This is a genomic window from Nocardioides phosphati, assembly GCF_014646375.1.
Lineage (GTDB): Bacteria > Actinomycetota > Actinomycetes > Propionibacteriales > Nocardioidaceae > Nocardioides > Nocardioides phosphati.
This window is the reverse complement of record NZ_BMNI01000002.1, coordinates 334786-391543: the sequence shown is the minus strand read 5'-3', so window position 1 is coordinate 391543 and position 56758 is coordinate 334786. Positions and strand designations below refer to the sequence as shown.

The 56758-nt window shown below is 72.2% G+C and carries 54 protein-coding genes (2 of these 54 running past the window's edge); 31 read left to right on the top strand and 23 right to left on the bottom strand.

Annotation, left to right across the window (positions count from 1 at the left end):
- The 6 genes from proB to IEX47_RS06805 form a co-directional block, all read left to right on the top strand.
- A protein-coding gene (gene proB / locus IEX47_RS06830; RefSeq protein ID WP_188783237.1) for a glutamate 5-kinase crosses the window boundary here: on the top strand, window positions 1-1008 show its 3' portion. It extends 105 nt beyond the left edge of the window; only the last 1008 of its 1113 coding nucleotides appear in the window; the start codon falls outside the window, past its left edge; the stop codon is at window positions 1006-1008.
- Window positions 1005-1973, top strand: a complete 969-nt coding sequence (locus IEX47_RS06825; protein WP_188783236.1) for an endonuclease/exonuclease/phosphatase family protein — start codon at window positions 1005-1007, stop codon at window positions 1971-1973. Before proB ends, IEX47_RS06825 begins: the two co-directional genes overlap by 4 nt.
- 13 nt (window positions 1974-1986) lie before the next feature.
- Window positions 1987-3132 (top strand): cysteine desulfurase family protein, encoded by a 1146-nt coding sequence (locus IEX47_RS06820; RefSeq protein ID WP_188783235.1) that lies wholly within the window; start codon window positions 1987-1989, stop codon window positions 3130-3132.
- 25 nt (window positions 3133-3157) lie between these two features.
- A complete protein-coding gene (mnmA, locus tag IEX47_RS06815) occupies window positions 3158-4264 on the top strand; it encodes a tRNA 2-thiouridine(34) synthase MnmA (RefSeq protein ID WP_188783234.1) in 1107 nt (368 codons plus the stop codon).
- On the top strand, window positions 4261-5268 hold the full coding sequence (locus IEX47_RS06810; RefSeq protein WP_229662687.1) for a methionine synthase: 1008 nt from the start codon (window positions 4261-4263) through the stop codon (window positions 5266-5268). Before mnmA ends, IEX47_RS06810 begins: the two co-directional genes overlap by 4 nt.
- 131 nt (window positions 5269-5399) lie before the next feature.
- Complete coding sequence (locus IEX47_RS06805) at window positions 5400-6530, top strand: hypothetical protein (protein ID WP_188783233.1); 1131 nt, start codon at window positions 5400-5402, stop codon at window positions 6528-6530.
- Between the two features lie 73 nt (window positions 6531-6603).
- On the opposite strand, the gene IEX47_RS06800 is transcribed toward IEX47_RS06805, so the two are convergent.
- Window positions 6604-8280, bottom strand: a complete 1677-nt coding sequence (locus IEX47_RS06800) for an MFS transporter (RefSeq protein WP_188783232.1) — start codon at window positions 8278-8280, stop codon at window positions 6604-6606.
- A gap of 85 nt (window positions 8281-8365) precedes the next feature.
- On the bottom strand, window positions 8366-8971 hold the full coding sequence (locus IEX47_RS06795; protein ID WP_229662686.1) for a TetR/AcrR family transcriptional regulator: 606 nt from the start codon (window positions 8969-8971) through the stop codon (window positions 8366-8368).
- A 185-nt stretch (window positions 8972-9156) separates the two neighbouring features.
- On the opposite strand from IEX47_RS06795, the gene IEX47_RS06790 reads away from it, so the two are divergent.
- A complete protein-coding gene (locus IEX47_RS06790; protein ID WP_188783231.1) occupies window positions 9157-9633 on the top strand; it encodes an Hsp20/alpha crystallin family protein in 477 nt (158 codons plus the stop codon).
- A gap of 80 nt (window positions 9634-9713) precedes the next feature.
- On the opposite strand, the gene IEX47_RS06785 is transcribed toward IEX47_RS06790, so the two are convergent.
- The gene (locus IEX47_RS06785; protein WP_229662685.1) at window positions 9714-10334 is read right to left on the bottom strand and encodes an alpha/beta hydrolase; all 621 of its coding nucleotides are present in this window, start codon (window positions 10332-10334) and stop codon (window positions 9714-9716) included.
- Between the two features lie 117 nt (window positions 10335-10451).
- Here IEX47_RS06785 and ligA point away from each other — a divergent pair, with 117 nt between their 5' ends.
- Window positions 10452-12584, top strand: a complete 2133-nt coding sequence (gene ligA / locus IEX47_RS06780) for an NAD-dependent DNA ligase LigA (protein ID WP_188783229.1) — start codon at window positions 10452-10454, stop codon at window positions 12582-12584.
- Between the two features lie 60 nt (window positions 12585-12644).
- Here ligA and IEX47_RS06775 read toward each other — a convergent pair whose 3' ends face one another.
- Together IEX47_RS06775 and IEX47_RS06770 are read right to left on the bottom strand one after the other, a co-directional pair.
- Window positions 12645-13850: a hypothetical protein gene (locus IEX47_RS06775; protein WP_188783228.1), complete on the bottom strand. Its 1206-nt coding sequence runs from the start codon at window positions 13848-13850 to the stop codon at window positions 12645-12647.
- Window positions 13843-14355, bottom strand: a complete 513-nt coding sequence (locus IEX47_RS06770; protein ID WP_188783227.1) for a SigE family RNA polymerase sigma factor — start codon at window positions 14353-14355, stop codon at window positions 13843-13845. The genes IEX47_RS06775 and IEX47_RS06770 overlap by 8 nt, the downstream gene beginning before the upstream one ends.
- A gap of 101 nt (window positions 14356-14456) precedes the next feature.
- Between IEX47_RS06770 and IEX47_RS06765 the strand changes: the two genes are divergently transcribed.
- Entirely contained in the window at window positions 14457-16754 is a 2298-nt protein-coding gene (locus tag IEX47_RS06765) for a glycosyltransferase (protein ID WP_188783226.1), read from the top strand.
- Between the two features lie 17 nt (window positions 16755-16771).
- Here IEX47_RS06765 and IEX47_RS06760 read toward each other — a convergent pair whose 3' ends face one another.
- The gene (locus IEX47_RS06760; protein ID WP_188783225.1) at window positions 16772-17740 is read right to left on the bottom strand and encodes an SGNH/GDSL hydrolase family protein; all 969 of its coding nucleotides are present in this window, start codon (window positions 17738-17740) and stop codon (window positions 16772-16774) included.
- 93 nt (window positions 17741-17833) lie between these two features.
- On the opposite strand from IEX47_RS06760, the gene gatC reads away from it, so the two are divergent.
- The 3 genes from gatC to gatB are packed head-to-tail and all read left to right on the top strand — an operon-like array spanning window position 17834 to window position 21164.
- The gene (gene gatC, locus IEX47_RS06755) at window positions 17834-18133 is read left to right on the top strand and encodes an Asp-tRNA(Asn)/Glu-tRNA(Gln) amidotransferase subunit GatC (protein WP_188783224.1); all 300 of its coding nucleotides are present in this window, start codon (window positions 17834-17836) and stop codon (window positions 18131-18133) included.
- 8 nt (window positions 18134-18141) lie between these two features.
- Window positions 18142-19671 (top strand): Asp-tRNA(Asn)/Glu-tRNA(Gln) amidotransferase subunit GatA, encoded by a 1530-nt coding sequence (gatA, locus tag IEX47_RS06750; RefSeq protein WP_188783223.1) that lies wholly within the window; start codon window positions 18142-18144, stop codon window positions 19669-19671.
- Window positions 19668-21164: an Asp-tRNA(Asn)/Glu-tRNA(Gln) amidotransferase subunit GatB gene (gene gatB / locus IEX47_RS06745; protein ID WP_188783222.1), complete on the top strand. Its 1497-nt coding sequence runs from the start codon at window positions 19668-19670 to the stop codon at window positions 21162-21164. Before gatA ends, gatB begins: the two co-directional genes overlap by 4 nt.
- Before the next feature lie 172 nt (window positions 21165-21336).
- Here the strand turns inward: gatB and IEX47_RS06740 are convergent, their stop codons facing one another.
- The 4 genes from IEX47_RS06740 to IEX47_RS06725 form a co-directional block, all read right to left on the bottom strand.
- Window positions 21337-22191, bottom strand: coding sequence for a DUF6929 family protein (locus IEX47_RS06740; protein ID WP_188783221.1), 855 nt, complete (start codon window positions 22189-22191; stop codon window positions 21337-21339).
- 127 nt (window positions 22192-22318) lie between these two features.
- Window positions 22319-22534 (bottom strand): hypothetical protein, encoded by a 216-nt coding sequence (locus IEX47_RS06735; RefSeq protein ID WP_188783220.1) that lies wholly within the window; start codon window positions 22532-22534, stop codon window positions 22319-22321.
- 101 nt (window positions 22535-22635) lie between these two features.
- Window positions 22636-24171, bottom strand: a complete 1536-nt coding sequence (locus IEX47_RS06730; protein WP_188783219.1) for an adenylate/guanylate cyclase domain-containing protein — start codon at window positions 24169-24171, stop codon at window positions 22636-22638.
- Between the two features lie 68 nt (window positions 24172-24239).
- The gene (locus IEX47_RS06725) at window positions 24240-25754 is read right to left on the bottom strand and encodes an adenylate/guanylate cyclase domain-containing protein (RefSeq protein WP_188783218.1); all 1515 of its coding nucleotides are present in this window, start codon (window positions 25752-25754) and stop codon (window positions 24240-24242) included.
- A 51-nt stretch (window positions 25755-25805) separates the two neighbouring features.
- On the opposite strand from IEX47_RS06725, the gene ilvD reads away from it, so the two are divergent.
- The 7 genes from ilvD to ilvC all read left to right on the top strand — a co-directional run bounded on the left by ilvD (window position 25806) and on the right by ilvC (window position 33671).
- A complete protein-coding gene (gene ilvD / locus IEX47_RS06720; protein ID WP_188783217.1) occupies window positions 25806-27653 on the top strand; it encodes a dihydroxy-acid dehydratase in 1848 nt (615 codons plus the stop codon).
- A complete protein-coding gene (locus tag IEX47_RS06715) occupies window positions 27650-28342 on the top strand; it encodes a GNAT family N-acetyltransferase (protein WP_188783216.1) in 693 nt (230 codons plus the stop codon). The genes ilvD and IEX47_RS06715 overlap by 4 nt, the downstream gene beginning before the upstream one ends.
- A complete protein-coding gene (locus IEX47_RS06710; RefSeq protein ID WP_188783215.1) occupies window positions 28342-29271 on the top strand; it encodes a hypothetical protein in 930 nt (309 codons plus the stop codon). The genes IEX47_RS06715 and IEX47_RS06710 overlap by 1 nt, the downstream gene beginning before the upstream one ends.
- 65 nt (window positions 29272-29336) lie before the next feature.
- Entirely contained in the window at window positions 29337-29984 is a 648-nt protein-coding gene (locus IEX47_RS06705) for a 4a-hydroxytetrahydrobiopterin dehydratase (RefSeq protein WP_188783214.1), read from the top strand.
- A gap of 266 nt (window positions 29985-30250) precedes the next feature.
- Window positions 30251-32029 carry an acetolactate synthase large subunit gene (locus IEX47_RS06700; RefSeq protein ID WP_188783213.1) on the top strand — a complete coding sequence of 593 codons (1779 nt, stop codon included), beginning with the start codon at window positions 30251-30253 and terminating at the stop codon, window positions 32027-32029.
- Window positions 32029-32571 (top strand): acetolactate synthase small subunit, encoded by a 543-nt coding sequence (gene ilvN, locus IEX47_RS06695; protein ID WP_188783212.1) that lies wholly within the window; start codon window positions 32029-32031, stop codon window positions 32569-32571. The genes IEX47_RS06700 and ilvN overlap by 1 nt, the downstream gene beginning before the upstream one ends.
- A gap of 74 nt (window positions 32572-32645) precedes the next feature.
- Window positions 32646-33671, top strand: a complete 1026-nt coding sequence (gene ilvC, locus IEX47_RS06690) for a ketol-acid reductoisomerase (protein ID WP_308423255.1) — start codon at window positions 32646-32648, stop codon at window positions 33669-33671.
- Between the two features lie 95 nt (window positions 33672-33766).
- Here ilvC and IEX47_RS06685 read toward each other — a convergent pair whose 3' ends face one another.
- Window positions 33767-34630 (bottom strand): ABC-2 transporter permease, encoded by an 864-nt coding sequence (locus tag IEX47_RS06685; RefSeq protein WP_229662684.1) that lies wholly within the window; start codon window positions 34628-34630, stop codon window positions 33767-33769.
- Window positions 34627-35523, bottom strand: a complete 897-nt coding sequence (locus IEX47_RS06680; protein WP_188783211.1) for an ABC transporter ATP-binding protein — start codon at window positions 35521-35523, stop codon at window positions 34627-34629. The genes IEX47_RS06685 and IEX47_RS06680 overlap by 4 nt, the downstream gene beginning before the upstream one ends.
- Window positions 35524-35655: 132 nt before the next feature.
- On the opposite strand from IEX47_RS06680, the gene IEX47_RS06675 reads away from it, so the two are divergent.
- From IEX47_RS06675 to IEX47_RS06665, 3 genes are all read left to right on the top strand, one after another.
- Window positions 35656-36354 (top strand): DsbA family oxidoreductase, encoded by a 699-nt coding sequence (locus IEX47_RS06675; RefSeq protein ID WP_188783210.1) that lies wholly within the window; start codon window positions 35656-35658, stop codon window positions 36352-36354.
- A gap of 194 nt (window positions 36355-36548) precedes the next feature.
- Entirely contained in the window at window positions 36549-38138 is a 1590-nt protein-coding gene (gene serA / locus IEX47_RS06670) for a phosphoglycerate dehydrogenase (RefSeq protein ID WP_188783209.1), read from the top strand.
- A gap of 214 nt (window positions 38139-38352) precedes the next feature.
- Complete coding sequence (locus IEX47_RS06665) at window positions 38353-39234, top strand: glycoside hydrolase family 16 protein (protein WP_188783208.1); 882 nt, start codon at window positions 38353-38355, stop codon at window positions 39232-39234.
- Between the two features lie 108 nt (window positions 39235-39342).
- Here the strand turns inward: IEX47_RS06665 and IEX47_RS06660 are convergent, their stop codons facing one another.
- A complete protein-coding gene (locus tag IEX47_RS06660) occupies window positions 39343-39909 on the bottom strand; it encodes an O-methyltransferase (RefSeq protein WP_188783207.1) in 567 nt (188 codons plus the stop codon).
- Window positions 39910-40145: 236 nt separating this feature from the next.
- Between IEX47_RS06660 and IEX47_RS18095 the strand changes: the two genes are divergently transcribed.
- The 4 genes from IEX47_RS18095 to IEX47_RS06645 all read left to right on the top strand — a co-directional run bounded on the left by IEX47_RS18095 (window position 40146) and on the right by IEX47_RS06645 (window position 44087).
- Window positions 40146-40271, top strand: a complete 126-nt coding sequence (locus tag IEX47_RS18095) for a hypothetical protein (protein WP_268238954.1) — start codon at window positions 40146-40148, stop codon at window positions 40269-40271.
- An 11-nt stretch (window positions 40272-40282) separates the two neighbouring features.
- On the top strand, window positions 40283-41341 hold the full coding sequence (locus IEX47_RS06655; protein ID WP_188783206.1) for a 3-isopropylmalate dehydrogenase: 1059 nt from the start codon (window positions 40283-40285) through the stop codon (window positions 41339-41341).
- A gap of 113 nt (window positions 41342-41454) precedes the next feature.
- Window positions 41455-42537: a branched-chain amino acid aminotransferase gene (locus IEX47_RS06650; RefSeq protein ID WP_188783205.1), complete on the top strand. Its 1083-nt coding sequence runs from the start codon at window positions 41455-41457 to the stop codon at window positions 42535-42537.
- A 2-nt stretch (window positions 42538-42539) separates the two neighbouring features.
- Window positions 42540-44087, top strand: a complete 1548-nt coding sequence (locus IEX47_RS06645) for a serine/threonine-protein kinase (protein ID WP_188783204.1) — start codon at window positions 42540-42542, stop codon at window positions 44085-44087.
- 148 nt (window positions 44088-44235) lie between these two features.
- Here the strand turns inward: IEX47_RS06645 and IEX47_RS06640 are convergent, their stop codons facing one another.
- Window positions 44236-44898 (bottom strand): MerR family transcriptional regulator, encoded by a 663-nt coding sequence (locus IEX47_RS06640; RefSeq protein WP_188783203.1) that lies wholly within the window; start codon window positions 44896-44898, stop codon window positions 44236-44238.
- Window positions 44899-45129: 231 nt separating this feature from the next.
- Between IEX47_RS06640 and cimA the strand changes: the two genes are divergently transcribed.
- Window positions 45130-46728 carry a citramalate synthase gene (gene cimA / locus IEX47_RS06635; RefSeq protein WP_188783202.1) on the top strand — a complete coding sequence of 533 codons (1599 nt, stop codon included), beginning with the start codon at window positions 45130-45132 and terminating at the stop codon, window positions 46726-46728.
- A 109-nt stretch (window positions 46729-46837) separates the two neighbouring features.
- Window positions 46838-47365: an NAD(P)H-dependent oxidoreductase gene (locus tag IEX47_RS06630; protein WP_188783201.1), complete on the top strand. Its 528-nt coding sequence runs from the start codon at window positions 46838-46840 to the stop codon at window positions 47363-47365.
- Between the two features lie 165 nt (window positions 47366-47530).
- Here the strand turns inward: IEX47_RS06630 and bioD are convergent, their stop codons facing one another.
- Genes bioD through bioB form a run of 4 tightly spaced genes read right to left on the bottom strand, consistent with a single transcriptional unit; the run spans window position 47531 to window position 51881 of the window.
- Window positions 47531-48211, bottom strand: coding sequence for a dethiobiotin synthase (gene bioD / locus IEX47_RS06625; RefSeq protein ID WP_188783200.1), 681 nt, complete (start codon window positions 48209-48211; stop codon window positions 47531-47533).
- Window positions 48208-49335, bottom strand: coding sequence for an 8-amino-7-oxononanoate synthase (locus IEX47_RS06620; protein ID WP_188783199.1), 1128 nt, complete (start codon window positions 49333-49335; stop codon window positions 48208-48210). The genes bioD and IEX47_RS06620 overlap by 4 nt, the downstream gene beginning before the upstream one ends.
- Window positions 49332-50651 (bottom strand): adenosylmethionine--8-amino-7-oxononanoate transaminase, encoded by a 1320-nt coding sequence (locus IEX47_RS06615; RefSeq protein WP_229662683.1) that lies wholly within the window; start codon window positions 50649-50651, stop codon window positions 49332-49334. The genes IEX47_RS06620 and IEX47_RS06615 overlap by 4 nt, the downstream gene beginning before the upstream one ends.
- Window positions 50652-50657: 6 nt before the next feature.
- Window positions 50658-51881: a biotin synthase BioB gene (gene bioB / locus IEX47_RS06610; protein ID WP_188783198.1), complete on the bottom strand. Its 1224-nt coding sequence runs from the start codon at window positions 51879-51881 to the stop codon at window positions 50658-50660.
- A gap of 106 nt (window positions 51882-51987) precedes the next feature.
- Between bioB and IEX47_RS06605 the strand changes: the two genes are divergently transcribed.
- Window positions 51988-52545: a TetR family transcriptional regulator gene (locus tag IEX47_RS06605; RefSeq protein ID WP_229662682.1), complete on the top strand. Its 558-nt coding sequence runs from the start codon at window positions 51988-51990 to the stop codon at window positions 52543-52545.
- Window positions 52546-52590: 45 nt separating this feature from the next.
- Complete coding sequence (locus tag IEX47_RS06600; protein ID WP_188783196.1) at window positions 52591-52860, top strand: hypothetical protein; 270 nt, start codon at window positions 52591-52593, stop codon at window positions 52858-52860.
- A gap of 23 nt (window positions 52861-52883) precedes the next feature.
- Here the strand turns inward: IEX47_RS06600 and IEX47_RS06595 are convergent, their stop codons facing one another.
- Complete coding sequence (locus tag IEX47_RS06595; RefSeq protein ID WP_188783195.1) at window positions 52884-54350, bottom strand: adenylate/guanylate cyclase domain-containing protein; 1467 nt, start codon at window positions 54348-54350, stop codon at window positions 52884-52886.
- 63 nt (window positions 54351-54413) lie between these two features.
- Complete coding sequence (locus tag IEX47_RS06590) at window positions 54414-54908, bottom strand: GNAT family N-acetyltransferase (protein ID WP_188783194.1); 495 nt, start codon at window positions 54906-54908, stop codon at window positions 54414-54416.
- 29 nt (window positions 54909-54937) lie between these two features.
- Between IEX47_RS06590 and IEX47_RS06585 the strand changes: the two genes are divergently transcribed.
- Complete coding sequence (locus IEX47_RS06585; RefSeq protein WP_188783193.1) at window positions 54938-55195, top strand: hypothetical protein; 258 nt, start codon at window positions 54938-54940, stop codon at window positions 55193-55195.
- A 122-nt stretch (window positions 55196-55317) separates the two neighbouring features.
- Here the strand turns inward: IEX47_RS06585 and IEX47_RS06580 are convergent, their stop codons facing one another.
- The 3 genes in view from IEX47_RS06580 to IEX47_RS06570 are tightly spaced (at most 46 nt apart) and all read right to left on the bottom strand, a layout consistent with a single transcriptional unit that may run on beyond the window.
- Entirely contained in the window at window positions 55318-56130 is an 813-nt protein-coding gene (locus IEX47_RS06580; protein WP_229662681.1) for a 3-methyladenine DNA glycosylase, read from the bottom strand.
- Window positions 56131-56146: 16 nt separating this feature from the next.
- Entirely contained in the window at window positions 56147-56581 is a 435-nt protein-coding gene (locus tag IEX47_RS06575) for an acyl-CoA thioesterase (protein WP_229662680.1), read from the bottom strand.
- Between the two features lie 46 nt (window positions 56582-56627).
- Window positions 56628-56758, bottom strand: the 3' end of a protein-coding gene (locus IEX47_RS06570; protein ID WP_188783192.1) for a DUF2306 domain-containing protein. 988 nt of this gene lie beyond the right edge of the window; only the last 131 of its 1119 coding nucleotides appear in the window; its start codon lies off the right edge, out of view; the stop codon is at window positions 56628-56630.

The following is a 56758-nucleotide window of genomic DNA, read 5'->3' as shown; positions in this document are numbered from 1 at the left end:
CGGCTGGTCGACGTCCTCGCCGCCGTGCGGGCGCGGGGTGCCGAGGTGGTGCTCGTGTCCAGCGGCGCGATCGCCGCCGGCCTGGCCCCGCTGGGGCTGGCGAAGCGGCCCCGGGGGCTCGCCGCGCAGCAGGCGGTCGCGTCGGTGGGGCAGGGCCTGCTGGTCCACCGCTACACCGAGGAGCTCGCGCGCCACGGCCTGATCGCGGGGCAGGTGCTGCTCACGGTCGACGACGTCACGCGGCGCTCGCACTACAAGAACGCCCACCAGACGCTGGCCGAGCTGCTCCACCTCGGCGTCCTGCCGGTCGTCAACGAGAACGACACCGTCGCGACCCACGAGATCCGGTTCGGTGACAACGACCGCCTCGCCGCGCTCGTCGCGCAGATGGTCCACGCCGACCTGCTGGTGCTCCTCTCCGACGTCGACGGCCTCTACGACGGCCACCCCAGCGAGCCCGGCACCTCGATGCTCACCGACGTCCGCGGCGAGGCCGACCTGGCCGGGGTGAGGATCGGCTCCGTCGGCTCGGCCGTCGGCACCGGCGGCATGGTCACCAAGGTCGAGGCCGCGCGCATCGCGACCGGCGCCGGCATCCCCGTCGTGCTCACCTCCGCGGCCAACGCGGAGCAGGCGCTCGGTGGCGACGCGGTCGGCACGCTCTTCCACGCGACCGGCAAGCGCCGGCCCACCCGTCTGCTCTGGCTCGCCCACGCGACCGAGCCCAAGGGCCGCCTGCTGCTCGACGCCGGTGCCGCCCGCGCGGTCGTCTCGCGCGGCGCCTCGCTGCTCGCGGCCGGGCTCACGGGCGCCGAGGGCGTCTTCGAGGCCGGTGACCCGGTCGACCTGGTCGACCCGGCCGGCGTCTCCGTCGCGCGCGGCCTGGTCAACTTCGACGCCTCCGAGGTGCCGGGGCTGTTGGGCAAGTCGTCGCGGGCGCTGCTGGCCGAGTTCGGCAAGGGCTACGACCGCGTGGTCGTCCACCGCGACGACCTGGTCCTCCTGTGACCCCACGCGACGTCGTACGCCGGGGGCGGCTCGTCGCCGCGTGCCTCGTCGCGCTCGGCGCCGTGGTGCTGCTCCTGCTGACCACTCGCACGGTCACGTCGCCCGACCTGGTCGGGCTGCAGGCCCTCTCGCCGGCAGCGGTGCCGGCGCTGGTGGTCGCGCTCGTCCTCGCCGTGGTGCCGCTGGGCGGCTGGAGCCGTCGGGTCCTGGTGGTCCCGTCGGTGCTCGCCGTCGTCGCGGCCCTCGTCGTGGCGAGCGTCCGCGTGGCGCCGCGCTGGGTGGCGCAGGGCGTGCCGACGAGCGATGCCACCACCCTCCGCGTGATGACGGCCAACCTCCGCCTCGGCCTGGCCGACCCGGCCGCGGTGCTCGCCGCCGTGCGCCGGGAGAAGCCGGACCTCGTCGCCTTCGAGGAGATCACGCCCGGGCTGCAGCGTGCGCTCGAGGCGGGCGGCCTGCGCCGGCAGCTGCCCTACGTGGCGGGCCGCGCCGAGCCCGGCGCCACCGGCACGCTCGTCTACGCCGTCGACCGGCTGACGTCGGTGACGTCGCTCGGGCTGGTGCACGACTCGTGGTCCGTGGAGTTCCGGGGCCTGCGCGTGTGGGGCGTCCACCCGGCGTACCCCTACGACTCCGCGTGGCTGCGCGACCAGGAGCGCCTCGCGACGGCGGCAGGGGAGCAGCGACCCGACGTCGCTGTCGGCGACTTCAACGCGACGCTCGACCACCCGCCGTTCCGCCGGATCCTCGACCGTGGGCTGACCGATGCGGCGGAGCAGGCCGGCGAGGGGTGGCAGCCGACCTGGCCCTCCGACGGGTCGAAGGGCTTCCCGGTGCCGGTGACCGCGATCGACCACGTTCTGGTCGGCCGGGGGATCACCGCGGTCGGGACCCGCGTCCACACCATCCCCGGCACCGACCACCTGATGCTGGTCGCCGTCCTCGCGCTGCCGCCCGGCCCGTAACCTTGGCCCTGCCATGACCGTCTACCTCGACCACGCCGCGACCACCCCGATGCGCCCCGAGGCCATCGAGGCGATGGCCGCGCAGCTCGGCCTGGTCGGCAACGCCTCGTCGCTCCACGCCTCCGGCCGTGCGGCGCGCCGCGTCGTGGAGGAGTCCCGCGAGCGGATCGCGCAGGCGCTGGGCGCCCGGCCCACCGAGGTGGTCTTCACCTCCGGCGGCACGGAGGCGGACAACCTGGCGCTCAAGGGCCTCTGGTGGTCGCGCGGCCGCCGGCGCGTGCTCAGCACCCTGGTCGAGCACCACGCGATCCTCGACCCCCTGGCCTGGCTGGACGGCCACGAGGGCGCCGAGGTCACGCTGCTTCCGGTCGACGGCGGCTGCCGCCTCGATCTCTCCGCCCTCGACGAGGCGTTGAGCGACGAGGTCAGCTTCGTCAGCGTCATGTGGGCCAACAACGAGACCGGCGTCCTGCAGCCGCTCGACGAGGTCGTCGCCCGCGCCGCGGCGTACGGCGTGCCGGTGCACAGCGACGCGGTGCAGGCCGTGGGCGCGGTGCCGGTCGACTTCGCCGCGAGCGGCCTCGACGCGCTGACGCTGACCGGCCACAAGCTCGGCGGTCCGTACGGCGTGGGCGCACTGCTGGTCCGCCGCGAGCTGGAGCTGACGCCCCTGCTCCACGGGGGTGGCCAGGAGCGCGACGTGCGCAGCGGCACGATCGACGTCCCCGCGATCGCGGGCTTCGCCGCGGCGGTCGAGCTCGCGGTCAAGGAGCAGGCCGACAGCCGCGCGCGGCTCAGCGCCCTGCGTGACGACCTGGTCGCCGGCGTGCGGGCGGCGGTGCCCGATGCGGTCGTCCACGGCGACCCCGCGGTCCAGCTGCCGGGCCACGCCAACCTCGGTTTCCCCGGCTGCGAGGGCGACTCGCTGCTGATGCTGCTCGACGCCCAGGACATCGAGTGCTCCACCGGCTCGGCCTGCAACGCGGGTGTCCCGCAGCCGTCCCACGTCCTGCTCGCGATGGGCTGCTCCGACGAGGAGGCCCGCGGCTCGCTGCGGTTCTCGCTCGGCCACACCTCGACCGCGGCCGACGTCGAGGCGCTGGTCGCCGCGATCGGCCCGGCCGTCGAGCGCGCCCGCGCTGCCGGCGTACGTCGATGAGGGCCCGCGTCGTGGGGGTCGTGCGATGAGGGTCCTCGCCGCCATGTCCGGGGGAGTGGACTCGGCCGTCGCCGCCGCGCGCGCCGTCGAGGCCGGCCACGACGTCACCGGCATCCACCTCGCACTGTCGCGCAACCCCAAGTCCTACCGCTCGGGCGCCCGCGGCTGCTGCACGATCGAGGACTCCAACGACGCCCGCCGCGCCGCCGACGTCATCGGCATCCCGTTCTACGTGTGGGACATGAGCGAGGAGTTCCACGAGGGCGTCGTCGAGGACTTCCTCGCCGAGTACGCCTCCGGGCGCACGCCCAACCCCTGCCTGCGCTGCAACGAGAAGATCAAGTTCGCGGCAGTGCTCGAGCGGGGCCTGGCGCTCGGCTTCGACGCGGTGGCCACCGGCCACTACGCGACGCTGCGCACCGGGCCGGACGGTCTGGTCGAGCTGCACCGGGCCGTCGACTCCGCCAAGGACCAGTCCTACGTCCTCGGCGTGCTGACCCAGGAGCAGCTCGCCCATTCGCTGTTCCCGCTGGGCGACACCCCGAAACCGGAGATCCGTGCCGAAGCCGGACGCCGTGGCCTGCTCGTCGCCGACAAGCCCGACTCCCACGACATCTGCTTCATCAGCGACGGCGACACCGGTGGCTGGCTCACCGAGAAGCTCGGTGACTCTGCTCCGGCCGCGGGGTCGATCGTGTCGTCGTCGGGCGAGGTGCTCGGGACCCACGAGGGCACCCACCGCTTCACGATCGGGCAGCGCAAGGGGCTCCGCCTGGGCCACCCGGCGCCCGACGGCAGGCCGCGCTTCGTCCTCGACATCTCGCCGGTCTCCGGCACGGTCACGGTCGGCTCGCGTGAGGAGCTCCGGGTCGACGGCCTGAACGCCATCCGCCCCCGGTGGTGCGGCACGGAGCCCGCGGTGCTGGACGGGCCCGAGGTGAGGGTCCAGCTGCGTGCCCACGGCGACGAGCACCGCGCGCGGGTCGTCGTGCAGGGCGACCACGTCGACGTCGAGCTGCTCGACCCCGCCTCCGGCATCGCTCCGGGCCAGGCGGTCGTCATCTACGACGGCACGCGCGTCGTCGGCTCGGCGACCATCGCCGCCACCCGGCGTACGGAGGTGGGCGCGTGAGCGCGACGGGCATCGGCTCGATGCCCGGCGGCGACGCGCTGGCCGGCGAGGGCGACAACGCGCACGAGTACGCCGAGGCGGTGCGGCTCGTCCTCGGCGAGCTGCCCGACTTCCCCCACCTTCCCGAGCTCCCCGGCCGTGGCGCCGGTGCCGGCATGACCGGGCGCGCGCTCGCGCTCGTGAGCGAGCTGGGCGTCGACCTGCAGCCCGCCGGCTGGCGGCTCACCGGCTCGGGCTCGGGCGTCGACCACCGTCGCGCCCGCTCGCTGCTCGGTCGTGACCTCGACGTCTTCGAGGAGCACGCCCAGGGCGTCTCCGGCCCGGTGAAGGTCCAGGTCTGCGGCCCGTGGACCCTCGCCGCGACCGTCGAGAAGCCGCGCGGCGACAAGGTCCTCTCCGACCACGGCGCGCGACGCGAGCTCGCCGAGGCGCTCGCCCTCGGGGTCGCCGACCACGTCGCCGACGTACGCCGCCGGGTGCCGCACGCCTCCGAGATCGTCGTGCAGGTCGACGAGCCGGCCCTGCCGGCCGTCCTCGGCGCGCGGGTGCCGACGGCGTCCGGGTTCGGCAAGCACCGCACGATCCACCCGCCCGAGGCCTCAGCGGCGCTCGAGACCCTGGTGGGCGCGATCAGTGACGCAGGCGCCGTGCCGATCGTGCACTGCTGCGCCCCCGACGTGCCCGTCGAGCTGCTTCGTGGGGCGGGTGCTCGTGGGCTTGCCGTCGACCTCGCGGTGCTGCCCGCGTCGGCCTATGACGGCGTCGCCGCCGCGCTCGAGGCGGGGGAGCGGCTGCTGCTCGGCGTCGTGCCGACGCTCGCCCCGGACACGGCGCCCACCGACAAGCAGGTGGCCGAGAAGGTGCTGCGCTTCCTCGACATGCTCGGCCTCGAGCCGGGCCCGGGGCTCGTGCTCACCCCCGGCTGCGGCCTGGCCGGTGCCTCGCCGGCCTGGGCGCGGCGGGCGCTCGAGCTGGTCCAGGCGGCCTCGCAGCACCTGCGGTGATCCGCCCCGCTGCGGGCATCTGCGCCCGTCGTCNTTGTAAAGCCCTGTTACTGACACTGGTGCCCTCGTGCACGAGGGCGCACGTGCAGGCAACAGGGCGTTACAACGGATCGCCCGGTTACCGTTCGGCCATGCGCCGACTCCTCGCCCTCGCTCCGCTGCTCCTCGTCGCGGCGTGCGGCGGCCCGGACGTGCACGCCGGCAAGCCCGTCGCCGCGACCTCGGAGGCACTCGTCGCGGTGGCGCTGAGCCACCTCACGCCGAACCCGGACGAGATCGAGTACCGCAGGGCCGGCGAGCCCATCGACGACATGGGCACCACGGATCCCTCGCTCGGAGGCGTGCTGCGCTGGAAGCCGGACCCGGACTTCGTCATGGACGTCCAGGTGCAGCCGACGCCGAAGGGCTTCACAGCGTGCAGTGAGATCTACACCTGCGCGAAGCTCGGCAAGGCGGAGCTGGCCTGGCAGGACGGTGGCGAGGACGCGCCGCCGTACCTCAAGGTCTTCGTCGTGCGCGACGGCGAGCTCCGCTCGGTGGGCTACGAGGGCGGCATGACGGGCGACCCGCGCACCAGCCTGCTGCCGTTCGACCTGCGCGAGCTCGAGCAGATCGTGACCGACCCGGCGTTCTCGATGACGACCACCGAGGGTGCCGTCGAGGCGGGCAAGGAGCTCGCGCACGATGGAGTGAAGGGCTCGCGGGTCAGGCCCATGCGACTCGCAGAACCCGCCCCTCCTCCCCGTACGACGCCGCGGTCGCTCGCCGCAGCGGTGCAGGCCCACCTCGTGCAGGCAGGCGAGCCGCACCTCGTGCGGAGCGGTCGTGCCGGGGTCTTCGCCGAGCCGGGCGGCACGCCCGAGCCGGCGGTCGGCGTGACACTGGCGCTCCGCCACGGCCTGACGATGCACGTGACCGTCATCGACGCGGACGACGAGGACGTCGACCGCTGCCAGCCGACCCTGGCGTGCTGGCCGTGGGACGGGGTGCTGCACGCGGGGCGCGAGGGGCTGGGCGGCTCGTTCGCGCACCACGACGGCTACTCGGTCCATGCCTGGCTGGAGGGCGCCGGGGTGCACGCCACGAGGAACGCGTGGTTCCTCTCGGCGGAGCGGGGTCACCACGCGCAGTGGATCCAGCTGGACGTCGCGGGCCTCGCCAGCCTCGACGGCGAGGACCAGGACGGCCCGGAGGGGGTCAGCCCCCGGACCACGCCCGAGCTGGTCAGGGCCGGCGAGAAGCTCACCTGGTTCCACGACTGACCGGAAATGCCGCACGCGGCCACCCCCACGAGGGGAGTGGCCGCGCGCTGCGTCGTACGCCGGACGGCTGGGGTCAGCCGATGTGCACGCCGCCGTGACCGGCTGCGTCCTGGAGCTCCTCGTGCTTGACGTTGAGGAAGACCCAGACGATCAGCGAGGCGCCGAGCATCAGGAAGGTGCCGACGAGGAAGCCGTGGGTGGCTCCGGTCGGGAACTTCGCGAGGTACTCCACGCCCGCGTAGAGCTGGTCGACGGTCTTGACGCCGGCCTTGGCGAGCAGGCCGTGCTGGGCTTCCGGGTTGGCGTTCCACCAGCCGAAGAAGCCCTGGTGCAGCGCGGTGTGGATCTTCTCGCCGTGGGCGTTGCCGAAGTGGGCGCCGACCGTGGAGAGGACGGCCAGGCCGAGCGCGCCGCCGATCTGCTGCATCGTGTTGAGGACACCCGAGCCGATGCCCGAGTCCTCGTGGCGCAGGTGGTGCACGGCGGTCAGGGTGAGCGGCACGAAGACCGCGCCCATGCCCAGGGCCATGATCGTGATGAACGGCATGATCTGGGTCCAGTAGTTGATGTTGTCGCCCAGGTGGTGGCCCGGCTGCAGCGCGGCGAGCACGTCGTTCGCGCCGTCCTTGACCGAGAGCCGCGAGAAGCCGAAGAGCGCCGAGGCCGCGATCAGCGTGCCGGTGCCGGCGATGATCTTCGGGTCGATCTTCGTGACCAGGTTGGACACGACGCCGGCCGAGAGCACCATGCCGAAGCAGAACGGCAGGAACGCGAAGCCGGTGTGCAGCGGGGTGTAGCCGATGACGTTCTGCATGTACTGGCTGAGGAAGAAGAACATCGAGAACATCGCGGCCGGCATCAGCATCATCGCGACGAACGACGCGGCGCGCGTCCGGTTGGCGAAGATCCGGAAGGGCAGCAGCGGCTCGGCGACCCGGGACTCGACCGCGACGAACGCGACGAGCAGGACCGCCGCGGCGACGAGGGCGCCGATCGTGGAGCCCGCGCCCCAGCCGTAGTCCTGGTTGCCGGCGCGGGTGAGGCCGAAGACCAGGGCGACGAGGCCCGCCGTACCGAGGAAGGCGCCGGGGACGTCGAGGCGGCCGTTGTGACGGTCCGACTCCGGCAGGATGCGCGGCGCGAGCAGCGCGGCAGCAAGGCCGATCGGCACGTTGATGAGGAAGGTCAGGCGCCAGCCGTGGACGTCCCAGCCGAAGAACGACGGGTTGGAGCCGGTCAGCCAGCCACCGAGGATCAGGCCGATCGCGGCGCCGACGCCCGACATCGTGGCGTACATCGCCATGGCGCGGTTGCGCGACGGGCCCGGCGGGAAGGTCGTGGTGATCAGCGACAGCGCGGCGGGGGAGGCGAGCGCGGCACCGAGGCCCTGGAGGCCACGGGCGCCGAGCAGGAGGCCCTCGTTGGTGGCGAGGCCACCGAGGAGGGAGGCGATCGCGAAGACCGAGAGGCCGATCATGAACGCGCGACGGCGGCCGTAGAGGTCACCGAGGCGGCCGCCGAGCAGCAGGAAGCCGCCGAAGGCGAGGGCGTAGCCGGTGACGATCCAGGTGAGGTTCGTGCCGGTGATGCTCAGGTCGCGACCGATGAACGGGATCGCGATGTTGGCGATGGTCGCATCGAGCACCACCATCAGCTGCGCGACGCAGATGAGGACGAGCGCCCAGCCGAGGTGGGTCGCCGGCTTGGTGGCCGCCGCCTCCTCGGGCAGGTCGAGGATCTGTTCGGACATGGGTGTTCCTTCGGGGTGTGGGTGGGGCCGAGGGGTCTGGAGCCGGGCTGGGTGGGCGCCGGCGTGGGGCTGGTGGAGCGGAAGGTCAGGAGCGGTGGTTGGTCGCCGCCGGGACGATGAGCTGGTCGATGATCCGGCTGACCAGCTCCTGGTCCGGGATCTCGCCGAGCATGAAGGCGCGGTGCAGGCAGATGCCGGCGAGCGCGGGGGCGAAGAGGTCGACCTCGATGTCGGCGCGGATCTCGCCACGCGCCTTGGCGCGCTCGTAGATCTCGTGGGAGACCGCGACCTTGGGACCGATCACCTTGGTGCGGAACTCGGCGGCGAACTCGGGGTCGCGCTGGATCGCCGTGAGGACGCTCGAGAAGATCGCCAGCGCCTGCGGCTGGATCATCCCCTCGGGCCCGCAGTACGCCGCGATCAGGTCGTCGCGGAAACTGCCGGTGTCGGGGGTGGCCGGCGCCGGCTTCTGGAGCAGGAGTGCGTCGATGACGAGGGAGACCTTCGCCTCCCAGCGGCGGTAGAGCGTCGCCTTGGAGGCCTTGGCCCGCTTCGCGACGGCGTCCATCGTGAGCCGGTCGTAGCCGACCTCGGAGAGCACGGCCAGCGCTGCCTCGAGGATCTCGCGCTCACGGTCGCCCTCGACGCGCGGCCGGCTGGCGTGCCCCGGGAGCGGGAGGGAGGACATCATCATCGGGCTTCTCCGTCGTGCATGGAACGAAACGGTTTCGTTTCGTCAAACGGTACGACATCGTTTCATCGGTCCGCAAGTCCCTGTCGTGACGACCCTTGAAAGCGCTGGTCAGACGCGCTATTTCAAGGAGTGGGCGGTGACTCGACCCGCCCCTCACAACTCGACATCGGAGGTGAACCACCATGTTGCTTCGGACTGACCCGTTCCGGGACTTCGACCGGCTCGCCCAGCAGATCATGGGCTCCGGCACCACGTCCCGGCCCGCGATCATGCCGATGGACGCCTGGCGCGAGGGCGACCGCTTCGTCCTCGAGTTCGACCTGCCCGGCATCGCGCCCGACACGCTCGACATCGACGTCGAGCGCAACGTCCTGACCATCCGCGCCGAGCGGCCCTCGCGCAGCGGCGACTGGGAGCCGCTCGCCGCCGAGCGTCCGCGTGGCCTCTTCAGCCGCCAGCTCGTGCTGGGGGAGAACCTCGACCTCGAGCGCATCGACGCGTCGTACGACGGTGGCGTGCTGCGCCTGGTCGTCCCCGTCGCCGAGAAGGCGAAGCCGCGCAAGGTCACGGTCAGCCACGGCGGCACCCAGGTGGGCGCCAGCCGCGACAGCGCCGAGCTCGAGACGAAGGAGCAGCACGACGCGGCCGACGCGTCCTGACCTGCAGAGACCCTGTCCACCCGGCCCCGGCCGAGGCGCACGGCGCCCCGGCCGGGGCCCGACCACTCGGGGGTCTCCCCTCAGTCCTCGAGGACCTCGAGCACCGAGGCCGCCGTGAACGCGTTCCACCGGGCGCTGTCGCGCAGCAGGTAGTGGCCGACGTCGCCCATGTCGTGGAAGGACGCCGACCGGGCCACGGACCGCGCCCGCTCGACGTACGCCTGGCTGAGGGCGAACGAGGTGATCCGGTCGCGCCGGCCATGGCCCACGACCAGGCGCCGGTCGCGCAGCGCAGCGACGGGCTCACCGTCGGGCAGCCAGGGGGCGAGCCCGACCACGCCCCGGACGGCGGGGGCGTCGCTGACGCGCATCGCGGTGCGCGCCCCCATCGAGTGACCCACGAGCGCGACCGGGACGTCGAGCTCGTCCCGGATCCGCTCGATCGCCCACCGGGCGTCGGGCACAGGCGAGGGCGAGACGTGGTCGTTCCAGCCGCGGACCCGGAAGCGGAGCAGCCAGACCGCGATGCCCTCGTCGTGCAGGCGCGGGGCGATCGCCCGCTGCAGGAAGCGTGCGCGGTGCCACGAGGAGCTGCGGTGGTCGACGGAGCGCGGTGAGTGGACGGCGCCACCGTGCAGCACCAGCGCGACGGCGCGCGGCGGTCGCGCCGGTGACAGGCGGCTGAGCAAGGGGTCGGGCACGGAGGTCCTCTCTCGGGGCTGCCCCTGGTTCGTCGCCGGGGCCGATCCGGATGGGTCCGTTCCCACCATGGCGGTTCGGACGCCGGGCTGTCAGTGGGGCACGGCAAGATGGTCCTCATGACGCTTCGAGAGGCTCCGGACGGCGCCGGGCAGGCCGCCGCCGACTCCGCTTCCGCCCGCCATCGCGAGCTCAGCGAGCAGATCGAGGGCGCGTCCGACGCCTACTACCGCGACGGCACCTCGCCGCTGTCCGACGCGGCGTACGACGCGCTGCTGGGGCAGCTGCGCGAGCTCGAGGAGCAGTTCCCCGAGCTGATCACGCCCGACAGCCCCACCCAGCGCGTGATGGGGCAGGCGTACACCGACTTCGCGGCGCACGACCACCTCCGGCGGATGGAGTCGCTCGACAACGCCTTCTCGCCCGACGAGCTCGCCAGCTGGTACGACCGGGTCGTCCGCGACGCCGGCACCCGCCCGGAGCTCCTCTGCGAGCTCAAGGTCGACGGCCTCGCGATCAACCTGCTCTACCGCGACGGCGTCCTCGAGCGGGCGCTGACCCGCGGCGACGGCACGACCGGCGAGGACGTCACGCCCAACGTGCGCACGATCAGCACGGTGCCGCACCGGCTCAAGGGCACGCCCGAGTTCCCCGTGCCGGCGCTCGTCGAGGTGCGCGGCGAGGTCTACATGACCGCGAAGACCTTCGAGGAGATCAACGCCCAGCAGGAGGCCGCCGGCAAGCCGCTCTACGCCAACGCGCGCAACACCGCCGCCGGCTCGCTGCGCCAGAAGGACCCGTCGGTCACCGCCTCGCGCAACCTCACGATGGTCTGCCACGGCATCGGCGCGCGCGAGGGCTTCGACGCCCGCGCCCAGTCCCAGGCGTACGCCGCGCTGGCGGCGTGGGGCATGCCCGTCGCGCCGACGGTCAAGGTCGTCCCTGACCTGGCTGCGGTGCAGGAGTTCATCGACTTCTACGGCGAGCACCGCCACGATGCGGCGATCCTCGACCACGAGATCGACGGCGTGGTGGTCAAGGTCGACGACGTCGGGCTGCAGCGCCGCCTCGGGTCGACGAGCCGCGCGCCCCGGTGGGCGATCGCCTTCAAGTACCCGCCCGAGGAGGTCCACGCGAAGCTGATCGACGTCCTGGTCAACACCGGGCGCACCGGCCGCGTGACGCCGTTCGGGCGCATGGAGCCGACGAAGGTCGCCGGGTCGACCGTGGAGATGGCGACCCTCCACAACTTCCACGAGGTCGCCCGCAAGGACGTGCGGCCCGGCGACACCGTGATCCTGCGCAAGGCCGGCGACGTGATCCCCGAGATCCTCGGCCCGGTGCTCGCGCTGCGCCCCGAAGGGCTGCCGGCGTGGGTGCCCCCGACCACCTGCCCCGCGTGTGGCACGGAGCTGGCGCAGCAGAAGGCCGGCGACAAGGACATGCGCTGCCCCAACCACCGTGACTGCCGTGCCCAGGTCGTCGAGCGGATCAACCACGTCGCTGGCCGCGGGGCCTTCGACATCGAGGGGCTCGGCTACGAGGCCGCGATCGCGCTCCACCAGGCCGGCGTCGTCGCCAACGAGGGAGACGTCTTCGACCTGACGCCGGAGAAGCTGCTGCAGGTGCCGCTCTTCACCCGCGCGGCGAAGAAGGCGGAGGTGGAGGCGGGTGCCGGCGACCGCGTGCTGACCGCCAACGCCCTGAAGCTGCTGAAGAACCTCGAGGAGCGCAAGGACACCGCGCTGTGGCGGGTCCTCGTCGGCCTCTCGATCCGTCACTGCGGCCCGAGCGCCTCGCGTGCCCTCGCCACCCGCTTCGGTTCCATGGACGCGATCCGCAGCGCGACGCCGGAGGAGCTCGCGGACACCGAGGGCGTCGGCGGCGTCATCGGCGAGGCGGTCATCGAGTGGTTCGGCGTCGACTGGCACGTCGAGATCGTCGAGAAGTGGGCCGCCGCCGGCGTACGCATGGAGGACGAGCGCGACGAGTCCGTCGAGCGCACCCTCGAGGGGCTGACCGTCGTCGTGACCGGTGGGCTCGAGGGGTTCACCCGCGACTCGGTCAAGGAGGCGATCATCGCCCGCGGCGGCAAGGCGGCCGGCTCGGTGTCGAAGAAGACCGACTACGTCGTCGTCGGTGAGAACGCCGGCTCCAAGGCGGCCAAGGCCGAGGAGCTCGGGCTCACGATCCTCGACGAGGAGCAGTTCGTGGCGCTGCTCGCGGGCGGTCCTGCGGCCCTCGACGAGTGACGCACGCAGCGGGTGGACTCCTCGTCACCTGCTGACGAGGAGTCCACCCGCTGTCCGTGCTCAGGACTCGTTGTCGTTGCCGCTCACCCGCAGCGGCCCGGTGCCATCGAGCGTCACCGGCGTCGAGACGCACTCGCCGGTGTCGGCGTCGCAGGAGTCCACCTTGGTGTCGTGGACGAGCAGGAGGCGGCCGTCGGGGCTCCAGCCGAAGGTGCCGTCGCCGATCCGGAACGGGCGACGGTCGCCCGTCGTCACCGAGACCACGTCGGCGTACGGCGTCTCGTAGGTGCAGTCGCCGCCCTCGGTGCACATCCGCCAGGGCGTCAGCAGCACGTGGCGGCCATCGGCGGAGAGCTGGGGCCACGGGGTGCTGGCGACCGTGCCCGTCACCTCGATGGAGCGCAGCAGGCGCCCGCTCTCTGCGTCGAGCACCCGGTCGGTCACGGTGACCTTCGCGTCCTCGTCCTGGACCTTCCCGTTGGTCACGGGAGGCTGCTCCTCGACCAGCTCGTTGCCGCCCATGACGGTCGGCATCCGGCTCGGCGAGAGGCCCTTGGCCTTCTCGACGGTGCCCGTGCGCCAGTTGATCCGCAGCGTGGCGTCGTCCACCCCGACGTACGCGAAGTCGCCGGAGAGGGCCGTCGGCGGAGCGTTCCAGCCGCCCCAGGTGAAGGCGCCGTCGTAACGCACACGGGTGGCGACCTCGCCCGTGCGGACGTCGCGCAGGACCAGCTCCCAGTCGCTGTCGTCGCCCTTCACCGAGTAGGCGAGGTACGGCAGGCTCGGGTCGGTGCCGGGCTTCTTGTCGCCGAGGCTGAGCGAGAAGTCCCGCACCTTCCCGTCCCCGGAGAGCACGAAGTAGTTCGACGTGCTGTCGCCCTCGGTGTACGCCGTCCGGCCGGTGCGGACCATGACGCCGGCGGAGGTGTAGTACATCGCCTTCACCGTGCCCGGGACGTCGACGACCTTGCCGCTGCCCAGGTGCACGGTCGACCCCTGTGCGACCGCCCACCCGGCAGGGTCCGGCGTGACCGCGACGGCGAGCTCGGGTGCCTTCGCCGTCGGCGACGGGTGCGCGAGCACGAGCGCGAGCGCGGTGACCGCGGCCATGCCGGCGACGCCCGCGCCCACGGCCGCGGCACGGGTCACATGGCTCCGGCGGCGGAGACGGCGTCCCTCGGCGAGCACCGCCGCGGCGGGGGCGGGAGGCACGGCGACGCGGTCGGCGTCGGCGTGGAGGAGGTCGGACAGGTCGTGGTCAGTCATGGGTCGCTCCCATCGGGATGACGGAGTCGCCCAGCAGCGCGCGCAAGCGTGCCAGGGCGTCGGAGGTCTGGCTCTTGACCGTGCCGGTCGAGCAGCCGAGGGTGGTGGCGGTGTCGGCGACCGACAGGTCCTCGTAGAACCGCAGCACGATCACGGCCCGCTGGCGCGGAGCGAGCTCGCGCAGGGCGTCGAGCAGGGCAGGACGGTCGCTCGGGTCCGCGTCGTACGACGAGCCCGGGAGCGCGTCGCTGGCCAGCTCGCGGCGCCACGACGGCCGCCGGAACCACGAGGTCGCGGTGTTGAGCAGCACGGTCCGGGCGTAGCCGCCGGCCGCGTCGAGGCTGCGGACGTTGCGCCACGAGGCGTAGGTCTTGGCGAGGGCGGTCTGGACGAGGTCCTCGGCGAGGCCGTGGTCCCCGAGCAGCAGGTACGCCGTCCGGTAGAGCCGCGGCCAGGCGGCGTGCACGAAGGCGGCGTACTCGTCGTCGGTGGGTGGTGCCGGCATGCGTCCTCCTGCGGGTGATTGTCACCCCTCCAGACGCCGGGCGGTGAGCCGCGGTTGGGTCGCTTCACGAGATTGTCATCGGGGGTGCCTACCCTGTCGCCGTGGAAGCATTCCTCTCGGGATTCGTGCTGGTCACCGTCGTCCTGCTGCTGCCGGCGACGGTCGCCCTCTTCGCCATCGGCGAGGCCGCGCGCCGTCGCGCCGGCCGGTCGGTCGTCTCACGCGGCCTCGCGGCCGCCGGCGCGGTGGGCGCCGTCGGTGCCGGCCTCGGCTGGCTGGCCGGTCGTGAGCCGGCAGAGGCGCTGCTCGTGGGCGTCGTCGTGGCCGCCACGGTCGCCGCCTGGATCCCGGTCGCCGGGCACTGGGCGACGCGTGGTCTGGTCGCGTGGGCGCTCTCGCTCGACGTCGGCCTGGGCTACCTCGTCTACGTCCTCGTCTGGATGGCCGGTGCCGGTCTCAGTCCGGGGGAGTGGGTCGGCGGCACGCTCCTGTGGCTGCTCGAGGCGTTCGTCTTCCTGATCGGTGTGGGCTACCTGTGGGAGCTCGTCGACGTGCTCGCCCGCCGCGCCTGGTCGTCGTACGTCGACACCGACGGCGCGCTGCCGGCCGGCCGCCGTCCCTTCGTCAGCCTCCACGTGCCGACGCACAACGAGCCGCCGGACATGGTCATCGCGACCCTCGAGTCACTGCTCCACCTCGACTACGACGACTACGAGGTGCTGCTGGTCGACAACAACACCGACGACGAGGCGCTCTGGCGGCCGGTCGAGGCGTTCTGCGCGGCCCACCCGGAGCGGCTCCGCTTCCTGCACCTCGCCGACTGGCCGGGCTACAAGAGCGGCGCGCTCAACGAGGCGCTCCGGGTCACCGACCCGCGCGCCGAGGTGATCGGCATCGTCGACGCCGACTACGTCGTGAAGCCCGACTGGCTGGCCCGCTGCGCACCGCTGCTGGCGGACCCGGCGGTGTCGTTCGTGCAGACGCCGCAGGACTACCGCGACTGGGCGGAGAACTCCTACTTCCGCCGGCTCTACTACTCCTACGGCTACTTCTTCGACGTGTCGCAGAAGTCGCGCAACGAGCGCAACGGCGCGATCTTCGGCGGCACGATGGGCCTGATCCAGCGCGCCCAGCTCGAGGCTGTCGGTGGGTGGGACGAGTGGTGCATCACCGAGGATGCCGAGCTCTCGCTCCGCCTGCTGCGCGCCGGCGGTCGCGGTCTCCACGTCGACCAGTCGTTCGGCCACGGCATCATGCCGCTCACCTTCGAGGCGCTGAAGCGGCAGCGCTACCGGTGGTGCTTCGGCGGCGTCCAGATCCTGCGCATGCACTGGCGCTCGCTGCTCCCGGGCCGGCGCACGGAGGCCAACCAGCTCACGCTCGCGCAGCGATGGGCCTACTTCGTCGGCGGCCTGCAGTGGTTCGGCGACCTCGCCTCGGTCCTGTTCACCGGCTTCCTGCTCGCCGGTGTGCTGGGCCTGGTGCTCGGCGAGCCGATCGTCGTGCGCCAGCTCTCCGGCCTGATCCTGCTCTGCCTCGTCGCGCTGGTCCTGCTCGGAGCGGTCCGCTCGCTCGCCCTCGTCCGGCGTACGTCGGGAGCCGGGTGGGGCGACGCCCTGGGGGCCTTCGGCCTCTGGCTCGCCCTCGGCTGGACCGTCGCGCGCGCCTCGGCCCGCGGCCTGGTCGCCCGCAAGGGCGCCTTCCTCCGTACGCCGAAGGCGCGCGGCGAGCTCTCCTGGCGCCACGCGGTCCGCGGCAACGTCACCGAGACCGTCGTCGCGCTGGTCTGCCTGGCGGCGGCCGTCGTCGCCTTCCTCGCCGGCACCGCGGCTGCGGTGGTCGTGGGCGTGCTGCTCCTCGTCCACGCGGGCGGCTACGCGGCGGCGCCGCTCAACAGCCTGGCGGCGATCCACGCCGACCTGCCCGAGGACCTCCGCCGCCGGCGGCGCGAGATGCTCGTCTCCTGGACCGGCCCGGTCGCGCGTCGTGGCGGCGTCCTGGTCGGGGCGACGGTCGTCGCTGCCTTCGCTCTCCTCGCGGTCGCCGCCCCCGTGGGCGCGCCCGACCTGACCCGCACGCCCGACGGCATCGACGGCATCGTCCCGCGCATCTCGACGGCCAAGCCGAGCCGCACGCCCCACCCCGGTGCGCGCACCGCCCGTCCGACGCCGACGTCGGACCTCACCACAGGTCCCACTGCGTCGACGTCCGTCGCGCCCGCCCCTGCGACCACCCGCACCGCGACAGCGACCCCGACCCCGGTCCGGACGACGAGGCCGACCACGAGCGCGACGGCGGTCCCGACCACGACGACCGGCCGCCCGACGGCCCAGCCGAGCCCGACCCGCCGTCCGGCGACGTCGAAGCCGACCACCGCGCCTGGCGGCGGGCGCCCCTAGGGCGTGTCTCCCTGGCCTCAGCGCACGCGGCGCAGGAGCAGGTCGGCGACGGCTCGCTGCTCCTCGGCGTGGGGGTGGTAGGCCAGCGCGACGCCGAGCGCGTCTTCCCGACCCTGGATCCACGGATCGGAGGCGCAGACGTCGTGGCCGCGCGTGGCGGCGTACACGTCGACGTACTCCGCACGGCCGGTGGCCGCGGCCCGCTCGATCATGGCGTTGAGCCGGAGGAGCGTGGCGCGGGCGTAGGCGACGTCGCCGTCGGCGAGCGTGAGTACCCGGGGACACTGGCCCTTCTCGGGGAAGATCGCCGGGTAGCCCACGAGCAGGATCCGGGCGTGCGGCGCCCTCCGGTGCAGCACGGAGAGCAGGTCGGCGAGCTGCCGGCGCTCCTGGCGCACGAGGCCGGTGACGAGGTCGGTCCCGCCCTCGCTCGCGGCGCTGAAGTGGTCGCGACACGGGGAGCCGTGCGGATCGCGGGCACGCAGTGCCGGGCAGACCTCGAACCAGGCCTGCGCGGCCGCGGGGTTGCCGCCGATGCCCACGGTGACGAGGTCGGTGCCGGCCGTGACCGCGGCGACCTGGGGGGCCGCCGTGCCGGTCCGCAGCAGCTGTCCCTGCGTCAGGTTGGGGATGTCGGCGCCCGTGCAGCTCCGGTCGACCAGCCGTACGCCGAGGGCCCGGGCGAGCAGGTGGGGGTAGTTGGCGCCGGAGCGCACACAGGGGTTCCGCGCGCTCCCCGCCGTCACGAACGGGGCCGCGGTGTAGGAGTCGCCGAGGGCGACGTACCGGTGGTAGCGGTGGCCCCCGGCGTGGTTGTCGGGGCGGCTTCCGGCGCGGCTGTCGGCGCGGCTGTCGGAGGTGGTGCGGGGGCCGGCGCCGGCGCTCCTCGCGGCCGGCGTCGTCGGCTGCCCGCTGCCACAGGCGGTCAGGGTGAGCAGGGTGAGCAGGGCTGCGGCGACGGCTGCGCGCCCGGGTGCGTTGGTCATCTCCACCTCCGTCGCGACAGTAGCGGGGGAGGCATCGCGGGAGGCGTGGGACCGCGGTCGGCCGCCCCGCGCGTGCCGCCTAGGATGGCCCGCATGCCTGAGATCTCCCGCGACGAGGTCGCGCACCTGGCGGATCTCGCCCGGATCGACCTGTCCGACGCCGAGCTCGACCACCTCGCCCCCCAGCTGGCGAAGATCCTCGAGTCCGTCGCGTCGATCAGCGCCGCCGTGAGCGACGACGTGCCCGCCACCTCGCACCCGATCCCGCTGACCAACGTCTTCCGCGACGACGTCGTGACCCCCGGCCTCACCGCCGAGGAGGCGCTCGCGATGGCGCCGGCCACCGATCAGCAGCGGTTCAGCGTGCCGCGCATCCTGGGAGACGAGCAGTGAGCCCCGACATGACTGACCTTCTCAAGAAGTCCGCCGCCGAGCTCGCCGAGCTCCTGGCCGAGGGCTCCGTCACCAGCGTGGCGCTGACCCAGGCCTGCCTCGACCGCATCAGCGAGGTCGACACCGGCGACAACGGCGTCCACGCCTTCCTCCACGTCGACGCCGAGGGTGCGATCGCCGCGGCCGCCGCCTCCGACGCGCGCCGCGCCAAGGGCGAGCTGCTGTCGCCGCTCGACGGCGTCCCGATCGCGGTCAAGGACGTCCTGACGACGATCGGCCAGCCGACCACGTGCGGCTCGAAGATCCTCGAGGGCTGGGTCCCGCCGTACGACGCCACCGTCGTCGCGCGCCTCAAGGCCGCGGGTCTGCCGATCCTCGGCAAGACCAACATGGACGAGTTCGCCATGGGCTCCTCGACCGAGCACTCGGCGTACGGCCCGACGCGCAACCCGTGGGCGCTCGACCGGATCCCCGGCGGCTCCGGCGGTGGCTCGGCCGCGGCCGTCGCCGCCTTCGAGGCCCCCCTCGCGATCGGCACCGACACCGGCGGCTCGATCCGCCAGCCCGGCGCCGTGACCGGCACGGTCGGCGTGAAGCCGACGTACGGCGCGATCTCGCGCTACGGCCTCGTCGCGATGGCCAACTCGCTCGACCAGGTCGGCCCGGTGACCCGCACGGTCCTCGACTCCGCCCTGCTGCAGGAGCTGATCGGCGGCCACGACCCGCTCGACTCCACCTCGATCTCCGAGCCGATCCCGTCCGTCGTCGACGCCGCCCGCCTCGGTGCGAGCGGTGACCTGACCGGCGTGAAGGTGGGTGTCATCCAGGAGCTCACGACGGGCGAGGGCTGGCAGCCGGGCGTGATGGCCCGCTTCGACGAGTCCCTCGAGCTGCTGCGCGACGCTGGCGCGGAGATCGTCGAGGTCTCCTGCCCGAGCTTCGAGCACGCGCTCGCGGCGTACTACCTGATCATGCCGTGCGAGGCCTCCTCCAACCTCGCCAAGTTCGACGCCATGCGCTACGGCCTGCGGGTCACCCCCGACGGCGACCCGTCGGCCGAGGAGGTCATGCGCGCCTCCCGCGACGCCGGCTTCGGCGACGAGGTGAAGCGCCGCATCATCCTCGGCACCTACGCGCTGAGCTCGGGCTACTACGACGCCTACTACGGCCAGGCGCAGAAGGTCCGCACGCTGATCCAGCGCGACTTCGCCGCGGCGTTCGAGCAGGCCGACGTCCTCGTGTCCCCGACGGCTCCGACCACTGCGTGGAAGCTGGGGGAGAAGCTCGACGACCCGCTCGCGATGTACAAGGGCGACCTCGCCACCATCCCGAGCAACCTCGCCGGCGTCCCCGGCATCTCGGTGCCCGCGGGCCTCGCCGACGAGGACGGCCTGCCGGTCGGCTTCCAGGTGCTCGCCCCGGCGAAGGCCGACGACCGCGTCTACCGCGTGGGCGCCGCCCTCGAGACGCTGCTCGAGAAGAAGTGGGGCGGCCCGCTGCTCGACAAGGCTCCTGTTCTGGAAGGCGTTGCCCGATGACGACCCTCGTTCCGTTCGACAAGGCGCTCGCGGCGTACGACCCGGCCATGGGCCTCGAGGTCCACGTCGAGCTCAACACCAACTCGAAGATGTTCTGCGGCTGCCCGACGGAGTTCGGCGCCGAGCCCAACACCCAGGTCTGCCCGACCTGCCTGGGCCTGCCCGGCGCGCTGCCCGTGGTCAACCACAAGGCGGTCGAGTCCGCGATCCGCATCGGCCTCGCGCTCAACTGCGAGATCGCCGAGTGGTGCCGCTTCGCCCGGAAGAACTACTTCTACCCGGACATGCCGAAGAACTTCCAGACCAGCCAGTACGACGAGCCGATCGCGTTCGAGGGCTACATGGACGTCGAGGTGGAGGGCGAGACCTTCCGCGTCGAGATCGAGCGCGCGCACATGGAGGAGGACACCGGCAAGTCGCTCCACGTGGGTGGCGCCACCGGCCGGATCCACGGTGCCGACTACTCGCTGGTCGACTACAACCGCGCCGGCATCCCCCTCATCGAGATCGTCACCAAGCCGATCATCGGTGCCGGTGAGAAGGCCCCGCTGGTCGCCAAGGCGTACGTCGCGCAGCTGCGCGACCTGATCGTCGCGCTCGGCGTCTCCGACGCCCGCATGGACCAGGGCTCGATCCGTGCCGACGTGAACCTCTCGCTCGCGCCGAAGGGCTCCGACAAGCTCGGCACCCGCAGCGAGACCAAGAACGTCAACTCGCTCCGCTCCGTCGAGCGCGCGGTCCGCTTCGAGGTCTCGCGCCATGCGGGCATCCTCAACGAGGGCGGCAAGGTCGTGCAGGAGACCCGCCACTTCCACGAGGACACCGGCGAGACCACCTCGGGTCGCGAGAAGTCCGACGCCGAGGACTACCGCTACTTCCCCGAGCCGGACCTCGTGCCCGTCGCCCCGTCCCGCGAGTGGGTCGAGGAGCTCCGCGGCACCCTCCCGGAGAACCCCACGGCGAAGAAGACCCGCCTGCAGGTGGAGTACGGCTTCACCGACCTCGAGATGCGCGACGTCTGGGCCGCCGGTGCGCTGCCGCTGATCGAGGCGACCGTCGGCGAGGGCGTCGCCCCGCAGTCGGCCCGCAAGTGGTGGGTCGCCGAGCTCCTCCGCCGCGCCAACGACGCCGGCGTCGAGCTGGCCGAGGTCGGCGTCACGCCGGCGCAGGTCGCCGCCGTGCAGAAGCTGGTCGACGCGAAGACGATCAACGACAAGCTGGCCCGCCAGGTCTTCGACGGCCTGATCGCCGACGAGGGCACGCCCGAGGAGATCATCGAGAAGCGCGGCCTGGCCCTCGTCTCCGACGACGGCCCGCTCATCGCCGCGATCGACGATGCGCTGGCCGCCCAGCCCGACCTGGTCGAGAAGATCAAGGGCGGCAACATGGGCGCGATCGGCGCGATCATGGGCGCCGTCATGAAGGCCACGCGCGGCCAGGCCGACGCCGGCCGCGCCCGCGAGCTGATCCTGGAGAAGCTCGGCCTGAGCTGACCCGCCCCCGCCGAGGCGGCACATCTGGTGTGCCGAGACGGCAGAAGTTGCGCGGCGAGAGGGTGCACGTGGAGTCGATCTGACCCACGTGCGCCCTCTCGGCACTCCGGATCTGCCATCTCGCCGCACACCATGTGCCGCCTCGGCGTACGGCCTGGGGCTCGAGCGGGGCTCAGATGCCGGTGAGCTCGAGGCGGCAGAGCTGGGCGGCGAGGCCGGGGTCGTCGCGATCGGTGACCGCCCAGCCCCCGCGCAGGTCGGGGTCGACGACGAGGCCCTCGGCCTTCAGGGTGCTCGGCGTTCCGTCGAGCCCGAGTAGGGGAGTCCACCGGGCACGTTCGCCATCGATCACCCCGAACGCCGCGCCGGCGACCGGCCCGTCCACCACCGGGTCGTCGGTGTCCTCGGCGGCCGCGAGGAACGCCAGGCGCCCGTCCGGCAGGGCCGCGAGGTCCGTCACGTGCGCAGGTACGCCGTCCAGTACCGCCGGCTCGACCGTCACGGTCCGCTCGACCCGGGGGCGCCCGTCGTGCAGCACCCGGGCTGAGAGATCGAGGAGGACATCGGGGGAGGAGCCCGTGGCCCGGTGGCAGAGCCGGAGCACGCCGTCGACGACGACGGCGCCCTCGATGTTGGGCGCCTCGCCGAGCGCGACGGACAGTGCGGCGTAGAGGGCGGTCAGGTCGTGGGCGCTCGCGCGCCCCTCACCGGCACGCGGCAGGCGCGTGCCGAGCCAGCGGTTGGAGAGCGAGCCCGAGCCGAGCAGCCAGATGTCGTCGCCGTCGCGGAACGCGGCCTCGTAGTCGGGCTTGCGCGACTTCTCGAGCCGCCGTCCGTCGCCGGCGAGGGCCTGGTGGTGGACGCTGCCCGTGGCGGGGTCGACGAGCGTCACGGCGTGCGCGTCGTCGCCGACGACCAGGAGCCGGTCGCCCACGGTGAGCAGGGCGGAGCCGGCGCGCACGCCGTCGACCTCGCGCACCGACACGAGGCGCGCGACGAGGTCCTCGTCGTGCTCCGTGCGGATCACGGTGCAGCCCCGGGTGAGTTCACCGAAACCGCCCGTGAAGGACGAGAGTTCATGGCACGCTCGGAGCGGCGGGTCTGCCACCGGCGCGCGGGAGGGAGGGCGCCGGCGGCGGGCCCCGCCGTGAACCTCAGGCCTGCTCCTGCACGGCGTCGTCCGTGCTGGAGGCGGCGTCGCGATGGCCGAGCCGCGCGGCCAGGAACTCCTCGACGACGATCCGCTGCGCGCGGGTCCGGGCGAGGGCCGTGCTGGCGACCATCGCGTTGCGGCACGCCTGCTGCTGCGCGGCCGTGGCCCACGAGTCGACGAGGGCGGCGACGCGCTGGCGGGGGATCTGGAAGACCAAGGCGGGGGCTCGCTCGGGTGTCGGTGAATCAGGACATTTCGAGGGTAGTGACGCCGCGCTGACACGCCAACCTCGACGCGCGCGAAATCGCCGCTCTCCAGCTAGGGCAGGTCTTCCGACGCGCGGGTGACCGCGATCGCCGTCTCGGCCTGGCGACCGCGGGCGCGGACGGCGTTCTTGTGCTCCCAGTGGGTGGCCTCGTCGCCGGCGGCGTCGAGGAGGACGGCGTTGGCGACCACGCGCCCGGGGAACTTCTTCGCGACCTCGGAGAGGCGGGAGGCCTCGGTGACAGGGTCGCCGATCACGGTGTACTCGTAGCGCTCGGCGACCCCGACGTTGCCGGCCACCATCTCGCCGGCCGCCACGCCGATGCCGGCGGGGACCTCGGGGAGCTCCTCCTGCAGGCGCGCCCCCAGCTCGCGGGCGGCGGCGAGGATGTGGGCCTCGAGGTCGTCGACCGGCAGGGGGATGCCCCACACGGCGAGGGCCGCGTCGCCTTCGAACTTGTTGATCCAGCCGCCGTGGGCGTGCACGACGTCGATGACGATCTCGAAGAACCGGTTGAGGAGCGCGACGACATCGGCCGGCTCGCGCTCGGTCGCCAGCGCCGTCGAGCCGATGACGTCGGCGAAGAGGATGCCGCCGTAGCGCGCCTCGCCCCCCAGCTGCACGCCGCCACGCAACGCAGCCCGGGCCACGTCGCCGCCGACGTGGCGGTCGAAGAGGTCGCGCATCCGCTCGCGTTCGCGCAGGCCCTCGGCCATCTCGTTGAAGCCCGACTGGAGGAGGCCGATCTCGGTGGCGTCGTACACCGGCAGTGTCGCGCCGAGGTCACCGCGCTCGACCTGGGCGAGGGCGAGGCGGAGCTGCCGGACGGGGTCGGAGGTCGCCCGCGCGGCGAGCACGATCATCACGCCGCCGACGAAGAAGGCGATGGCGGCGAGGATGACGATGGTGCGGGCGACCGGACGGACCTCGGCGCCAGTGTCGTCGGTGAGCAGCCGGTTGCCGACGAGGACGAGGCCGGCGACGGGCGCCGCGGTGCCCAGGCCCCACGCGAACATCGTGCGGGTCACGACCGTCTGCACCCGCATCCGCTCGGGGACGCCGGTGCGCAGCGCAACGCTCGCGAAGCCGCGGAGGAGGCGCTCGCTGACCAGATAGGCCAGCGCGCTGGCGCTGACGCCGGCCAGGGCGACGACCTGGGCGATGATCAGCGCGACGTCGGTCGTGTAGCGAGCTCCGTTGAAGCCGGCGAAGATGCCGACCGCCAGCAGCCACCCGATCGCGTGGTAGACGAGCGTCCAGCGGGGGATGGCCAGGAGCCACAGCTTCTCGGCGTCGGTCGGGGCGCGGCGAGCACGCACCCACCTCAGTACGGGACGGTTGAGCAGGAGCATGCACGCGAAGCCGTAGATGAGCGTGGGGATCGTGAGCGCGAGGATCAGCAGGAGGTTGGCCGTCAACCAGGAGTTCTGGATCTCGACAGGGAGCGGGATCACGAAGGCGATGAGGCCGAAGACGATCAGCGCGCCCGCGAGGTTGATCGTCACGAGCGCGACGCTCGAGACCACGTGGGTGCGGCGGACGAGCGGCTGCGCCATGTAGCGGCGGCGGATCTCGTCCCTGAGCGTCACAGGGAGAAGGTACCGACCCTTGCCGACATCCGGCGCACGACCGACGGGACTCAGCGATCAGGCAGGTCTCAGGAGAGGGGAGTGGCGAGGCGCGTGGTGGCACCGCGCCCGCGCAGCTCTACCGGGCGGCGTTCTCGCCAGTGGTCGGCCTCGTCGCCCGCGACCGCGAGCATCTCGGCGTTCGCGGCCACGCGCCCGCGCCGCTGCTTGGCCAGGTCGGTCAGCCGGGCCGCCTCGTTCACGGGGTCGCCGATGACGGTGTACTCGTAGCGCTGCGCTGCCCCGACGTTGCCGGCGACGGCGGTGCCGGCGGAGACCCCGATGCCCGCGTCGAGCTCGGTGATCTCCGCGCGCAGCCGCTCGGCCATGACGCGCGCCGCGCGGAGCGCCTGCGCCTCCATGGCGTCGACCTCGGTCGGCGCGCCCCAGATGGCGAGCACGCCGTCGTCCTCGAACTTGTTGATCCATCCGCCGTGCTCGTGGACCACCTCGACCACGATCTCGAGGAACCGGTTGAGCAGGCGTACGACGTCGGCAGGCGCACGGTCGTGGGCGATCTCGCCGACGCCGATGATGTCGACGAAGAGGATCGCCACGCGCCGGGCCTCGCCGCCGAGCTGGACGGTGCCCTCGAGGGCGGTGCGGGCGACCTCGCCGCCGACGTGGCGGCCGAAGAGGTCGCGCAGCCGCTCGCGCTCGCGCAGGCCGGTGACCATCGTGTTGTAGCTCGCCTGCAGCAGGCCGATCTCGGTGGCGTCGTCGACCGCGACCGTCTGGCCGAAGTCGCCGTGCGAGACGGCCGCGAACGACGCGCGGAGGCTCCGCACCGGGTCCGAGGTCGCGCGCGCCGCGAGGTAGGTCGTCGCGCCGCCGATCAGCAGCGTCATCAGCCCGAGCACGAACATCGTGATCGCGAGCTGGTGCACGGAGACGAGCACGCTGTCGAGGAGCGTGTTGACGCCCACGATCGCGAGTCCGAGGAGCGGCACGCCGGTGCCGAGGAGCCAGGCGAAGAGCGTGCGCGCCGCCACCGTGCGCACCCGCAGGCGCTCGGGTACGCCGCGGCGCAGGGCGTTGCGGATCACCGGGCGCAGCAGCCGCTCGGTCACGAGGTACGCCACCGATGCTGCGACGAGCCCGGACAGCGCGGTGATGGTGGCGACGACGAAGCCGAGCCGGGCGTCGTACACGGCGTTGAAGCCGCCGAAGATCGCGCAGGCCGCCGCCCACGCGAGCGCGTGCAGCAGGAAGGTCCGGCGCGGGATGGACAGCAGGTTGCGCTGCTCGTCGGGGAAGGGGCGGCGCCGCTCGACGAGCCAGCCGAGCGAGTTCGTGATCGCCCAGCGTGCGCCGGCGACGGCGTACAGCGCGATCCCGGGCAGGAGCAGGACGAGCAGGAGCGCGTTGCGCCAGACCTGGTTGGCGTCGTAGACCACCGGGAGCGGCACGACGAGGATCGTCAGCAGGAAGGTGCCGCCGGCCCCGAACAGGTTGATGGCGAGGACGGCGAGCGCCGCCCGGATCCGGACCTGGACGGCCGGGGGGAGGCTGGCCGTGCGGCCGGGTCCCCAGGGTGTGCTCACGGGAAGAAGGTACCGAGTCCGAGCGCCCACGCGGCGACTAACCTTGGTCCCATGCCTCAGCTTCGCTCTGCCACGTCCACGTCCGGCCGCAACATGGCCGGTGCCCGCGCCCTCTGGCGCGCGACCGGCATGACCGACTCCGACTTCGGCAGGCCGATCATCGCGATCGCCAACTCGTTCACCGAGTTCGTGCCGGGTCACGTCCACCTCCGTGACCTCGGCAAGATCGTCGCCGAGACCGTCAAGGAGGCCGGCGGCGTCGCCAAGGAGTTCAACACCATCGCTGTCGACGACGGCATCGCGATGGGCCACGGCGGCATGCTCTACAGCCTCCCGAGCCGCGAGCTGATCGCCGACGCGGTCGAGTACATGGTCCAGGCGCACTGCGCCGACGCGATCGTCTGCATCTCCAACTGCGACAAGATCACCCCCGGCATGCTGCTGGCCGCGCTGCGTCTCAACATCCCGGTCGTCTTCGTCTCCGGCGGCCCGATGGAGGCCGGCAAGACCACCGCGATCGAGGGCATCGTCCACTCCAAGCTCGACCTGGTCGACGCGATGGTGCTCGCGGTCGACGAGCGGGTCAGCGACGAGGTCCTCGACACCGTCGAGCGCTCCGCGTGTCCCACCTGCGGCTCCTGCTCCGGCATGTTCACCGCCAACTCGATGAACTGCCTGACCGAGGCGATCGGCCTCTCGCTCCCGGGCAACGGCTCCACGCTCGCGACCCACGCCAAGCGCCGCGCGCTCTTCGAGGAGGCCGGCCGCCTGGTCGTCGACCTCTGCAAGCGCTACTACGACAACGACGACGAGTCGGTGCTGCCGCGCGCCATCGCGAGCCGTGCCGCCTTCGAGAACGCCGTCGCCCTCGACGTCGCGATGGGCGGCTCGACCAACACCGTCCTCCACCTGCTGGCTGCCGCCCGCGAGGCGGAGCTCGAGTTCGACGTCCACGACATCGACGCGATCTCGCGCCGCGTGCCCTGCCTGAGCAAGGTCGCCCCCAACAGCCCGAAGTTCCACATGGAGGACGTCCACCGCGCTGGTGGCATCCCCGCGCTCCTCGGTGAGCTCCGCCGCGGCGGCGCCCTCAACGAGGACGTCCACTCGGTCCACTCGCCCGACCTCGACAGCTGGCTGGCCGACTGGGACATCCGCAGTGGCACCGCCACCCAGAAGGCCCTCGACCTGTTCCAGGCCGCTCCCGGTGGCGTCCGCACCACCGAGGCGTTCTCGACGGAGAACGTCTGGGGCACGCTCGACACCGACGCCGCCGAGGGCTGCATCCGCGACTTCGAGCACGCCTACTCCGCCGACGGCGGCCTGGCGATCCTCTCCGGCAACATCGCCGTCGACGGCTGCGTCGTCAAGACCGCCGGCGTCCCCGAGGAGTGCCTGACCTTCACCGGCACGGCGATCGTCTTCGAGTCGCAGGACGACGCCGTCACCGGCATCCTCTCCAAGCAGGTCAAGGAGGGCCACGTCGTGGTCATCCGCTACGAGGGCCCCAAGGGCGGCCCCGGCATGCAGGAGATGCTCTACCCCACGTCGTACCTCAAGGGCCTGGGTCTCGGGCAGAAGTGCGCGCTGATCACCGACGGCCGCTTCTCCGGTGGCTCCAGTGGCCTGAGCATCGGCCACATCTCGCCGGAGGCGGCAGGCGGTGGCCTGATCGCGCTCGTCGAGGACGGCGACCAGATCTCCATCGACATCCCGAAGCGCACGATCCACCTCGACGTCGAGGACCACGTGCTCATGGAGCGTCGCCTGCAGCAGGAGAAGCGCGAGAAGCCGTACACCCCGGCCAACCGCGACCGCTATGTCTCCGCCGCCCTGCGTGCCTACGCCTCGATGGCGACCTCCGCCTCCGACGGCGCCTACCGCCGCGTCCCCGAGTGACCGGCGCCAGCGAGCAGCCCGTGGGCCCGGAGGTCCCGGGCTGGTCCCCGCGCCCCTTTCCGGAGCCGGTGACCCTCACGGGTCGCTATGCCGAGCTCCGGCCGCTCAGCTCCGCCGACTACGCCGAGCTGTACGCCGCGACGTGCGGTCCCGACGACGGCTCACGGTGGACGTACCTCCCGGCCGTGATGCCGAAGGACCTGCCGGCGCTCTGGATGCTGATGGCCTCGCGCCTGGAGGCCGACCCGGCGACGTACGCGCTCGTGGGTGAGGACGGCCGGGTGGCGGGCACCTTCGCCCTCTGCTCGGTCGACCCGGTCAACGGCAGCATCGAGCTCGGCTGGGTCCTGCTCGGTGCCTCGCTCAGCCGCACGCGCGCGGCGACGGAGGCGTTCCACCTGGTCATGGCGCACGCCTTCGACGACCTCGGCTACCGCCGCCTCGAGTGGAAGTGCGACAGCCTCAACGAGCCCTCGCGCCGCGCTGCCGCGCGGCTGGGCTTCAGCTACGAGGGCACGTTCCGCCAGCACCGCGTGGTCAAGGGCCGCAACCGCGACTCCGCGTGGTTCTCGATCACCGACGCCGAGTGGCCCGCGCTCCGGGCGCGCAACGAGGCCTGGCTCGACCCCGCGAACTTCGACGCCGACGGCGGCCAGCGCACACCGCTCGTGCCCGCCAGCGCCGGCTGATGGCCCGTCCGATCCGCAACCAGGTCCTCACCGGCCTGGCCCTCGTCCTCGTCGCGCTCCTCGCGCTCTCGCAGGCCGTCGACCCGTCGTCGGGCACCGCGCCGACGCACCCCCGCACGGTGGCCGCCGAGGCGCCGCGTCCTCCGCTCGCGCCCGCGCTGCGGCGCCCGGAGCTCTTCGACGGCCGGATGTTCGTCGCCTACTACGGCACCGTCGGCACGCCCGTCCTCGGGGTGCTGGGGGAGTCGACGCCGGAGCAGGCCTTCGCGCGCGTACGCCGCGCGGCCGCGCCGTTCCGCCGGGCCGGGCTCGCTGCGCAGCCGGTCTTCGAGCTGATCGTCACCGTCGCCGACTCCCAGCCCGGTCCGGACGGTGACTACAACCACGACGTCCCCGTCGCCGCCGTACGCCGGTGGGTCGAGGCCGCACGGCGGTCCGGCGCGCTGCTGGTGCTCGACCTGCAGCCCGGCCGTGCCGACTTCCCGAGCGTCGCGAAGCGCTGGGAGTGGGCACTGCGCGACCCCAACGTCGGCCTCGCACTGGACCCCGAGTGGCGGATGCACGGTCGAGAGGTGCCCGGCCGTGTCATCGGGTCGGTCACGACGTGGGAGGTCAACCTGACCTCCCGCTGGCTGGAGCAGCTGGTGGAGGCCCGCCGCCTGCCCGAGAAGCTCTTCGTCGTCCACCAGTTCCGCCGCGACATGCTCCGTGGCCCGCACCGCGTGGAGGACCGGCGCCACCTCGCCGAGGTGCAGCACGTCGACGGCTTCGGCACCCCGCGCGAGAAGCTCGCCACCTATGCCGCCGTCGCGCGGCCCGGCGACTTCCGGATGGGCTTCAAGCTCTTCTACGACGAGGACCGGCCCCGGCTCTCGGCGGCCCAGGTCATGCGGATCCGTCCCCGGGTGGACTTCGTCAGCTTCCAGTAGCACGGTGGGGACATGACCACCCCCACGAACCACTCGCTGCGCTCGCGCTTCGCCGGGGATCCCGGATGAGCGACCTCATCGACAAGACCGCGTTCGACGCAGCCGGCCTCGACGACTGGCGGCACCTGCTCAACGCGCTCCACGCGCGCTTCGACCCCGGGTCGTACGCCGCCGGCCTGGCGCTCGTCGCAGCGATCGGTGCGGCGGCGGAGGAGCTGGACCACCACCCGGACCTGGACCTGCGCTGGGGCCACGTCAACGTCAAGGTCACCAGCCACGACAGCGGGGGAGTGACCACCCGCGACCTGCGGCTCGCGCGCCGGATCAGCGAGATCGCGGCGGCGGCCGGCGCCGTCGCCCGGCCCGAGCGGGTGCAGCGCATCGAGGTCGCCCTCGACACCGCCGACTGGCAGCGGGTCCGGCCGTTCTGGAAGGCCCTGCTCGACGGCGCCGACAACCCGCGCCTGCCCGACGAGGTCAACGACCCCGACGGCGCGACGCCCACGCTGTGGTTCCAGGAGACCGAGCCCCACGAGACGCCCCGGCAGCGCTTCCACCTCGACGTGCACGTGCCGCGCGACGTCGCCGAGGCCCGGATCGCGGCTGCGCTCGAGGCGGGCGGCACGCTGGTCAGCGACGCGGACGCCCCCGGGTTCGTGGTCCTCGCCGACCCCGATGGCAACAGGGCGTGCGTCTGCACGGGCTGGCGCTGAGCCCGTCCTCGGCCGCCCGGTCGTGCGGGCCGTGCCGCACCCGGGCGCCATGATGTGGGACCGGCGTACCGGAGTATGGGACGGCCGCCATACTGGCTTGACGCCTCCTTACCCGGCAGCGAACCTAGACGCATGCGGACTCTTCTCGTACGCACGCGACGCGTGGGCTGAAACGGACACAATCCCGATCACTCCATGCGTCATCCCCTCGTTGCCGGCAGGCCGAGGGGTTTTTTGTTGGAAAGACACGGCAGACAGGAAGCACGATGAGCGGTGCGAAGCAGGCGGGGAGCGGAGCGACCGACGCGGAGAGCGTGACGGGCGCCCAGAGCCTGGTCAAGGCCCTCGAGCACGCGGGCGTCGAGGACATCTTCGGCTACCCGGGCGGCGCCATCCTCCCGGCGTACGACCCGCTCTTCGACAGCAAGATCCGCCACATCCTCGTGCGCCACGAGCAGGGTGCGGGCCACGCCGCGGAGGGCTATGCCTCCGCGAGCGGCCGGGTCGGCGTCTGCATGGCGACCTCCGGCCCGGGCGCGACCAACCTGGTCACCCCGATCGCCGACGCCTACATGGACTCCGTGCCGATGGTCGCGATCACGGGCCAGGTGCCCGAGGCGCTGATCGGCACCGACGCCTTCCAGGAGGCGGACATCCGCGGCATCACGATGCCGATCACCAAGCACAACTTCCTCGTCACCGACGCCGCTGACATCCCGCGCACGATCGCCGAGGCGTTCCACCTCGCCTCGACCGGCCGTCCCGGCCCGGTCCTCGTCGACGTCACCAAGTCGGCGCTGCAGGCGACCACGTCGTTCCAGTGGCCGACCGAGATCACGCTGCCCGGCTACCGCCCGGTCACGCGCCCGCACGCCAAGCAGATCCGCGAGGCCGCGCGCCTGATCCTCGCCGCCCGCAAGCCCGTGCTGTACGTCGGTGGCGGCACGATCCGCTCCCGCGCGCACAAGGAGCTCCGGATCCTCGCGGAGCTGACCGGCATCCCGGTCGTCACGACGCTGATGGCCCGGGGCGCGTTCCCCGACAGCCACCCGCAGCACCTCGGCATGCCGGGCATGCACGGCACCGTCTCCGCGGTCGCCGCCCTGCAGAAGTCCGACCTGATCATCAGCCTCGGCGCCCGCTTCGACGACCGCGTCACCGGTGACCTCTCGACGTTCGCGCCGGGTGCGCTGATCATCCACGCCGACATCGACCCGGCCGAGATCGGCAAGAACCGCCACACCGACGTCCCGATCGTGGGCGACATCAAGGAGGTCCTCACCGACCTCATCGCGCTGCTCAAGGCCGACGGCCAGCAGGGCGACTACGAGGGCTGGGTCGCCTTCTGCGCCGGCATCAAGAAGCAGTACCCCCTGGGCTACGACACCCCGGTCGAGGGCCTCGCCCCGCAGTACGTCATCGAGCGCCTCGGTGCGATCTCCGGGCCCGAGACGATCTTCGCCGCGGGCGTCGGCCAGCACCAGATGTGGGCCGCGCAGTTCATCTCCTACGAGCACCCCAACACCTGGCTCAACTCCGGTGGTGCCGGCACGATGGGCTACTCCGTTCCCGCCGCGATGGGTGCGAAGGTCGCCTGCCCCGACGCGACCGTCTGGTCGATCGACGGCGACGGCTGCTTCCAGATGACCAACCAGGAGCTCGCGACCTGCGCGATCGAGGACATCCCGATCAAGGTCGCGGTCATCAACAACGACAACCTGGGCATGGTCCGCCAGTGGCAGACGCTCTTCTACAAGGAGCGCTACTCCAACACCGACCTCCAGGCCCACGGCAAGAAGGTCCGCATCCCCGACTTCCCGAAGCTCGCGGAGGCCTACGGCTGCATCGGCCTCTCCTGCGAGTCGGCCGCGGACGTCGACGCCACGATCAAGAAGGCCATGGAGATCGACGACCAGCCGGTCGTCATCGACTTCCGCGTCCACAAGGACGCCATGGTCTGGCCGATGATCGCCGGCGGCGCCAGCAACGACGAGATCCAGTACGCGCGCGACCTCGCGCCGCGCTTCGAGGAGGACGACCTCTGATGGCCCGCCACACGCTCTCCGTCCTGGTCGAGAACAAGCCCGGCGTGCTCACGCGCATCGCCGCGCTCTTCAGCCGCCGGGGCTTCAACATCGACTCGCTCGCCGTCGGCCCGACCGAGCACAGCGACGTCTCGCGCATGACGATCGTGGTCAACGTCGAGGAGACCCCGCTCGAGCAGGTCACCAAGCAGCTCAACAAGCTGATCGAGGTGCTCAAGATCGTCGAGCTCGACGGCACCTCCTCGGTCAACCGCGAGCTGCTGCTGGTCAAGCTGAAGGCCGACGCCGAGACCCGCGGCCAGGTCCTCGACGTGGTCCAGCTCTTCTCGGCCGACGTGGTCGACGTCGCCCCGGACGCCGTGACCGTCCAGCTCGTCGGCAGCAGCCAGCGCCTGGCCGACTTCCTCAAGGTCGTGGAGCCCTTCGGCATCCGCGAGCTGGTCCAGTCGGGCATGGTCGCGATCGGCCGTGGTCCCCGTTCGATCTCCGAGCGCACGCTGCGCCCGGTCGCCGTCCCCACCCCGCCGCCCGCTGTCGGCTGACTGACCTCGCTTCGACCTCCGGTCGGAGCACCTGACAATCTCTACGTACAAACCCACCAGAAGGAGAGCCCATCGTGGCTGAGATGTTCTACGACGACGACGCCGACCTGACCCTGATCCAGGGCAAGCAGGTCGCTGTCATCGGTTACGGCAGCCAGGGCCACGCCCACGCCCTCAACCTGCGCGACTCCGGCGTCGACGTCCGCATCGGCCTCAAGGCCGGCTCGAAGTCGATCGCCAAGGCCGAGGCCGAGGGCCTGAAGGTCCTCACGGTCGCCGAGGCCGTGGAGGAGGCTGACGTCATCGTCATCCTCGCTCCCGACCAGCACCAGCGGAAGATCTACGCCGACGACATCGCCCCGCACCTCGCCGAGGGCGACACCCTGGTCTTCGGCCACGGCTTCAACATCCGCTTCGGCTACATCCAGGCCCCCGCGGGCGTCGACGTGATCATGGTCGCCCCGAAGGCGCCGGGCCACACCGTCCGCCGCGAGTACGTCGCCGGCCGCGGCATCCCGGACATCATCGCCGTCGAGCAGGACGCCTCGGGCTCCGCGCTCGAGCTCGCGAAGTCCTACGCGAAGGCGATCGGCGGCACGCGCGCCGGCGTCATCATGACGACGTTCACCGAGGAGACCGAGACCGACCTCTTCGGTGAGCAGGCTGTCCTCTGCGGTGGCGTCTCGCAGCTCGTCCAGTACGGCTTCGAGACCCTGACCGAGGCCGGCTACCAGCCGGAGGTCGCCTACTTCGAGTGCCTCCACGAGCTCAAGCTCATCGTGGACCTCATGTGGGAGGGCGGCATCGCCAAGCAGCGCTGGTCCGTCTCCGACACCGCCGAGTACGGCGACTACGTCTCCGGCCCGCGTGTCATCGACCCGCGCGTCAAGGAGAACATGAAGGAGGTCCTCGCGGACATCCAGTCGGGTGCCTTCGCGAAGCGCTTCATCGACGACCAGGACGCCGGTGCTCCCGAGTTCCTCGAGCTCCGCGCCAAGGGTGCCGCGCACCCGATCGAGGAGACCGGCCGCAAGCTCCGTGGCCTCTTCTCCTGGAAGCAGCAGGACGAGGACTACGTCGAGGGCAGCGCTGCTCGTTGATGCTCCGCATCGCTGCTGCGCGCTGATCGCGACGTACGACGTCGAAGCCCCCGGCTCCCGCAAGGGAACCGGGGGCTTCGCCCATTTCGCCGCGGCTACTTGACCTCGGTCCGCATCACGAGCCGGAGGCCGACCAGGAACGGCACGACGATCCAGAGCAGCGTGGTGATCCCGAGCTGGGCCCACTGCTCGCCGGTCAGGTTGCTGTCGAAGAGCAGGAAGCGGGTCTGGTTGAGGTCGAACCAGCCCGCGTGCTCGGCCCACCAGTGCTGCGACGAGGCGAGCGCACCCGAGATGCCGGGCAGCACGAAGTTCACGACGAAGTAGCCGACCACGGCGGCGGGAGAGCTCCGGAAGACCAGGCCGAGCGCGAAGCCGAGCAGCATGCCCAGCTCGTTGGCCAGGACGATCTTGGCGAACGTCGACGCGGTGATGTCCCAGACCGCGTCGTTGCCGGTGACCAGCGACGTCACGAGGTTGCCGAAGGCACCGATGCCGAGGGCGAGCAGCATCGAGACCGCGCCGATCGCGAGCACGTCGACGAGCTTCGCGCCGATCACCGTGCGCCGGCTCGGAAGCAGGGTGAACGTCGAGAGCGCCGTCCGCTGGCTCCACTCGCTGGTCACCGCGAGGACGCCGACCACCGGGAGGACGATCGACATCGGGCTGCCCACTGCGGCTGCGAACGAGTCGAACGAGAGCGAGTCGCGGTCGCCGAGGAGCACCGTGGCGCCGGTCGCGATCACCGAGGCGATCACGATGCTGGCCATCAGCCAGAAGCCGGCACGGGTGTCGAACATCTTCTGCAGCTCGACGAGCAGCACCCGCCCGAACGGGATCCGCTCCGGCGTGCCGTCGGTCGCTCCGCTCCCCGGCCGCTTCGCCAGACGCCGTGCCCCGCCGTCGGCGTGGACGCCCGGGGAGGCCGGCGCGACCGTGGGGGAGAGGGTGGTGCTCATGCTGCTGCTCCTTCGCGGGAGGTGGAGGCGGTGAGCTCGAGGAACATCTCCTCGAGGCGGGCGCCGTCGGCGGCGCGGAGCTCGGTGACGGCGATCCCGGCCGCGAACGCGACCTGGCCGACCCGGGCGCTGTCAGCGGTGACGAGGAGGCCACCGTCGGTGGCCGTGGCGGTGAGGCCCGCAGCGGAGAGGGCCTCACCGAGCGCAGTCGCGTCGGCAGCACGCACGAGCGTCTCGCCGCTTGCCAGCAGCGACTGCTTGGTGCCCGCGGCGACGATCCGTCCCTGCCCGATCACGACGAGGTCGTCGGCGACGACCTCGATCTCGTTGAGCAGGTGCGACGAGAGCAGCACGGTGCCGCCGTCATCCGCGAAACCGCGCAGCAGGTCGCGCATCCAGCGGATGCCGGCGGGGTCCAGGCCGTTGGCCGGCTCGTCGAGGATCAGCACCGACGGGTCCCCGAGCAGGGCCGAGGCGATGCCGAGTCGCTGGCGCATGCCGAGCGAGTAGTTCCGCACCCGGCGTCCGGCCTCCTCGTCGGTCAGGCCGACGAGGTCGAGCATGGCGTCGACGCGGGAGGCGGGCAGCCCCATGAGGCGTGCGTTGATCCGCAGCACCTCACGGCCGGTGCGGCCGGCGTGCTGCGCGGAGGCGTCGAGGAGGACGCCGACCTCGCGCCCCGGGTTGGGCAGGTCGGCGAAACGGCGGCCGAGGATCTCGGCGGTGCCGGACGAAGGGTCGGTCAGGCCGACGATGACCCGCATGGTGGTGGACTTGCCGGCGCCGTTGGGGCCCAGGAAGCCGGTGACGCGTCCGGGCTCGGCGGTGAAGGAGACGTGGTCGACGGCGGCGTGGGCGCCGTAGGACCGGGTCAGGGAGTCGACGGTGATCATGGCCTCGAGCCTCGCCCGGGACGGCCCTGCTGCGCTTCGGGCAGGACCCCGGTCCCGACCCTGAGATCACCCCCGAGAGGCCGGGGGAGCGACCCCGGGAACAAGGGGACGTGTCAACCTGTTGTGCTGGCCATGGAGATCGAGATCTGGTCCGACGTCGTCTGCCCCTGGTGCTACATCGGCAAGCGCCGTCTGGAGAAGGCCCTTGCCGACTTCCCCCACGAGGTGAACGTGACCTGGCGGTCGTTCCAGCTCGACCCGGGCGCACCCACCGAGCCCGTCGAGACCGTCGCCCAGGCGCTTGGCCGCAAGTACGGCGGGGGCGAGGCCGCCGGTCGCCAGATGATCGACCGGGTCGAGGCCGCTGCTGCCGAGGAGGGCATGCTCTGGCGCCACCACCAGTCGCAGCGCGTCGGCACCGTCGACGCCCACCGCCTCCTCCACCTCGCGCTGCACGACGGCGGGACCAAGCTCCAGGGCGCGCTCAAGGAGCGCCTCCTCGCGGCGTACTTCATGGAGGCGGCCAACGTCGCCGACCACGCGGTCCTGCGCGGCCTCGCCGCGGAGGTCGGCCTCGATGCTGCGCGCGTCGACGAGGTCCTGGCCGGCACCGAGTTCCTCGACGAGGTGTACGCCGACCAGCAGCAGGCCGGCGCGTACGGCGCGACCGGCGTCCCCTTCTACGTGATCGAGAAGCGCTACGGCGTCTCGGGCGCCCAGCCGTCCCAGGCCCTGCTGCAGGTGCTCGACCGCGCCTGGTCCGACGCTCACCCTGTGCTGACCGTCCTCGAGGGTGACGACGCCTGCGGCCCTGACGGCTGCGCGATCTGAGCGTCTCCGCGCGCCGGCCCGCCGCCGCGTGAGCACGGCCGCACAGCCCGCTGTGCGGCCGTGAAACCCGCTCCTGCGCGTCATCGCCCTCCCTGTAGAGTGAGGGCTCGCGCACAGCGTCGTGCACTCCTGCCGGAGTCGACTGTCCTCCGGCTGCCGCCCTGATCCGCTCCACACACCCTCGAGGAACCGCTGTGAGCAAGCCCGTTGTCCTCATCGCCGAAGAGCTGAGCCCCGCGACCATCGACGCGCTGGGTCCCGACTTCGAGATCCGCAACTGCAACGGCGCCGACCGCGCCGAGCTGCTGCCGGCCATCGCCGACGTCGACGCGATCCTGGTCCGCTCCGCGACCCAGGTCGACGCCGAGGCCCTGGCCGCCGCGTCCAAGCTGAAGATCGTCGCCCGCGCCGGCGTGGGCCTCGACAACGTCGACGTCAAGGCCGCCACCGAGCGTGGCGTCATGGTCGTCAACGCCCCGACCTCCAACATCGTCTCCGCCGCCGAGCTCGCCGTCGCGCTGATGCTCGCGGCCGCGCGCAACGTCTCCCCGGCGCACGCCGCGCTCAAGGACGGCGTCTGGGCCCGCTCGAAGTACTCCGGCATCGAGCTCTACGAGAAGACCGCCGCGATCGTGGGCCTCGGCCGCATCGGCGTCCTCGTCGCGCAGCGCCTCTCGGCGTTCGGCATGAAGGTCATCGCCTACGACCCCTACGTCCAGGCCGGCCGCGCCGCCCAGATGGGTGTCCGCCTCGTCGACCTCGACACGCTGATGGCCGAGGCTGACTTCCTGACCGTCCACCTCCCGAAGACCCCGGAGACCGTCGGCCTGATCGGTGCCGACGCCCTCTCCAAGGCGAAGAAGGAGCTCGTCGTCGTCAACGCCGCCCGTGGCGGCATCGTCGACGAGGACGCGCTCTACGCTGCGCTCAAGGAGGGCCGCATCGCGGCCGCCGGCCTCGACGTCTACGCCAAGGAGCCGTGCACCGACAGCCCGCTCTTCACCCTCGACAACGTCGTCGCCACGCCGCACCTCGGCGCTTCGACCGACGAGGCCCAGGAGAAGGCCGGCATCGCCGTCGCCAAGTCCGTGCGCCTGGCGCTCGCCGGCGAGCTCGTGCCCGACGCCGTCAACGTGCAGGGCGGCGTCATCGCCGAGGACGTCCGTCCCGGCATCCCGCTCACCGAGAAGCTCGGCCGCGTCTTCACTGCGCTGGCCGGCGAGGTCGCCCAGCAGATCGACGTCGAGGTCCGCGGCGAGATCACCGAGTACGACGTCAAGGTGCTCGAGCTCGCTGCCCTCAAGGGCGTCTTCGCCGACGTCGTGGAGGAGCAGGTCTCCTACGTCAACGCGCCGCTGCTCGCCGCCGAGCGTGGCACGGCGGTGCGTCTGGTCGCCGAGTCGGAGTCCCCGGACCACCGCAACCTGATCACGATCCGTGGCACGCTCGCCGACGGCTCGCAGGTCTCCGTCTCCGGCACGCTGGTCGGCATCCACCAGCGCGAGCGCCTCGTCGAGGTCAACGGCTTCGACATCGACGTCGAGCTCACCGACCACCTCGCGTTCCTCCGCTACGAGGACCGTCCGGGCATGGTCGGCCTGCTCGGCACCCTCCTGGGTGACGCGGGCGTCAACATCGCCGGCATGCAGGTTGCTCGCGATGCGCAGGGCGGACAGGCCCTGGTCGCGCTCTCGGTCGACTCCGCGATCCCGGCCGAGACGCTCGCCCTGGTCGAGGCCGAGATCAAGGCCGAGTCGGTGCGCGCGGCGGACCTCAGCGTCTGAGACCTGCGTCACATCATCCGGGGAGGCCCGGCGGCGTCATGCCGCCGGGCCTCTGCCGTCTCTAGGGTGCACGGCGACGGAAACCGGTCTGGCTTGGGGGAGCCACGGTCACGGCGCCGATCTTGGGACGGCCACAACCCTGTGGCGCCACCTGTAGACAGGCATGTCCTCTTCCGGGACGAGGCATGCCCGTAGGCCCTGGAAGGACCTCGCCATGCTCTCTGCACCGCGTCCTCTGCTCGTCCGCTGCCTCGCACTGCTCGCCCTCCTCGCCGGCCTCGCGGTCGCTCCGACCGCGACGCAGTCCGCCTCCGCTGCTGTGGCCACGACCGATGCCTGCGGCGCGCTGGTCGCGAAGAGCACCGGCGGCTACTGGTCCTGCTCGTTCGTCGACGACTTCTCCGGCAAGTCCCTCGACACCTCGAAGTGGAACGTGCAGAACACCGCGCTCAGCGGCTACGCCCTCAACGCCACCTGTTTCCGCGGCGGCAACGTCGCGCTCCGCGGCGGCACCGCCGTCCTCTCGGTGACCCGCTCCGCGAGCGCCAACGCCTGCACGACGCCTTCCGGCAGCTTCGACACGCCCTACACCGGCGCGGACATCAACACCTCGGGCAAGTTCAGCCAGGCCAACGGCCGCTTCGAGGTGCGCATGAAGTACCCGTCGTACGCCGGCGCCGGCTACCAGGGCGGCTTCTGGATGAACCCGCAGAACCGCTCGTACGGCGCGTGGCCGGCCTCCGGTGAGATCGACGTCGCGGAGTGGTACTCGCAGCACGCCGACGGGGTCTTCCCGAACCTGCACTACACCGGCAGCACCACGGGCGACATGGGCCAGTGCGCCGTCGCCAACGCGGCGGCCTGGCACACCTACACCGTCGAGTGGTCGCTGCACCGCATGGACTACTTCGTCGACGGCACGCTCTGCCACTCGCGCACCTGGTTGCCGAGCTCGCCGCTGGTCAATCCGCAGCCCTTCGACAAGCCGTTCTTCCTCGACCTGACCGCAGGCGTCGGCGGCGGGACGAACGCTCCCACCTCCGCGACGCCCTTCCCGGCCGCGATCACCGTCGACTACGCCCGCGCCTGGCGCTGACCCGACGCAGCTGCACTGACCGGGCGGGCCCCGGGGACACGTTCCCCGGGGCCCGCCCGTCTGTGTCGTCGGGAGGTGCGCAGGGGTGGGTGCAGGATCAGCAGGGGGTCAGCGGCGGGTGGCGATGACGGCGGAGGCGTCGGCCGCGACCATCACCTCGACGCTCACGAAGCGCTCGTCGCTGAGCCACTCCTCGCGCAGGGTGTCGACGCGGCCGTCGGCCACGGGCGGCCAGCCGGCGCACGGCACGAAGTCGTCGAGCACGACGATGCCGCCGGGCTCCACCAGGTCGGCGATCGAGTCGACGCCGACCTCCTTGGGGGAGCCGGAGTCGAGGAAGAGCAGCGCGAACGGGCCCTTGTCGCGCAGCGTCGACCAGTCCGCGGCGAGCACCTCGACCTGCGGGTCGTCGACGAAGATCTCCTGGGCCGCACCGGCCAGCTTCGCGTCGAGCTCGGCGGTCAGGATCATCGACCCCGGCCGTACGCCGCTGCGCAGCCAGGCGGTGCCGACGCCGCAGCCGGTGCCGAACTCGGCGAGCGTTCCCGCGCGCGTGGCTGCGAGGGCGGCGAGGAGGCGACCGGTCTCGTTGCGGCAGAACGAGACGTAGCCGGCCCGGCGCGAGACGTCGAAGGCGCGCGACACGACGGCGGGCAGATCCGGGGGCGCGCTCATGTGAGGAGTGTTCCTTTCGGGGCGTGTGCATGAGACATCCATCTCGGATCCTGAGCGAGGTTCGAGAAATTCATGACACATGCCCGTAACACGACGTACGGTATGTCCACCATGTTCGGCGTGCTCGTACTCATCGACTGCCGCGGCGGGGCCTGATACGGAAGGCCACCTCGTCGCGGTGTTCGGCGTTGCGGTCTTCCTTCCCCCTCTCATCACCCGCGACACGGAGTCACGCCATGAACCACCCGATCACCTTCTGGGGCCCGGCCAACCACAACCCGGAGAACCCGACCTCCTTCGAGGCCGTTGCGCAGGCGCTTGACCTGCGAGACACGGCGGGCTTCGCGCCCGAGGACAACTAGGTTTCTTTGTCATGACCAGCATCAAGCTCGCCGTCATCCCCGGTGACGGCATCGGCCAGGAAGTCGTGCCCGAGGCCCTCAAGGTCCTCGACGCCGCCACCCCGCTCATCGGTGGGGGAGTGACCTTCGAGAAGACCAGCTACGACCTCGGTGCGGAGCGCTACCTCGCCACCGGCGAGGTCCTGCCCGACTCGGTGCTGGACGAGATCCGCACGCAGGACGCGATCCTGCTCGGCGCCGTCGGCGGCAAGCCCGGCGACCCGAACCTGCCCCCGGGCATCCTCGAGCGCGGCCTGCTGCTCAAGCTCCGCTTCGAGCTCGACCACTACGTCAACCTGCGTCCGTCGAAGCTCTTCCCCGGCGCCGCCTCGCCGCTCGCCAACCCCGGCGACATCGACTTCGTCGTCGTCCGCGAGGGCACCGAGGGCCCCTACACCGGCAACGGTGGCTCGATCCGCGTCGGCACCCCGGCCGAGGTCGCCACCGAGGTCAGCCTCAACACGGCGTTCGGTGTGGAGCGCGTCGTCCGCGACGCCTTCGCCCGCGCCCAGAAGCGCCGCAAGAAGCTCACGCTGGTCCACAAGACCAACGTCATCGTCAACGCGGGCAAGATCTGGACCCGCCTGGTCGACCAGGTCGGCGCGGAGTACCCCGACGTCGCGGTCGACTACCAGCACGTCGACGCGATGATGATCCACCTGGTCGTCAACCCGTCGCAGTTCGACGTCATCGTCACCGACAACCTCTTCGGCGACATCGTCACCGACCTCGCCGCCGCCGTCACCGGTGGCATCGGCCTGGCTGCCTCGGGCAACGTCAACCCCGACCGCACCACGCCGTCGATGTTCGAGCCGGTCCACGGCTCCGCCCCCGACATCGCGGGCCAGCAGAAGGCCGACCCGACCGCCGCCATCGGCTCGGTCGCGCTCATGCTCGACCACCTCGGCTACGCCGACGCGGCCGCCGCTGTCGACGCGGCGATCGTCAAGGACCTGGAGAGCCGCCAGGGCGCTCCCGCCCGGCGTACCTCCGAGGTGGGCGACGCGATCGCCGCCCTCGTAGCCGGCTGAGGCCCGCACCCCCACTCATCGGGGCGCCGGGCACGGTCATTCATTGATCGGGCCCGGCGTCTCTGGCATTTCTTGGCCCCTTTCTCATCCGGAGGTTGGATACCGTGAGCCCCATGCAGATCAGCACCACCCCGGCGACGCAGCCCGTGACCGACGAGCGCCTCGCGGAGATCCTGGCCGACCCCGGGTTCGGCACCTTCTTCACCGACCACATGTTCACGGTGGAGTGGACCCCGGAGAAGGGCTGGCACGACGCGCGCATCACGCCGTACGGCCCGATCACGCTCGACCCGGCGACGGCCGTCCTGCACTATGCGCAGGAGACCTTCGAGGGCATGAAGGCCTACCGCCACGCCGACGGCTCGATCTGGACGTTCCGTCCGGAGAAGAACGCCGAGCGCATGGCGAAGTCGAGCCGCCGCCTGGCCCTGCCCGAGCTCCCGGTCGAGGAGTTCGTCGGCGCGGTCGACGCGCTGGTCCGCGCGGACGCGCGCTGGGTGCCGGACCCCGAGGGCGAGAAGAGCCTCTACATCCGGCCCTTCATGTTCGCCTCGGAGACGTTCCTCGGCGTCCGCCCGTCGCACCACGTGACGTTCATGGTCATCGCCTCGCCCGCGGGTGCGTACTTCAAGGGCGGCTTCAAGCCGGTCACCCTCTGGCTCACCACGGAGTACACCCGCGCCGGCCGCGGAGGCATGGGCGACGCCAAGACCGGCGGCAACTACGCCTCGTCCCTCGTCGCGCAGCAGGAGGCCTACGCCCAGGGCTGCGACCAGGTCGTCTTCCTCGACGCCCAGGAGTCGACGTACGTCGAGGAGCTCGGCGGCATGAACCTCTACTTCGTCTTCAAGGACGGCACCGTCGTGACGCCGTCCACCACGGGCACGATCCTCGAGGGCATCACGCGCGCCTCGATCGTCGAGATCGCCGGCGGGCTCGGCCACAAGGTCGAGGAGCGGAAGTTCTCCATCGACGAGTGGCGCGACGGCGTCGCCAGCGGTGACATCGTCGAGATCTTCGCGTGCGGCACCGCCGCGGTCGTCACCCCGGTCGGCACCCTCAAGTGGGACGGCGGCGAGACGCCGGCCCCGACGACCGAGGCAGGCGAGCTCACCACGAAGATCCGCCAGGCGCTGGTCGACATCCAGTTCGGTCGCGCGGAGGACACCTTCGGCTGGATGCACAAGGTCGTCTGAGCGTGGAGGAGGTCCGGGTCGGCGACTGGACGCTGCTCCGCCGGCTCGGCGAGGGCGGCATGGGTGTCGTCCACCTCGCGGAGGACGAGCGCGGCCGCCTCGCGGCGCTGAAGGTGCTCCGCCCGCACGTCGTCGGTGACGAGGAGGCACGCACGCGCCTCGAGCGCGAGGTCGCCACCCTGTCGCGCGTGCAGTCGCCGTACGTCGCCGAGATCATCGACGCCGACCCGTGGGGCCCGGTTCCCTTCGTCGCCACCCGGTACGTCGACGGACCGTCGCTCCACGACGAGGTCACCGACAACGGGCCCTTCGGTGGCGCGGACCTGCGGCGGCTCGCGATCGGCCTGGCCAAGTCGCTCCAGGCGGTCCATGGCGCCGGTGTGCTGCACCGCGACGTGAAGCCCTCCAACGTCGTGCTCGACGGCATGACGCCCGTGCTCATCGACTTCGGCCTCGCGCGCCTGGGCAACGACACGAAGATCACGCGCACCGGCTTCCTGCTCGGCACGCCCGGCTACCTCGCGCCCGAGGTGCTCGGCGGTGAGGAGCCCGGCCCGCACGCCGACGTCCACTCGTGGGCCGCGACGGTCGCCTTCGCCGGCACCGGCAACGCGCCGTACGGCTCGGGCCACGCGATGGCGGTGATGGACCGCGTACGCCGTGGCGAGCACGACCTGACCGGGCTCGACCCGGCCCTGCGCATCTCCGTCGAGGCTGCCCTCGACCCCGACCCGCTGCGGCGGCCCACCCTCGGCGCGCTGGTCCGGGTGCTCGACGCACGTCGCGCGCCGTCCGCTGCGGCCACGGCTGCTGCGCTGACGGCTCCGGTCGCGGCACCGGCCGGCGTACCTCCGCAGGCGCAGGCGCCGGCGACGCAGGTGCTGCCGCCCGAGCGCGTCGTGCTCGCTGACGCCGACCTGGAGGAGGAGCCGCCGCTCTGGTCGGAGCCGCCCGTCAGGCCCCGCGTGCCGGTGGGGGAGCGGCTCCGCCGCTGGACCCTCGGACTCGGGCTGCTGCTCCTCGTTGCCGCCGGGGTCGCGGCCGCGCCGGTGCCGGTGCTCGCGGGCCTCGCGCTCGTGGTCGCCGTCCTCCGCTGGGGCGCGGTGACCGCCGACGGTCACCGCTCGCGCCGCGAGGCGCGTGGTCGCAAGCGGTGGTACGACGTGCCGCACTCGTTCGTGATGACCCCCGTCGACCTCTTCGTGTCGCTGCCGGTGACGCTCCTGCTCTGCCTGGCCGCCGCCGCGGTGGGGGGCGTCGCCCTGCTGATCGCCGGTGTGGCCGGTGCCCCGCACTGGCAGTGGCCGGCATGGACCGGCCTCGGGGTCGGCCTCGGCCTGGCGCTCGGGCCCGGATCCGCCCGCCTGCGCCGTCCGGTTCGCGGCCTCCTGAACCCCCTCGCGCGCACCGGCGGCGGCTGGCTGCTGACCGCCGCGCTCATGCTCGCCCTCGCTGCCGCGCTGGCGTGGTCGCTGCGGAGCAACGGCGTGCAGTGGGCGCCGCTCAGCGAGGCGCCCTGGGACCTTGACTGGAAGAGCTGGCTGCACTGACGGTGCTCCCGACCGCCGCGCGGGTCAGCACGATCGGGCGCCCACGGTGAACGTTGGCTGACGTGACACCGCCGCAATGTCACAAGCGGCCAAGCTGTCACGGTGACAGCTTGGCCGCTTGCGGCGTACGGGCGTGGGGCGCGGTGCGTCAGGCGGACGGGATCGTGGTGACCCGCTGGCCCGGCACGCGGGTGCGCTGGCGGGCGATCTGGTTCTCGACAGCGAGGCGGCGCAGCGCGGTGAAGAAGGCGTCGTAGAGCGCCGTGCCGGCGGCTGCGACCAGGGCGCGGACGGCGGGCTCGGCCTCGGTCACCGTGGCGACGTCGTTGCGGGCGACGTGGGAGGCGGCCTCGGCGTAGACGCGCATGCGCTCGGCGGTGGGCGCCACTCCGATGCTCTGCAGAGCGGCGAGCGCGTTGGCCAGCGCGGGCAGATGGGGGGAGTGCTCGCTGATGCTCCAGCCGAGCTGCTCGACGACCTCACGCGCCGCGGCCACGTCGATGTGGGCGGCGTCGACATCCGTCGACTCGGCGGTGGCCAGGGAGACCATCTCGATCGTGTCGAGCGGAGCAGCGTCGGGCGACGCCTGCGGCGCGGCGAGCGCGGCCAGCACCCGCTGGATCTCGGCGTGGCTCAGCTTGCCGGTCTCGAGGAGCGCACGCACGAGGCGAAGGCGCTCGAGGTGGCTCTCGTCGTAGATCGCCTGCGTGGCACTGGTCGCCCGACCAGGATGCAGGAGCCCGGTCCGCAGGTAGAACTTGACCGTGCCAACGGGCAGGTCTGCGGCCTGACTGAGCTGACTGATGCGCATGACGTGGTACTTCCTCCCTATTGCCCCCGAGCGGCAGTCTACGTGGGACGGGCCGGGCTCGCACATGTGGACATGCCATGGGCATGGCACAATGGCCGCCATGCAGTGCACGATCATCATTCGCTAGCGCGTCAGCCACACCGGCCGACGCGCAACCTCTCGTCCGCGAGGGGTTTTTTTGTTTGCTGCACCGAATCATTTGCGAGACCGATCTACCAAGAGTGGGGACCGATGGACCTGCAGGGCGCGTTCCACGTCTACGACACGACGCTGCGCGACGGCATGCAGCAGGAGGGGCTCAACCCCACCGTCGCTGACAAGCTCGCCATCGCCCGCCAGCTCGACGAGCTCGGCGTCGGGTTCATCGAGGGCGGCTGGCCGGGTGCCAACCCCAAGGACACCGAGTTCTTCCGTCGCGCGGCGACCGAGCTCGACCTGAAGCACGCGAAGCTCGCTGCGTTCGGCGCCACCCGCCGTGCCGGCGTACGCGCTGCCGACGACCCGCTCGTGGCGGCCCTGCGCGACTCCGGCGCTCCGGTCGTGACCCTCGTGGCGAAGTCGCACGACCGCCACGTCGAGCTCGCGCTCCGCACCACGCTCGAGGAGAACCTCGCGATGGTGCGCGACACCGTCGCCCACCTGACGGCCGAGGGCCAGCGTGTCTTCCTCGACGCCGAGCACTTCTTCGACGGCTACCGCGACAACCGGGCCTACGCGCTGGAGGTGCTGCGCACGGCGTTCGAGGCGGGCGCAGAGGTCGCCGCCCTGTGTGACACCAACGGCGGCATGCTCCCCTCCTGGGTCGCCGACGTCGTCGCCGACGTCCACGCGAACGCCCTGGGCAGCGGTGTCGGCCGGGTCGGCATCCACTGCCACAACGACACCGGGTGCGCCGTCGCCAACACGCTCGCGGCCGTCGACGCGGGCGCGACGCACGTGCAGGGCACGATCAACGGCTACGGCGAGCGCACGGGCAACGCCGACCTGATCTCCGTCGTCGCCAACCTCGAGCTCAAGCTCGACCGCCAGGTCCTGCCGCAGGGCCTGCTCCGCGAGGCCACGCGCATCGCCCACGGCATCGCCGAGGTCACCAACGTCCCGCCCGCTTCCCGCCAGCCGTACGTCGGCACGTCGGCGTTCGCGCACAAGGCGGGGCTCCACGCGTCGGCGATCAAGGTCGACCCGATGCTCTACCAGCACATGGACCCGATGGGCGTCGGCAACGACATGCGTCTGCTCGTCTCCGACATGGCCGGCCGCGCGAGCATCGAGCTCAAGGGCAAGGAGCTCGGCTTCGACCTGTCCGGCGACAAGGGCCTGCTGACCGCCATCACCGACAAGGTGAAGGAGCTCGAGTCGCGCGGCTTCACCTTCGAGGCTGCGGACGCGTCGTTCGAGCTGCTGCTGGTCGAGATGGTCGAGGGGCGTCGCCCGTCGTACTTCGAGGTCGAGTCGTGGCGGGTCATCACCGAGACGCAGCCCGACGGGCACGACGCGACCTGTGAGGCGACGGTCAAGCTGCACGCCGAGGGGGAGCGGTTCGTCGTCGTCGGCGAGGGCAACGGCCCGGTCAACGCGCTCGACCACGCGCTGCGCCAGGCGATCGGCCAGGCCTATCCCGAGGTGGCGAAGTTCGAGCTGATCGACTTCAAGGTCCGGATCCTCGACCAGGGTCACGGCACCGACGCGATCACCCGGGTCCTCATCGAGACCACCGACGGTGCCTCGTCGTGGGTCACCGTGGGTGTCGGCCCCAACATCATCGAGGCCTCGTGGCAGGCGCTGACCGACAGCGTCACCTACGGCCTGCGCAAGCACCACCAGCGCTGACGTCCGCAGGGGCGATGTGGCCCAGATCACGAAGCGGTGCCGGGAATGCATCCGGGCACGGCTTCGTTGACATGTCCACTATCCGCTCTTCACTCCCAGGAGAACTCCCGTGACCAAGGTCCTCGCTCTCGTCGGCTCCCTTCGCGCCGACTCCGTCAACCGCAAGCTCGTCGAGGCCGTCCAGGCGCAGGCCCCGGAGGGCGTGACCATCGAGATCGCCCAGGGCCTCGGTGACATCCCGTTCTACAACGAGGACATCGACGGCGACGCTGCGCCGGCCGCCGCTGTCGCGCTGCGCGAGGCTGTCGCCTCCGCGGACCGCCTCCTCTTCGTCGTCCCCGAGTACAACGGCTCGACGCCGGCCGTCGTCGCCAACGCCATCGACTGGGCCTCGCGTCCGTACGGCGCCGGCTCCATCACCGGCAAGCCCACCGCTGTCGTCGGCACCGCCGTCGGCCAGTTCGGTGGCCAGTGGGCGCACCAGGACACCCGCAAGTCCGCCGGCGTTGCCGGCGCGAAGGTCGTCGAGGAGATCGAGCTCTCCCACGCCTACGCCTGGGGCACCGACCCGTCCCAGGACGCCGAGATCGTCGCGAAGTTCACCGAGGCCGTCCAGAAGCTGGCCGCCGCCAACTGACCTTCCCGCGCCGAGGCGTCGCACACCGACGCCTGAAGGCTGCCGAGGCGTCGCAAACCGACGTCCGGAGCATGTCGAGGCGGCGCAAACCTGCGCGAGATCCGCAGGTTTGCGCCGCCTCGACGCATTTCTGCTGCGAGTCTGCGCCGCCCCGGCGGCAGGGGACTAGGACGTGAACCAGGCGGGGGCCTGGGCCCGGAACTCCTCCGGGGCGAGGCGTCCGGCGTTCGCGGGCAGCACGGCCACCACCGGTACGCCGGTGACGCGGGCGAGCTCGGTCCGGTTCAGCTCCGAGGCCTGGTCGGGCTCCGACGGCCAGCTGCCGATGACCAGGCCGGCCGGCTCGAGGCCCGCGTGGCGCAGGGCCTGCACGGTGAGCTCGGTGTGGTTGAGCGTGCCGAGGCCGGCCCGGGTGACGACGTACACGGCGACGGGCTCGCGCTTGGCCAGGTCGGCGGCGAGGTCGAGGAGGGTGCCGCCGTCGGTGTCGAGGCGGACCAGCAGGCCGCCCGCGCCCTCGACGACCACGGTCGGATGGTCGGCGAGCAGGTGCCGGATCGCCGTGGCGTGCGACTGCACCGACGGGATCGTGACGTCGCGCAGGCGGGCTGCGGTGTCGGGCGCGAGCGGGTCCTCGAGCTCCACGAACTGCCGTGTCGGCGCGCCCGAGAGCCGGGCGACGACGTCGATGTCGCGCTCCTCGCCGTTGCCCGGCGCGATGCCGGTCTGGGCCGGCTTCACGACCAGCGGCTGCCCGAGGTGTACGGCGAGTGCAGCGGTGGCGATCGTCTTGCCGACGTCGGTGTCCGTGCCGGTCACGATGACGACCCGCGGCGACGTGCTCATCGGTGCTCCTTCGAGGCGCGGGTGACGACGTCGGTGGCGTGGGCCCAGTCGGCGTCGGGGACGCCGGCGTTCGTGGTGATGCGCAGGCGGCTGACGCCGTCGGGCACGGACGGCGGCCGGAAGCAGGCCACCCGCACGCCCTCCTCGAGGCAGGCAGCCTGGGCCGCGAGCGCGGCCTGCGGCGACGGCATCGGCACCGAGAGGACGGCGCCGGCCGGTGCCTCCACGGCGAGCGCCGCAGCGAGCGCGTCGACCCGCGTGCGGATGACGCCGGGCAGGTCGGGGTGGCCCACCAGGTGGCGCAGCGAGGCCAGTGCGCCGGCGGTCGACGCGGGCGCGAGGCCGGTGTCGAAGATGAACGGTCGCGCGGCGTTGACCAGGTGCTCGCGGAAGCTCGCCGGGCCGAGCAGCACGCCTCCCTGGGCGCCCATTGCCTTGGACAGGGTCACGGTCAGCACGACGTGGGGGTGGCCGGCGAGACCCGCGGCGTGGACCAGCCCGCGGCCGCCCTCGCCGACGACGCCGACGCCGTGCGCCTCGTCGACGACCAGCAGCGCCCCGTGCTGCTCGGCCAGGGCCGCGAGCTCGGCCAGGGGAGCGGCGTCGCCGAGCACGGAGTAGATCGACTCGACGAGGACCAGCGTGCGCCGGCCCGGGTTGGCCGCGAGGATGCGCGCGACGTCGGCGGCGTCGTTGTGCCGTGCGACCGCGACGTCGGCGCGCGACAGCCGCACGGCGTCGATCAGCGAGGCGTGCACATGGGCGTCGGAGACGACCAGGTCGCCCTTGCCCACGAGCGCGGCGACCACGGAGAGGTTGGCGTGGTAGCCGGTGGAGAAGGCGAGCGCTGCCGGCCAGCCCGTGAACGCCGCGAGCTCGCGCTCCAGCGCGTCGTGCAGCTCGAGCGTGCCGGTGACGAGGCGTGAGGCACCCGCGCCCGCGCCCCAGGTGAGGGCGGCGTCGGCGGCCGCCCGGCGTACGTCGGGGTGGGTGGAGAGGCCGAGGTAGTCGTTGCCGGCGAGGTCGATCACCGGGTCGCCGGCGCCTCGAGGCTTGAGGATGCGCCGGAGGCCCGCGGCCTCGCGCTCGGCGACGCGGTCGGCGAACCACTGCTCCCAGTTCATGCCGTGGCCTCCAGTGATGCGTGGGTGGCGGCGTGGATCGCCGCGACGATGGTGTCGACCTCGTTGTCGCTGCAGACGTACGGCGGCATGGCGTAGACCAGCCGGCCGAACGGGCGCAGCCAGGCGCCGGCGGCGATCGCCGCGTCGGTCGCGGCCTTCACGTCGACGGGCTGCTCGAGCTCGACGACGCCCACCGCACCGATGCTCCGGACGTCGGCGACGCCGGGCAGCCCGCGCAGCGGCTCGAGGCCGTCGCGCAGCCGCTCGCCGATGCGCGCGACGTTCGCCTTCCAGTCGGCGCGGGTCAGGACGCGCAGCGACTCGATCGCGACGGCGCAGGCGAGCGGGTTGCCCATGAACGTCGGCCCGTGCATGAGGACGCCGGACTCGGAGGCCGAGATCGTCCGCGCCACGTGGTCGGTGGTCACCACCGCAGCGAGCGTCATGTAGCCGCCCGTGAGCGCCTTGCCGAGGCAGAGCACGTCGGGGCGGACCAGCTCGGAGACGAAGAGGTGGCCGGTGCGGCCGAAGCCGGTGGCGATCTCGTCGAAGACCAGCAGCAGCCCGTGCTCGTCGGCGACCTCGCGCATGATCTCGAGGCACGCGACGGGATAGGGGTGCATGCCGCCCGCGCCCTGGAGCAGCGGCTCGACGATGATGCCCGCGAGCTCGTGCGCGTGCTCCGCTGCGACCGCCTTGAAGGCGGTCGCCCAGGCCTCGATCTCGCCCGTCGCTGCGTCGTACGCCGGGGGCTGCGGGGCGAAGACGTGCTCGGGGAGGACGCCCTTCCACATCGCGTGCATCCCGCCGTCGGGGTCGGTCACCGACATCGGGTGGAACGTGTCGCCGTGGTAGCCCCCGCGGACGGTGAGGAACCTCCGGCGGGCCGGCTCACCGAGGCCGCGCTGGAACTGCAGCACCATCTTGAGCGCCACCTCGACGGCGACCGAGCCGGAGTCGGCGAGGAAGACCCGGTCGAGGCCTTCGGGGGTGAGCTCGACGAGCGCGCGCCCGAGGGTGACGGCGGGGGCGTGCGTCAGCCCGCCGAACATGACATGGCTGAAGCGGTCGACCTGGTCCTTGACGGCCTGGTCGAGCCGCGGGTGGCGGTAGCCGTGGATCGCCGACCACCACGAGCTCATCCCGTCGACGACGTTGACCGCGTCAGCGGGGGAGCCGGTCTCGGAGAGCCAGAGCCGGGCTCCCGAGGCGCCGACGACGGCCCGGACCTGGGTCGGGGCCGTCATCGACGTGTAGGGGTGCCACAGGTGCTCGCGGTCGAACGCGAGCAGGTCCTGCGCCACCACCGTGTCCATCAGGCGTCAGGCGTTCGCCGGGACCTCGGTGCCCGCGCCGCGGCGGCGGATCACCGGCTTGTGCGGGTCGACGGCCTCGGCAGCCTCGGCGGCCTTGGCCTCCGGGTTGAGGGCCGTGCAGCCACCGCAGCCGTCGCCGCAGGCCGAGCCGGCCGACGAGCCACACGGGGTCGTCGTGGCCGCAGCGTGGGCGTGGCCGCCACGGGGAGCGTTGAAGACCTCGTCGAAGGTGCCGTCGTTGAAGGCGTTCTCCTGGCCGAGGATCACGAAGCCGTTGTCGCGGATCATCTCGAGGTCGTCGCGCGCGTCCTGGCCGGTCGAGGTCAGGTAGTCGCCGAGGAAGATCGAGTTGGCGACGTGGAGCGCCTGGCCCTGGAGCGAGCGCAGGTGCATCTCGCGGCCACCGGCGATGCGGATCTCCTTGTCGGGGCAGACGAAGCGCGCCATCGCGAGGATCTTCAGGCAGCGCTGCGGGGAGAGCTCCCACGTGTTCTCGTACGGCGTGCCGTCGAACGGCATCAGGAAGTTGACCGGGATCGAGTCGGACTCGAGGGCCTTGAGCGCGAAGAGCGCCTCGACCAGCTGCTCGTCGCTCTCGCCGAGGCCCGCGATCAGGCCGGAGCAGGGGGAGAGGCCGGCGGACTTGGCCTTGCCGATGGTGTCCACGCGGTCGGCGTACGTGTGGGTCTGCACGATGTTGTCGTGGTTGGACTCGGCGGTGTTGATGTTGTGGTTGTAGGCGTCGACACCGGCGGCCTTGAGGCGCTCGGCCTGGCCGTCCTTGAGCAGGCCGAGGCAGGCACAGACCTCGACGCCCTCGTACTCGTCCTTGATCGCCTCGGTCATCTCGACGACCTTGTCGATGTCCTTGTTGGACGGGCCGCGGCCGGAGGAGACCATGCAGACGCGCGAGGCGCCGCCCTTGAGGCCGGCGCCGGCCTGGGCGATCGCGTCGTCCTTGGAGAGGTAGGAGTACTTGAGGATGTCGGCCTCGGAGCCGCGCGCCTGGCTGCAGTAGTTGCAGTTCTCGGGGCAGAGGCCGGACTTCAGGTTGACCAGGTAGTTGACCTTGACCGTGTTGCCGAAGTGCTCGCGGCGCAGGCGGCCGGCGGCGGCGACGATCGACATGAGCTCGAAGTCAGGAGCCTGCAGGACGGCGAGGGCGTCGGCCTCGCTCGCGGGCGTGCCGGCGAGGACCTTGTCGGCGATCTGGTCGAACTGCGTGCTCATGGTGCTCCTTGGGTCTTGCCCGGCCCCGTCGGGCGGACTCTTCACTGCCCGCGACGGTTTCAACGGCATGGGCTACCTGAACGATGTTCAGGTTAGGCTGTGCCCCGTGTCCGTGACAACTCGCTACCGCCGCGCCGACGTGATCGGGCGGGCGATCGACCTCCTCGACGAGGTCGGGCTGAGCGGTCTCTCGATGCGGCGCCTCGCCGGGGACCTCGGCGTACAGCCGAGTGCGCTCTACCACCACGTGGCGTCGAAGCAGGAGCTGCTCGGCGCGGTCGCGGACGAGATCCTGGCGCGAGGGCGGCGTTCGACCGAGGTGCTCGGCTGGCAGGACGAGCTCCGGCTGACCTGCCTCGAGCTCCGCGACACGATGCTGCGCCACCGCGACGGCGCCGCGCTGATCGCGCTGGCCCGCGCCGAGGGGGTCGGCGGCGACGAGCCGTTGCGGCGGATGGCGTCGGTGCTGGCCTTCAACGGCGCGGACCCCGAGCTGGCGCGCGTGGGCGCCCGGACGCTCTTCCACTTCGTCTTCGGGCACGTCGCCGACCGCCAGGCGCAGGGCGTCGTGAGCGCGGGCGGACGCGACGAGTCGGCAGACTTCGCGACGGGCTTGGGCATCGTCCTCGGCGGCCTTGAGGGGCGTCTCGCACAACACGCGTGAGACAAGGCTTGGGGAGAGGGCCTCTCACAGGTCAAGATGACCCCCATGCGTCGTCTCTCGGTCCTCCTCGTCCCGGTCGCCCTGCTGGTCGCGGCCTGTGGCGGCGACCCCGAGCCCGCGTCGACCCCGCTCCCGCCGACCACCCAGCAGTTCGTGCAGCAGGTGTGGGACGGCTGGACCAACGCCGACCGTGCCAAGACCTGCCACGACTATGCCAAGGAGCCGGTCCGCACGGTGGAGCACCTCTTCCCGGACAGCTCGGGCATCCCGGTCACCGACGTCAAGGCGCTGCTCGTGCGGGAGTGCAAGGCCTGAGTCCGGCCGCCTGACCCGCCGGGTCAGGACCGCGGCACGGCGATGCGGGTCTCCGCCGCACGTCCGCGCACGATGACCGGCTCCCGCTCGACCCAGTGCGCGGCCTCCTCGCCGGCGTCGGCGAGCAGCAGGGCGTTCGCGACGCAACGCTCGGGATGCTCCTTGGCGACCGACGTGAGGCGCGCGGCCTCGTTCACCGCGTCGCCGATGACGGTGTACTCGTAGCGGTCCGCCGAGCCGACGTTGCCGCAGACCACGGGGCCGCCCGAGATGCCGACGCCGGCCGCGATCTCGGGCACCTCGGCGTGGAGGCGGGCGGCGAGGACGCGGGCGGCAGCCAGGGCCCGGGTGTTGCGCTCCGCCACGGCGACGGGCGCGCCCCAGATCGCCAGCGCGGCGTCGCCCTCGAACTTGTTGATCCAGCCGTCGTGCTCGTGGATCACGTCGATGACGACGTCGAAGAAGCGGTTGAGGAGCGCGACGACACGGTCGGGGTCGAGCTCGGTCGCCATCGTCGTGGAGCCCATGACGTCGACGAAGAGCACCGTCACCTCGCGCACCTCGCCCCCCAGCCGTACGCCGGTCGTCAGCGCCTCGCGGGCGACGTCGACGCCGACGTGGCGACCGAAGAGGTCACGCAGCTGCTCCCGCTCGCGCAGGCCCGCGACCATGTCGTTGAACCCGGCCTGGAGCTCGCCGATCTCGGTGGCGTCGTCGATGCCGATCTGGATGTCGAACCGGCCCTTGCCGACCGCCGTCAGCGCCGAGCGCATCGCCCGGATCGGGTCGGCCGTCGTCTGTGCGGTGAGGAAGGTGGTCAGGCCACCGACGAGGATCACCACGGCGCCGAGCGCCATCATCGTGACGCCGAGCTGGACGTGCGTGGTGGCACCAGGCCCGAGGACGACGGCCATCAGGCCTGCCACCACCAGGCCGCCGGCAGAGGCGCCGGTGCTCAACAGCCAGGCCATGCCGAAGCGCGCAGCCACATGACGAGAGCGACGCCGGGCCGGCAGCCCGGTGACCAGCGCGGCCCGGTTGACCCGCCGGAGCCGGCGTTCGACGATCAGGAACGCGAGCGCCGAGACGGTCAGGCCCGTGAGGAAGACGATCCAGGTGATGAGGGCGGCGCGCCCCACGTGGCTCGGCGCGTTGACGGCGCCGAAGACGAGCGCGGCCGTGCCCCACAGGGCCAGGTGCAGCCAGGCGAACCACCGCGGCGCGGCCAGCAGCGCCGTCTTCTCCCGGTCGGTGGCCGGCCGCTCCTCGACGATCCAGCGGTCGAGGCGACGGTAGCGCCGCAGCCCGAGCCAGGTGCCGACGAGCACCGCCGAGGGCACGTAACCGCCCAGGACGGCGAGGTTGAGCAGCTCGATGTGGACGTCGTGCCGGCCCGGCAGCGGCACCACCCAGGCGGCAAGGGCGTAGACGACGGCAGCGCCGATCACGTTGGTGACGGTCAGCAGGACCGCGATCACGAACCTGGTCACGAACCGATTCGGCGGAGGGGGCATGCGCGAAGCCTAGGGACCACCAGCCTCGGCCGGAGGGAATCAGTCCGCGGCGTACGCCGGAGCGCCGAGCGCGGTGAGCGCGTCGCCGGTGAGGCGATGGACGGTCCACTCGTCCATCCCGACCGCGCCGAGGGAGCGGTAGAAGCCGATCGCCGGCTCGTTCCAGTCGAGTACCCACCACTCCAGCCGGCTGTAGCCGCGCTCGACGCACTCCTGAGCGAGTGCCGCGAGCAGGTCGCGCCCGAGCCCGAGCCCGCGGTGCTGGGGGCTGACGAAGAGGTCCTCGAGGTAGATCCCGTGCGTGCCCCGCCAGGTCGAGAAGTTGAGGAACCACAGCGCGATCCCGACCACCTCGCCCTCGTGCGTCGCCACGTGGCCGAAGAGCGCCGGGTTCGGGCTGAAGAGGGCGGCCTCGAGCTGCTCGACGGTCAGGTGGCACTCGTCCGGCGCCTTCTCGTACGTCGCCAGCTCGTGGACGAGCTGGACCGTCCGCTCGAGGTCGGCGGGGGTGATGCGGCGGATCGCGGTGCTCATGGCGCGAGTCTCCCAGTTACCGTCGAATCGTGGTCTTCCGAGCCAGACGGCTTCTCGTGGTGGCGCTGGGTGCCGGCGTCGTCCTGCTCCTCGTGAGCGTGGACCCGGCTGCCGCGGCCCTGCTCGTCGACGTCGAGCTGCTCGGGATCCGGGGGAGCGTGGGTCTGGCGATGACGCGGGATCAGCTGGGACTGGCCTGGGCCACGATCCGGACGGGTCCGACGGTCGTGCAGTTCGCCGCCGGCGTACGGCTGGTGCGGGCGGAGCCTCGTTCACTGCTCGCCTGAGGCCTCTTCTGCCTGAACCGACACGTTGACATGTCACTCACGGGAGTCGCCCGCTCAGCTCACGGTGCGTGACGCGTCAACGTGTCGGTTCGCGCAGACGGCCGACGAACGGGCCGCGCGGGTCACGCGAGCAGGCGCTCGCAGGCCGCGATCAGGGCGGCGCGGATCGGCGCACCACGCTCGGCGAAGGAGCGCTGGGCTGCGACGTACTCCGCCTTGCCCTCGGGCGTCTCGATCGGGACCGGCGTCCACGGCTCGCCGGTGGGGTCGAGGGTCCAGCCGCTCATGTCGTACGGCGCGGCGCGCATGTCGAGGATGCGGATCTCCCACGCGAGCTCGAAGGCGTCGGCGACGAGGTCGCTGCAGATCATCGGCGAGAGCCGGTACGCGTGCTTGTAGAGGTCCATGCCGCCGTGGAGGCACGCCGGCTGCTCGTACGCCGGACGGTCGCCCGGGCCGGGGGAGAGCGTGTTGAAGCCGACCGCCGACGGGGTGAAGAACCGGAACGCGTCGAAGTGCGAGCAGGCGATGCGGTGGTCCTCGGTGACCCGGTCGGTGGCGGCGGCGCCCAGGCGCAGCGGCATCGGGTGCCGGTTCTCGTCGGAGCCGTGGACCATCGCCCACTCGTGCAGGCCGAAACAGCCGAAGTTGCCTGCGCGCCCCGCCGTCGCGGCGAGCAGCTCGTGCACCTGCCGGATCCGGTCGCGCCGCCCGACGACGTACGGGTCGGAGGCGTCGAGCCCGGGATGCCAGCGCAGGAGCTGGGCGGGCCGGTGGTTGTAGTACGTGAAGAGGAAGTCGTGGACCGGGTGCTTCTCGCCCGCGGCCCGGCGGGCGAGGTGCGGCTCGACGTACGGCGCCAACCGGGCCCGGTGCGCGGCGGCACGGGCCTCGAGGTCGCGCGCGTTCGCCTCGCGCAGGTCCAGGACGGTCACGCCGTCAAGGATCCGGTCAGGCGGGGGAGCCCTGCAACTCGGCGATCGCGGCGCGCAGCGACGCCGGCCAGGTCGCCCGCGTCCCCGCGCGGTAGTCGAAGGCGACGATCCGCCCGCTGCCCTCGGCCGCGACCCGGTCGTGGGCGGTGCTCACCACGACGTAACGCATCGTGAACTCGCCGTCCTCGACGTCGGTCACGGTCGCGCCGATCCGCACCGCGTCGGGGTAGGTGAGGGGGACCCGGAAGCGGCAGTCGGTCGAGGCGAGGATCGGCCCGACGCCGGTGGCCTCCATGAGCTCCGCGATCCCGAGCGCCTCGAAGTAGGCGAGGCGGCCGTCCTCGAACCAGCGGAAGTATCGCGTGTTGTTGACGTGGCCGAAGGCGTCCATGTCGCCCCAGGCGACCGGGAAGTCGACGATGACCGGCATGCCCTCGAGGTGTTCGCTCACGGGCCCTTTCTACCGCGCCTCCGCGCCTCCGCGCTGCCCCGCTGGCTCAGGCGGTGGCGGGCTCTGGCGCCGTCCGGCGGGCCGGGCTCCTGCGACGCCAGGCCACCAGCACCAGGCCCAGGCTCAGCGTGACCGCGGGGCCGGTCAGCAGCGCGCCGTAGTACGCCTGCCCGGTGG

Coding starts and splice junctions, on each gene's coding strand:
- IEX47_RS06820 (WP_188783235.1), top strand. CDS start 1,987: ATGACCGTCTACCTCGACCACGCCGCGACCACCCCGATGCGCCCCGAG.
- mnmA (WP_188783234.1), top strand. CDS start 3,158: ATGAGGGTCCTCGCCGCCATGTCCGGGGGAGTGGACTCGGCCGTCGCC.
- IEX47_RS06805 (WP_188783233.1), top strand. CDS start 5,400: ATGCGCCGACTCCTCGCCCTCGCTCCGCTGCTCCTCGTCGCGGCGTGC.
- IEX47_RS06800 (WP_188783232.1), bottom strand. CDS start 8,280: ATGTCCGAACAGATCCTCGACCTGCCCGAGGAGGCGGCGGCCACCAAG.
- IEX47_RS06795 (WP_229662686.1), bottom strand. CDS start 8,971: ATGATGTCCTCCCTCCCGCTCCCGGGGCACGCCAGCCGGCCGCGCGTC.
- IEX47_RS06790 (WP_188783231.1), top strand. CDS start 9,157: ATGTTGCTTCGGACTGACCCGTTCCGGGACTTCGACCGGCTCGCCCAG.
- ligA (WP_188783229.1), top strand. CDS start 10,452: ATGACGCTTCGAGAGGCTCCGGACGGCGCCGGGCAGGCCGCCGCCGAC.
- IEX47_RS06775 (WP_188783228.1), bottom strand. CDS start 13,850: ATGACTGACCACGACCTGTCCGACCTCCTCCACGCCGACGCCGACCGC.
- IEX47_RS06770 (WP_188783227.1), bottom strand. CDS start 14,355: ATGCCGGCACCACCCACCGACGACGAGTACGCCGCCTTCGTGCACGCC.
- IEX47_RS06760 (WP_188783225.1), bottom strand. CDS start 17,740: ATGACCAACGCACCCGGGCGCGCAGCCGTCGCCGCAGCCCTGCTCACC.
- gatC (WP_188783224.1), top strand. CDS start 17,834: ATGCCTGAGATCTCCCGCGACGAGGTCGCGCACCTGGCGGATCTCGCC.
- gatA (WP_188783223.1), top strand. CDS start 18,142: ATGACTGACCTTCTCAAGAAGTCCGCCGCCGAGCTCGCCGAGCTCCTG.
- gatB (WP_188783222.1), top strand. CDS start 19,668: ATGACGACCCTCGTTCCGTTCGACAAGGCGCTCGCGGCGTACGACCCG.
- ilvD (WP_188783217.1), top strand. CDS start 25,806: ATGCCTCAGCTTCGCTCTGCCACGTCCACGTCCGGCCGCAACATGGCC.
- IEX47_RS06710 (WP_188783215.1), top strand. CDS start 28,342: ATGGCCCGTCCGATCCGCAACCAGGTCCTCACCGGCCTGGCCCTCGTC.
- IEX47_RS06705 (WP_188783214.1), top strand. CDS start 29,337: ATGAGCGACCTCATCGACAAGACCGCGTTCGACGCAGCCGGCCTCGAC.
- IEX47_RS06700 (WP_188783213.1), top strand. CDS start 30,251: ATGAGCGGTGCGAAGCAGGCGGGGAGCGGAGCGACCGACGCGGAGAGC.
- ilvN (WP_188783212.1), top strand. CDS start 32,029: ATGGCCCGCCACACGCTCTCCGTCCTGGTCGAGAACAAGCCCGGCGTG.
- IEX47_RS06685 (WP_229662684.1), bottom strand. CDS start 34,630: ATGAGCACCACCCTCTCCCCCACGGTCGCGCCGGCCTCCCCGGGCGTC.
- IEX47_RS06680 (WP_188783211.1), bottom strand. CDS start 35,523: ATGATCACCGTCGACTCCCTGACCCGGTCCTACGGCGCCCACGCCGCC.
- IEX47_RS06675 (WP_188783210.1), top strand. CDS start 35,656: ATGGAGATCGAGATCTGGTCCGACGTCGTCTGCCCCTGGTGCTACATC.
- IEX47_RS06665 (WP_188783208.1), top strand. CDS start 38,353: ATGCTCTCTGCACCGCGTCCTCTGCTCGTCCGCTGCCTCGCACTGCTC.
- IEX47_RS06660 (WP_188783207.1), bottom strand. CDS start 39,909: ATGAGCGCGCCCCCGGATCTGCCCGCCGTCGTGTCGCGCGCCTTCGAC.
- IEX47_RS18095 (WP_268238954.1), top strand. CDS start 40,146: ATGAACCACCCGATCACCTTCTGGGGCCCGGCCAACCACAACCCGGAG.
- IEX47_RS06655 (WP_188783206.1), top strand. CDS start 40,283: ATGACCAGCATCAAGCTCGCCGTCATCCCCGGTGACGGCATCGGCCAG.
- IEX47_RS06650 (WP_188783205.1), top strand. CDS start 41,455: ATGCAGATCAGCACCACCCCGGCGACGCAGCCCGTGACCGACGAGCGC.
- IEX47_RS06640 (WP_188783203.1), bottom strand. CDS start 44,898: ATGCGCATCAGTCAGCTCAGTCAGGCCGCAGACCTGCCCGTTGGCACG.
- cimA (WP_188783202.1), top strand. CDS start 45,130: ATGGACCTGCAGGGCGCGTTCCACGTCTACGACACGACGCTGCGCGAC.
- bioD (WP_188783200.1), bottom strand. CDS start 48,211: ATGAGCACGTCGCCGCGGGTCGTCATCGTGACCGGCACGGACACCGAC.
- IEX47_RS06620 (WP_188783199.1), bottom strand. CDS start 49,335: ATGAACTGGGAGCAGTGGTTCGCCGACCGCGTCGCCGAGCGCGAGGCC.
- IEX47_RS06615 (WP_229662683.1), bottom strand. CDS start 50,651: ATGGACACGGTGGTGGCGCAGGACCTGCTCGCGTTCGACCGCGAGCAC.
- bioB (WP_188783198.1), bottom strand. CDS start 51,881: ATGAGCACGCAGTTCGACCAGATCGCCGACAAGGTCCTCGCCGGCACG.
- IEX47_RS06600 (WP_188783196.1), top strand. CDS start 52,591: ATGCGTCGTCTCTCGGTCCTCCTCGTCCCGGTCGCCCTGCTGGTCGCG.
- IEX47_RS06590 (WP_188783194.1), bottom strand. CDS start 54,908: ATGAGCACCGCGATCCGCCGCATCACCCCCGCCGACCTCGAGCGGACG.